55 protein-coding genes and 1 pseudogene (2 of these 56 cut by a window edge) are annotated in these 57,671 nt (G+C 38.5%); 44 read left to right on the top strand and 12 right to left on the bottom strand.

Annotated features, from left to right (window positions below; translation table 11 throughout):
- The 10 genes and pseudogenes from purH to purB form a co-directional block, all read left to right on the top strand.
- Positions 1-448, top strand: partial view of a bifunctional phosphoribosylaminoimidazolecarboxamide formyltransferase/IMP cyclohydrolase gene (gene purH, locus ACLNCV_RS03810; protein ID WP_261126204.1) — the 3' end only. Its footprint begins 1,100 nt before the window's first position; only the last 448 of its 1,548 coding nucleotides appear in the window; the start codon falls outside the window, past its left edge; the stop codon is at positions 446-448.
- A gap of 268 nt (positions 449-716) precedes the next feature.
- Positions 717-2,066: an ATP-binding protein gene (locus ACLNCV_RS03805; protein ID WP_261126206.1), complete on the top strand. Its 1,350-nt coding sequence runs from the start codon at positions 717-719 to the stop codon at positions 2,064-2,066.
- A gap of 1 nt (position 2,067) precedes the next feature.
- On the top strand, positions 2,068-3,324 hold the full coding sequence (locus ACLNCV_RS03800; RefSeq protein WP_261116905.1) for a protein kinase domain-containing protein: 1,257 nt from the start codon (positions 2,068-2,070) through the stop codon (positions 3,322-3,324).
- Positions 3,325-3,381: 57 nt separating this feature from the next.
- Positions 3,382-3,471, top strand: a pseudogene (locus ACLNCV_RS03795) (IMP cyclohydrolase); the annotation flags it as partial.
- Between the two features lie 121 nt (positions 3,472-3,592).
- Positions 3,593-4,855 carry a phosphoribosylamine--glycine ligase gene (purD, locus tag ACLNCV_RS03790; protein WP_261126209.1) on the top strand — a complete coding sequence of 421 codons (1,263 nt, stop codon included), beginning with the start codon at positions 3,593-3,595 and terminating at the stop codon, positions 4,853-4,855.
- A 19-nt stretch (positions 4,856-4,874) separates the two neighbouring features.
- Positions 4,875-5,333, top strand: coding sequence for a hypothetical protein (locus tag ACLNCV_RS03785; protein WP_001011815.1), 459 nt, complete (start codon positions 4,875-4,877; stop codon positions 5,331-5,333).
- Between the two features lie 14 nt (positions 5,334-5,347).
- Positions 5,348-5,839: a 5-(carboxyamino)imidazole ribonucleotide mutase gene (gene purE / locus ACLNCV_RS03780; protein WP_004262541.1), complete on the top strand. Its 492-nt coding sequence runs from the start codon at positions 5,348-5,350 to the stop codon at positions 5,837-5,839.
- A complete protein-coding gene (gene purK / locus ACLNCV_RS03775; protein WP_261126210.1) occupies positions 5,826-6,917 on the top strand; it encodes a 5-(carboxyamino)imidazole ribonucleotide synthase in 1,092 nt (363 codons plus the stop codon). The genes purE and purK overlap by 14 nt, the downstream gene beginning before the upstream one ends.
- 44 nt (positions 6,918-6,961) lie before the next feature.
- A complete protein-coding gene (locus tag ACLNCV_RS03770) occupies positions 6,962-7,789 on the top strand; it encodes a hypothetical protein (RefSeq protein WP_261126211.1) in 828 nt (275 codons plus the stop codon).
- A 14-nt stretch (positions 7,790-7,803) separates the two neighbouring features.
- On the top strand, positions 7,804-9,099 hold the full coding sequence (gene purB, locus ACLNCV_RS03765; RefSeq protein WP_173306712.1) for an adenylosuccinate lyase: 1,296 nt from the start codon (positions 7,804-7,806) through the stop codon (positions 9,097-9,099).
- 213 nt (positions 9,100-9,312) lie between these two features.
- Here the strand turns inward: purB and ACLNCV_RS03760 are convergent, their stop codons facing one another.
- Entirely contained in the window at positions 9,313-10,029 is a 717-nt protein-coding gene (locus ACLNCV_RS03760; RefSeq protein ID WP_125454790.1) for a GntR family transcriptional regulator, read from the bottom strand.
- A 316-nt stretch (positions 10,030-10,345) separates the two neighbouring features.
- Between ACLNCV_RS03760 and ACLNCV_RS03755 the strand changes: the two genes are divergently transcribed.
- From ACLNCV_RS03755 to rpsD, 24 genes are all read left to right on the top strand, one after another.
- Positions 10,346-12,133: a glycoside hydrolase family 35 protein gene (locus ACLNCV_RS03755; RefSeq protein ID WP_203180011.1), complete on the top strand. Its 1,788-nt coding sequence runs from the start codon at positions 10,346-10,348 to the stop codon at positions 12,131-12,133.
- Complete coding sequence (locus ACLNCV_RS03750) at positions 12,130-12,606, top strand: PTS sugar transporter subunit IIB (RefSeq protein WP_000156968.1); 477 nt, start codon at positions 12,130-12,132, stop codon at positions 12,604-12,606. Before ACLNCV_RS03755 ends, ACLNCV_RS03750 begins: the two co-directional genes overlap by 4 nt.
- Positions 12,607-12,632: 26 nt before the next feature.
- Positions 12,633-13,538 (top strand): PTS mannose/fructose/sorbose/N-acetylgalactosamine transporter subunit IIC, encoded by a 906-nt coding sequence (locus ACLNCV_RS03745; protein ID WP_000616990.1) that lies wholly within the window; start codon positions 12,633-12,635, stop codon positions 13,536-13,538.
- Positions 13,525-14,346, top strand: coding sequence for a PTS system mannose/fructose/sorbose family transporter subunit IID (locus ACLNCV_RS03740; protein ID WP_000185287.1), 822 nt, complete (start codon positions 13,525-13,527; stop codon positions 14,344-14,346). The genes ACLNCV_RS03745 and ACLNCV_RS03740 overlap by 14 nt, the downstream gene beginning before the upstream one ends.
- Positions 14,347-14,349: 3 nt before the next feature.
- Entirely contained in the window at positions 14,350-14,754 is a 405-nt protein-coding gene (locus ACLNCV_RS03735) for a PTS sugar transporter subunit IIA (protein ID WP_000045700.1), read from the top strand.
- Between the two features lie 271 nt (positions 14,755-15,025).
- The gene (locus ACLNCV_RS03730) at positions 15,026-16,192 is read left to right on the top strand and encodes an SIS domain-containing protein (protein ID WP_261126215.1); all 1,167 of its coding nucleotides are present in this window, start codon (positions 15,026-15,028) and stop codon (positions 16,190-16,192) included.
- A 10-nt stretch (positions 16,193-16,202) separates the two neighbouring features.
- Complete coding sequence (gene lacD / locus ACLNCV_RS03725; protein WP_261126217.1) at positions 16,203-17,198, top strand: tagatose-bisphosphate aldolase; 996 nt, start codon at positions 16,203-16,205, stop codon at positions 17,196-17,198.
- A 145-nt stretch (positions 17,199-17,343) separates the two neighbouring features.
- Positions 17,344-18,381 carry an aldose epimerase family protein gene (locus tag ACLNCV_RS03720; RefSeq protein ID WP_424844879.1) on the top strand — a complete coding sequence of 346 codons (1,038 nt, stop codon included), beginning with the start codon at positions 17,344-17,346 and terminating at the stop codon, positions 18,379-18,381.
- A 136-nt stretch (positions 18,382-18,517) separates the two neighbouring features.
- A complete protein-coding gene (locus ACLNCV_RS03715) occupies positions 18,518-19,714 on the top strand; it encodes a CAP domain-containing protein (RefSeq protein WP_049544558.1) in 1,197 nt (398 codons plus the stop codon).
- Positions 19,715-20,135: 421 nt separating this feature from the next.
- Entirely contained in the window at positions 20,136-21,050 is a 915-nt protein-coding gene (locus ACLNCV_RS03710) for a glycosyltransferase (protein WP_260467866.1), read from the top strand.
- Between the two features lie 69 nt (positions 21,051-21,119).
- The gene (locus ACLNCV_RS03705; RefSeq protein WP_125454798.1) at positions 21,120-21,824 is read left to right on the top strand and encodes an acylneuraminate cytidylyltransferase family protein; all 705 of its coding nucleotides are present in this window, start codon (positions 21,120-21,122) and stop codon (positions 21,822-21,824) included.
- Positions 21,821-22,699: a glycosyltransferase family 52 gene (locus ACLNCV_RS03700; protein ID WP_084923569.1), complete on the top strand. Its 879-nt coding sequence runs from the start codon at positions 21,821-21,823 to the stop codon at positions 22,697-22,699. Before ACLNCV_RS03705 ends, ACLNCV_RS03700 begins: the two co-directional genes overlap by 4 nt.
- Before the next feature lie 199 nt (positions 22,700-22,898).
- Positions 22,899-24,218 (top strand): glycosyltransferase, encoded by a 1,320-nt coding sequence (locus ACLNCV_RS03695; protein WP_060627270.1) that lies wholly within the window; start codon positions 22,899-22,901, stop codon positions 24,216-24,218.
- 161 nt (positions 24,219-24,379) lie between these two features.
- Positions 24,380-27,334, top strand: a complete 2,955-nt coding sequence (locus ACLNCV_RS03690; RefSeq protein WP_424844878.1) for an LPXTG cell wall anchor domain-containing protein — start codon at positions 24,380-24,382, stop codon at positions 27,332-27,334.
- Positions 27,335-27,595: 261 nt separating this feature from the next.
- Positions 27,596-28,450: a VOC family protein gene (locus ACLNCV_RS03685; protein WP_000220689.1), complete on the top strand. Its 855-nt coding sequence runs from the start codon at positions 27,596-27,598 to the stop codon at positions 28,448-28,450.
- A gap of 106 nt (positions 28,451-28,556) precedes the next feature.
- A complete protein-coding gene (locus ACLNCV_RS03680; protein WP_424844877.1) occupies positions 28,557-29,114 on the top strand; it encodes a sugar O-acetyltransferase in 558 nt (185 codons plus the stop codon).
- A 218-nt stretch (positions 29,115-29,332) separates the two neighbouring features.
- Positions 29,333-30,097 (top strand): nucleoside phosphorylase, encoded by a 765-nt coding sequence (locus ACLNCV_RS03675; protein WP_261028323.1) that lies wholly within the window; start codon positions 29,333-29,335, stop codon positions 30,095-30,097.
- 33 nt (positions 30,098-30,130) lie between these two features.
- The gene (locus ACLNCV_RS03670) at positions 30,131-31,510 is read left to right on the top strand and encodes a TrkH family potassium uptake protein (RefSeq protein WP_125443480.1); all 1,380 of its coding nucleotides are present in this window, start codon (positions 30,131-30,133) and stop codon (positions 31,508-31,510) included.
- 13 nt (positions 31,511-31,523) lie between these two features.
- A complete protein-coding gene (locus ACLNCV_RS03665; RefSeq protein WP_424844876.1) occupies positions 31,524-32,189 on the top strand; it encodes a potassium channel family protein in 666 nt (221 codons plus the stop codon).
- 354 nt (positions 32,190-32,543) lie between these two features.
- Positions 32,544-33,560 carry a glycosyltransferase family 2 protein gene (locus ACLNCV_RS03660; RefSeq protein WP_424844875.1) on the top strand — a complete coding sequence of 339 codons (1,017 nt, stop codon included), beginning with the start codon at positions 32,544-32,546 and terminating at the stop codon, positions 33,558-33,560.
- Positions 33,561-33,675: 115 nt separating this feature from the next.
- A complete protein-coding gene (locus ACLNCV_RS03655; RefSeq protein ID WP_424844874.1) occupies positions 33,676-35,493 on the top strand; it encodes an SSURE domain-containing protein in 1,818 nt (605 codons plus the stop codon).
- Positions 35,494-35,616: 123 nt separating this feature from the next.
- Positions 35,617-36,312: a response regulator transcription factor gene (locus ACLNCV_RS03650; RefSeq protein WP_000520651.1), complete on the top strand. Its 696-nt coding sequence runs from the start codon at positions 35,617-35,619 to the stop codon at positions 36,310-36,312.
- Positions 36,312-37,364: a sensor histidine kinase gene (locus ACLNCV_RS03645; protein ID WP_424844873.1), complete on the top strand. Its 1,053-nt coding sequence runs from the start codon at positions 36,312-36,314 to the stop codon at positions 37,362-37,364. The genes ACLNCV_RS03650 and ACLNCV_RS03645 overlap by 1 nt, the downstream gene beginning before the upstream one ends.
- A 194-nt stretch (positions 37,365-37,558) precedes the next feature.
- On the top strand, positions 37,559-38,170 hold the full coding sequence (rpsD, locus tag ACLNCV_RS03640; RefSeq protein WP_000092756.1) for a 30S ribosomal protein S4: 612 nt from the start codon (positions 37,559-37,561) through the stop codon (positions 38,168-38,170).
- A 95-nt stretch (positions 38,171-38,265) separates the two neighbouring features.
- Here rpsD and ACLNCV_RS03635 read toward each other — a convergent pair whose 3' ends face one another.
- Positions 38,266-39,429: a tyrosine-type recombinase/integrase gene (locus ACLNCV_RS03635; protein WP_084954149.1), complete on the bottom strand. Its 1,164-nt coding sequence runs from the start codon at positions 39,427-39,429 to the stop codon at positions 38,266-38,268.
- A 56-nt stretch (positions 39,430-39,485) separates the two neighbouring features.
- Complete coding sequence (locus tag ACLNCV_RS03630) at positions 39,486-40,028, bottom strand: helix-turn-helix domain-containing protein (protein ID WP_084954147.1); 543 nt, start codon at positions 40,026-40,028, stop codon at positions 39,486-39,488.
- A gap of 180 nt (positions 40,029-40,208) precedes the next feature.
- Between ACLNCV_RS03630 and ACLNCV_RS03625 the strand changes: the two genes are divergently transcribed.
- The gene (locus ACLNCV_RS03625; protein ID WP_084954145.1) at positions 40,209-40,505 is read left to right on the top strand and encodes a hypothetical protein; all 297 of its coding nucleotides are present in this window, start codon (positions 40,209-40,211) and stop codon (positions 40,503-40,505) included.
- Positions 40,506-40,655: 150 nt separating this feature from the next.
- Positions 40,656-42,023 (top strand): VapE domain-containing protein, encoded by a 1,368-nt coding sequence (locus ACLNCV_RS03620; protein WP_084954143.1) that lies wholly within the window; start codon positions 40,656-40,658, stop codon positions 42,021-42,023.
- A 730-nt stretch (positions 42,024-42,753) separates the two neighbouring features.
- Here ACLNCV_RS03620 and ACLNCV_RS03615 read toward each other — a convergent pair.
- The 5 genes from ACLNCV_RS03615 to ACLNCV_RS03595 all read right to left on the bottom strand — a co-directional run bounded on the left by ACLNCV_RS03615 (position 42,754) and on the right by ACLNCV_RS03595 (position 46,399).
- A complete protein-coding gene (locus ACLNCV_RS03615; protein ID WP_084954140.1) occupies positions 42,754-43,857 on the bottom strand; it encodes a DUF6287 domain-containing protein in 1,104 nt (367 codons plus the stop codon).
- Between the two features lie 87 nt (positions 43,858-43,944).
- Entirely contained in the window at positions 43,945-44,721 is a 777-nt protein-coding gene (locus ACLNCV_RS03610; RefSeq protein WP_424844872.1) for a hypothetical protein, read from the bottom strand.
- A 3-nt stretch (positions 44,722-44,724) separates the two neighbouring features.
- Positions 44,725-45,126 carry a hypothetical protein gene (locus ACLNCV_RS03605; protein ID WP_050269440.1) on the bottom strand — a complete coding sequence of 134 codons (402 nt, stop codon included), beginning with the start codon at positions 45,124-45,126 and terminating at the stop codon, positions 44,725-44,727.
- A gap of 3 nt (positions 45,127-45,129) precedes the next feature.
- The gene (locus ACLNCV_RS03600) at positions 45,130-45,567 is read right to left on the bottom strand and encodes a thioredoxin domain-containing protein (RefSeq protein ID WP_084954137.1); all 438 of its coding nucleotides are present in this window, start codon (positions 45,565-45,567) and stop codon (positions 45,130-45,132) included.
- Positions 45,560-46,399, bottom strand: coding sequence for an excalibur calcium-binding domain-containing protein (locus ACLNCV_RS03595; RefSeq protein ID WP_084954135.1), 840 nt, complete (start codon positions 46,397-46,399; stop codon positions 45,560-45,562). The genes ACLNCV_RS03600 and ACLNCV_RS03595 overlap by 8 nt, the downstream gene beginning before the upstream one ends.
- Before the next feature lie 184 nt (positions 46,400-46,583).
- Here ACLNCV_RS03595 and ACLNCV_RS03590 point away from each other — a divergent pair, with 184 nt between their 5' ends.
- Complete coding sequence (locus ACLNCV_RS03590) at positions 46,584-46,910, top strand: helix-turn-helix domain-containing protein (RefSeq protein ID WP_084954134.1); 327 nt, start codon at positions 46,584-46,586, stop codon at positions 46,908-46,910.
- Positions 46,911-47,233: 323 nt separating this feature from the next.
- Here the strand turns inward: ACLNCV_RS03590 and ACLNCV_RS03585 are convergent, their stop codons facing one another.
- Together ACLNCV_RS03585 and ACLNCV_RS03580 are read right to left on the bottom strand one after the other, a co-directional pair.
- Entirely contained in the window at positions 47,234-47,647 is a 414-nt protein-coding gene (locus ACLNCV_RS03585) for a hypothetical protein (protein ID WP_424844871.1), read from the bottom strand.
- A gap of 17 nt (positions 47,648-47,664) precedes the next feature.
- Positions 47,665-48,888, bottom strand: coding sequence for a hypothetical protein (locus tag ACLNCV_RS03580; protein WP_084954130.1), 1,224 nt, complete (start codon positions 48,886-48,888; stop codon positions 47,665-47,667).
- Positions 48,889-49,853: 965 nt separating this feature from the next.
- On the opposite strand from ACLNCV_RS03580, the gene ACLNCV_RS03575 reads away from it, so the two are divergent.
- Positions 49,854-50,660 (top strand): hypothetical protein, encoded by an 807-nt coding sequence (locus ACLNCV_RS03575; RefSeq protein ID WP_043901556.1) that lies wholly within the window; start codon positions 49,854-49,856, stop codon positions 50,658-50,660.
- A 21-nt stretch (positions 50,661-50,681) separates the two neighbouring features.
- Positions 50,682-51,929: a toxic anion resistance protein gene (locus tag ACLNCV_RS03570; RefSeq protein WP_024056759.1), complete on the top strand. Its 1,248-nt coding sequence runs from the start codon at positions 50,682-50,684 to the stop codon at positions 51,927-51,929.
- 195 nt (positions 51,930-52,124) lie between these two features.
- Here ACLNCV_RS03570 and rpmG read toward each other — a convergent pair whose 3' ends face one another.
- Both rpmG and rpmF read right to left on the bottom strand, forming a co-directional pair.
- Positions 52,125-52,274: a 50S ribosomal protein L33 gene (gene rpmG, locus ACLNCV_RS03565; RefSeq protein WP_001265622.1), complete on the bottom strand. Its 150-nt coding sequence runs from the start codon at positions 52,272-52,274 to the stop codon at positions 52,125-52,127.
- Between the two features lie 15 nt (positions 52,275-52,289).
- Positions 52,290-52,472, bottom strand: a complete 183-nt coding sequence (rpmF, locus tag ACLNCV_RS03560) for a 50S ribosomal protein L32 (protein ID WP_000290417.1) — start codon at positions 52,470-52,472, stop codon at positions 52,290-52,292.
- Positions 52,473-52,788: 316 nt separating this feature from the next.
- On the opposite strand from rpmF, the gene ACLNCV_RS03555 reads away from it, so the two are divergent.
- The 5 genes in view from ACLNCV_RS03555 to ACLNCV_RS03535 are tightly spaced (at most 12 nt apart) and all read left to right on the top strand, a layout consistent with a single transcriptional unit that may run on beyond the window.
- Positions 52,789-54,819 carry a BglG family transcription antiterminator gene (locus ACLNCV_RS03555; RefSeq protein ID WP_023947575.1) on the top strand — a complete coding sequence of 677 codons (2,031 nt, stop codon included), beginning with the start codon at positions 52,789-52,791 and terminating at the stop codon, positions 54,817-54,819.
- A gap of 3 nt (positions 54,820-54,822) precedes the next feature.
- Entirely contained in the window at positions 54,823-55,107 is a 285-nt protein-coding gene (locus ACLNCV_RS03550) for a PTS sugar transporter subunit IIB (protein ID WP_023947577.1), read from the top strand.
- Between the two features lie 12 nt (positions 55,108-55,119).
- Positions 55,120-56,466 carry a PTS ascorbate transporter subunit IIC gene (locus ACLNCV_RS03545; protein ID WP_000975289.1) on the top strand — a complete coding sequence of 449 codons (1,347 nt, stop codon included), beginning with the start codon at positions 55,120-55,122 and terminating at the stop codon, positions 56,464-56,466.
- A gap of 3 nt (positions 56,467-56,469) precedes the next feature.
- Positions 56,470-57,327, top strand: coding sequence for a transketolase (locus ACLNCV_RS03540; protein WP_024056493.1), 858 nt, complete (start codon positions 56,470-56,472; stop codon positions 57,325-57,327).
- Positions 57,324-57,671, top strand: partial view of a transketolase family protein gene (locus tag ACLNCV_RS03535; protein ID WP_078228436.1) — the beginning only. 585 nt of this gene lie beyond the right edge of the window; 348 of the gene's 933 nt are visible here — the first part of the coding sequence; its start codon is at positions 57,324-57,326; the stop codon falls past the right edge of the window. The genes ACLNCV_RS03540 and ACLNCV_RS03535 overlap by 4 nt, the downstream gene beginning before the upstream one ends.

Genomic DNA, 57,671 nt, shown 5'->3' with positions numbered 1-57,671 from the left:
ATACACAGGTGTGGTCGGTGGTCTCCTCGTTCAAAATCAGGATGTTGTCAAGGAAAGCCCAGCCGATTGGCAAGTGGTGACCAAACGCCAACCAACTGAGACAGAAGCGACAGCTCTTGAGTTTGCGTGGAAGGCTACCAAGTATGTCAAATCAAACGGAATCATCGTGACTAACGACCACATGACATTGGGTGTTGGTCCTGGTCAGACTAATCGTGTGGCTTCTGTTCGCATCGCTATTGATCAAGCTAAAGACCGTCTTGACGGTGCCGTCCTTGCTTCCGATGCCTTCTTCCCATTTGCGGATAACGTGGAAGAAATCGCCAAAGCAGGTATCAAGGCTATCATCCAGCCAGGTGGATCCGTCCGTGACCAAGAATCCATCGAAGCTGCGGATAAATATGGCTTGACCATGGTCTTCACAGGCGTGAGACATTTTAGACATTAAGAAGAGTAACATCTAATCGAAAAGTATCAATTTTTAAAAGTTAGAATTATCGTATCTGACTTTTAAAACGGAATTCCAGATTAGATGTTTTTTAATACCTCTCAAGAATTTTAAGAAATTAGTATGAGATTTGAAGTAATATATAACTAACACAATTATAAAAAGTGAAAATTTCACAAAAAAGAAAGGATTTTTTGTTATTGTTTTACATGTTTTAAAAATGATGATATAATTAGGTGAAAATTTCACATTTAGTTGGAGGCGTGATATGCTGATTAATTTCCGATTTGAAAACTTTTTATCATATAAAAATTTGACCGATTTTTCAATGATTGCAAGTAAGGTTAGAAGTCACAGAAAGTATAAGAAACAAATTAGTGAAAATCTATCGTTATTAAATTTTTCTGCAATTTATGGTGCTAATGCGTCAGGGAAATCAAATTTTATAAATGCATTAACATTTGCAAGAACATTTATTTTGTCGTCAAAAAATGAATTAAGAAAAAATTTGTTGAAGGACAGTTATTTCAAAGCTCAAGATAGTTTTAAATTGAAAGATACAAAATTTGAATTTGATTTCATATCAGATAATAAAATTTACACATATGGTTTTTCAGTTAACTTATTCAATTTAAGTTTAAAAGAGGAGTGGTTGTACAGAAATGAAGGGGGAGATGATTTAGCGCTATTCAATATAGATTATTCTAAACCATTTGATAAAAATCATTTTTCAATAGAAAACTGGGGATTATTAGAAAAAGATATTCCTAGATTTGATATATATATATCTGATGCACAAAAATCTAATTCACTATTTTTGAAATATATAAATAATCCTGAACGGAAGATTGATTATTCTATAGATGTATACAAAGCTTACGAGTGGTTTTTACAAACATTGGAAATTATTGAACCAGAAGGAGAAGTAAGTAGAAGTGCAGAAGTTTTTTTAAAGCAGGAAGACACAGACAAATTGGCAAGATTTTTACATTCTTTTTCTACAGGTATCAATGCTATTGAGCGTGAGGAAATAACTAAAGCAGATATTGACGAAATCCCAGATGACAGGGTATTAGAGTCAATTATTAGTAGAGTAATTGAAGTTAATAAAAATAAAGATTCGAAAAAAATTATTAATCTTGTTCAAACCGAAGAAAATATATACTTTTTCTCGGTAAATGACGATTATGAAATAGTTATCGAGAGATTATATTTTATACACGATGGGACGAATGCCAAATTTGCTTTTCGTGAGGAATCTGATGGAACAAGACGTTTAATTAAGATTTACGGGGTCTTAAATACTGTAGAAAATAAGGTATTTATTATTGATGAAATTGATAGAAGTTTCCATCCTAATTTGACTTATGAATTTATAAGAAAATCTCTTGAAAATAATTTGATTCAATTGATAGTGACAACTCATGAAGATAGATTACTTGATTTATCATTATTACGTCGTGATCAGATTTGGTTTGTTGATAAAGAAGAAAATGCTTCACACATGTACTCTTTAGAAGAATACAAGGTAAGATTTGACAAGGATATTATGAAGGAGTACCTTGTTGGAAAGTATGGAAGTGTACCTAAATTTGATTGCCTGATAATGGGGGAATAGTATGTTAAGAGATAAACTTACTAGGCCTAGTAGCAGAAGAGAGCTTACAGTACCAGAATTTTTAATCGGGAAAGGAGGATTTTGTAAAGTTTATAAACTTTCCGGAGATTGTAATATAGTTGAAAAACGTTTATATAAGAAAGATGAGAATTCTAAAAGGAGATTTATTGCAGAAATTGATAATATCAATAAAGTAGAACATGAAAATATAATCAAAATAATAGATCATGATAAAGAATTGTATAGATATACAATGCGTCATTATGAATATAATTATAAAACCTACCTACTAAAAGAAAAAGATAAAGGTTTATTTCCTCTAAAAGTTTTTCAACAAATTTGTAATGCTTTAACATTCTTACACGATAACAACATAATTCATAGAGATTTAAAACCTGAAAATATTTTGATAGATGAATTGGAGGAGATAGTAGTCATTTCTGATTTTGGATTGAGCAAGGATTTATCTAATGATTTTCATCTCACAAAATATGGTATGGGAGATGATAGATTCTCTGCTAAAGAGTTGATTAAGGGAGAAGTCACAGATGATATACGATTGGATATATATAGTTTAGGCGAGTTAGTAAACTATACTGTTGAAATATTAGGGTTGGAGATAGATAGAGAATTATCTAGAATTATTAAAAAGGCAACTCATGATAATATTGAAAATAGATATAAAAGAGTTGATGATTTTTTACAAGCTATTTTACAAAGTGAAATGCTTGGGAGAAATCAAGTAAGTAAAAATATGTTTATTGCAATTGATTATATCAATCGTATAGAGGAAGTGGATCAAGAACTTTTTTGGCAAACAATAATTATACAGCTTCATGAAGCAGAAGATGCAGAATTTGAAAGGGCTATCAGAAAAATTTTATCTTCAAGGATTGTTACTGACTATTTTAATAGGGAAGATTCACAGACATTTTTTGAATATATTTGTGGTTACTGTGAGATGCTACGAGGTAGAAACGATATATATATAAATGAAAAAAATAAAGAAGATCAAAATATTTTGGTCAGTGAATTATTTTTGTTGGCCACAGAGCATAAGTTATGTGAAGAATTAGTAGCTGAAGTTTGGTCAACGCTAATATATATGTCCTACCAAGCTAAATTGCAAGGTTCATATTATATTTTGCATACTATTAAAGGCAGTTTCAATAAATTGGATTGTCATATTAAAAAGTTAGTTAGAGACAAATTAAAAAATGATGTAGTATGTTTTTATGATAAAAATTTTTTATATTAGCAAATATTTATTACGTAATATATGTATAGTATTTTTGAATATATGAAATTATGATATGGCTCCGTCCGTGACCAAGAATCTATCGAAGCTGCGGATAAATACGGCTTGACCATGGTCTTCACAGGCGTGAGACATTTTAGACATTAAGAACACTAAAGGGAAGAAAACAGTTTCTTTCCTTTTTTGCTTAAAAATGCTTAATGAAACAAGATTAAAACGAACGTTTGTGTTATAATATTAGTAAATAATTCGCAAAAGAGGTTGGGAAATGAAACTGCTTGTTGTCGGTTCGGGTGGTCGTGAACATGCGATTGCTAAGAAGTTGCTTGAGTCAAAAGACGTTGAAAAAGTATTTGTAGCTCCTGGGAATGATGGGATGACTTTGGATGACTTGGAATTGGTAAATATCTCTATTTCCGAACATTCTAAATTGATTGAGTTTGCAAAAACCAACGATATTGCTTGGACCTTTATCGGTCCAGATGACGCCCTTGCGGCTGGTATCGTGGATGATTTCCATGCAGCTGGTCTCAAAGCCTTTGGTCCGACAAGATTGGCAGCTGAGCTGGAGTGGTCCAAGGATTTTGCCAAGGAAATCATGGTCAAATACGGCGTTCCGACAGCAGCCTATGGCACATTCTCAGATTTCGAGGAAGCTAAGGCCTATATCGAAAAGCAGGGTGCGCCTATCGTAGTCAAGGCGGATGGCTTGGCGCTTGGGAAGGGTGTCGTCGTTGCTGAGACAGTCGAGCAAGCGGTCGAAGCCGCTCATGAGATGCTTTTGGACAATAAATTTGGTGACTCAGGTGCGCGTGTAGTTATTGAGGAATTCCTTGATGGGGAGGAGTTCTCCCTCTTTGCCTTTGTCAATGGGGACAAGTTCTACATTATGCCAACAGCTCAGGACCACAAACGTGCCTACGATGGCGACAAAGGGCCTAACACGGGTGGTATGGGTGCCTATGCGCCAGTTCCACACTTACCACAGAGTGTGGTTGAAACAGCGGTTGACACGATTGTCAAGCCAGTCCTAGAGGGGATGATTAAGGAAGGTCGTCCTTATCTGGGTGTTCTTTATGCGGGGCTTATCTTGACAGCGGATGGACCTAAGGTCATCGAGTTTAATGCTCGCTTCGGAGATCCAGAAACTCAGATTATCTTGCCTCGTCTGACCTCTGATTTTGCACAAAATATTACTGATATTTTGGAAGGTAAAGAACCAGCCATCACTTGGACGGACAAGGGTGTGACTTTGGGTGTGGTTGTCGCATCCAACGGTTACCCGCTAGAATATGAAAAGGGTGTTGAATTGCCAACCAAGACAGAAGGCGACATCATCACCTACTATGCAGGTGCTAAGTTTGCGGAAAATAGCAGAACACTGCTCTCAAACGGTGGACGTGTCTATATGCTCGTCACCACAGCAGACACCGTCAAAGAAGCTCAAGACACCATCTACCAAGAACTCGCCCAACAAAAAACAGAAGGGCTTTTCTACCGAACAGATATCGGAAGCAAGGCGATAAAATAAACCAGAAAAGAGATTTTTCATGAATTTTTCGACAGAAAATATAGCAATTATCACTAGTTTTTTAACTGCTCTAATTGCTATTTGTCAAGCAATGTTTTCAATGAAATCATTCTACAAAGATAGGTCAGATAAAATTATAATATTTAGGTATGAGAAACTTTATGATTTTTATCAATCCTATCTTGAAGAATTTTCTAAATTAGACATAAATAATCCACCCGAAACTGTTATGTATTCAAGAAAGCAATATGATACTATAAAATTTTTACTTGATGAAGAATTTAGAATAGATGAACCATATAACGAGTTAACTGAATTTATAATTGAGTATATTAAAAATAGAGACTCTATAATTGAAGATCCTGTTGAGTACGAAGAGTTCAGACAAGTATTCAATGAAAAGAGTATCAAATTTGATGTTTTGTTTAAAGAAAGTTTACAAAAACAACTTTCGAAATTATATAACACATTGAATTAGTTGGAGGAAGAATCATGACTAAACCAGTAATTTCCATCATCATGGGCTCAAAATCCGACTGGGCAACCATGCAAAAAACAGCAGAAGTCCTAGACCGCTTCGGTGTAGCTTACGAAAAGAAAGTTGTCTCTGCCCACCGCACACCAGACCTTATGTTCAAGCATGCCGAAGAGGCTCGTAGCCGTGGTATCAAGGTCATCATCGCAGGTGCTGGAGGCGCAGCCCACTTGCCAGGAATGGTAGCTGCCAAAACAACCCTTCCAGTCATCGGCGTGCCAGTCAAATCTCGTGCCCTTAGTGGCGTGGATTCACTCTATTCCATCGTTCAGATGCCAGGTGGAGTACCAGTCGCAACTATGGCTATTGGTGAAGCAGGTGCGACAAATGCGGCTCTCTTTGCCCTCCGTCTCCTCTCTGTAGAAGATAAGTCCATTGCGGATGCACTTGCCAACTTTGCTGAAGAACAAGGAAAAATCGCAGAGGAGTCTACAAATGAGCTCATCTAAAACAATCGGAATTATCGGTGGTGGCCAGCTGGGTCAAATGATGGCTATTTCTGCTATCTACATGGGCCACAAGGTTATCGCGCTCGATCCTGCGGCGGATTGCCCGGCCTCTCGTGTGGCGGAAATCATTGTGGCCCCTTACGACGACGTAGACGCCCTTCGTCAGTTGGCGGAACTTTGCGATATTCTGACTTATGAGTTTGAAAATGTCGATGCTGACGGTTTGGATGCTGTCATCAAGGAGGGACAACTTCCTCAAGGGACGGACCTACTCCGCATTTCCCAAAATCGTATTTTTGAAAAGGACTTTTTGTCAAACAAGGCTCAAGTAACTGTTGCTCCTTACAAAGTCGTAAATTCTAGCAATGACTTGGCTAATATCGACCTGTCTAAAAACTATGTCCTCAAGACGGCAACTGGTGGCTACGATGGGCATGGACAAAAGGTTATTCGTTCAGAAGAAGATTTAGAAGAAGCTTATACACTAGCTGATTCAGCTGACTGTGTCTTGGAAGAATTTGTCAATTTTGACCTTGAAATTTCTATCATCGTATCAGGAAATGGCAAGGACGTGACGGTTTTCCCAGTTCAGGAAAATATCCACCGCAACAACATCTTGTCTAAGACTATCGTGCCTGCTCGCATTTCAGCAAGTTTAGCTGACAAGGCTAAAGCAATGGCAGTGCGAATCGCAGAACAGCTCAAGTTGTCTGGAACCCTCTGTGTGGAAATGTTTGCGACGGCTGATGACATCATTGTCAATGAGATTGCCCCGCGTCCACACAATTCAGGACACTACTCAATCGAAGCCTGTGACTTCTCTCAGTTTAATGCCCATATTCTAGGTGTTCTCGGAGCACCATTGCCAGCCATCAAACTACATGCCCCAGCCGTCATGCTCAATGTTCTCGGCCAGCATGTCGAGGCTGCTGAGCAATATGTGACAGAAAATCCAAGCGCCCACCTCCACATGTATGGTAAAATAGAAGCGAAGCACAACCGCAAGATGGGACATGTGACTTTGTTTAGTGATGTGCCAGATGAGGTTGAGGAGTTAGGGAAAGGGATTGATTGGTAGATAATCTCATTCTTGAATACTGATAATACAAGGTACAAAATTATATGTTGAAAAATAATAAACGGTACTTTTTACTTTTCATAGTTTTAATTTCAATCCCCATAGTTTTTGATTTATCTAATCAGAACTTAGGTTTAACTAGAGACTATGATTGGTTATCTTTTTATGGTAGTTTAGTTGGTAGTTTTGTTACCATTATAGGGATTAAGTTGACTTTAGATTTTGAATCGGAAAAATCTCGAAGGGATAATAAAATAAGTTACAGGCCTATATTAAGATTTTCAAGTAAAAATCTAGAAAATAAAGGTGATTTTTCTAAAAATCAAATTATACTTAGAGATGAGACGAATTTTAAAAGATTTCAAGAAAATAATATTTCATTATTTGAGAAATTTAAAGACTACAATGATGGTAGCCCAAAAGTGGGAATAGATAAATTGTCTAATGAGCTAGACAATTTATCTACACAGACTTCAAAATATGTTTATTTACAATCTAGATTTTTACTCTGTATTTCAAATGTTAGTTCTAATAATGCAATACTAAGTAATATTAAAGTTGGCAATCTCTTTACGGAGGGTATTTTAAATGCTGAACAATTCTATAAAGCCTGTCTTGTGCAAAAAGAAAGTTGTTTGGAATTGGATATATTACTAGATTTTGTATTGAGTAAAGAGGAGGTGGATTATGTAAATAAAGGCATACCAAAGTTAGTAACGATAAGTATTGAATTCTTTGATTTGCTGAAAAATAAATACTTTTATACTTTTAGTTTACAAATTGAGAAGGTATACCAAGAAGATGTTTTTCACCATTACGCTAATATAAAGATTGATGAAAACTCGGTTCCTGTAGAACCTTTTGAATTATAGTTAGGAGAAACAACATGATCAACCGTTACTCTCGCCCTGAGATGGCGAATATTTGGAGTGAAGAAAATAAATACCGTGCTTGGCTTGAGGTGGAAATCTTGGCTGACGAGGCATGGGCTGAGTTGGGAGAAATCCCTAAGGAAGATGTGGCTTTGATTCGCGAAAAAGCAGACTTTGACATCGACCGTATTCTGGAGATTGAGCAGGAGACTCGTCACGATGTGGTAGCCTTCACACGTGCGGTTTCTGAGACTCTTGGTGAAGAGCGCAAGTGGGTTCACTATGGTTTGACTTCTACCGACGTGGTGGATACGGCCTACGGTTACCTTTATAAGCAGGCCAACGACATTATCCGTCGTGACCTTGAAAATTTCACCAACATCATCGCTGATAAGGCTAAGGAGCACAAGTTCACCATCATGATGGGTCGTACCCACGGGGTACACGCTGAGCCGACAACTTTTGGTCTTAAATTGGCAACTTGGTACAGCGAAATGAAGCGCAACATCGAGCGTTTCGAGCATGCGGCTGCCGGAGTGGAAGCTGGCAAGATTTCTGGTGCGGTTGGTAACTTTGCCAACATCCCACCATTCGTAGAGCAATATGTCTGCGACAAATTGGGTATTCGTGCTCAAGAAATCTCTACACAGGTGCTTCCTCGTGACCTTCACGCTGAGTACTTTGCGGTTCTTGCCAGCATCGCGACTTCTATCGAGCGTATGGCAACGGAGATCCGTGGTCTTCAAAAGTCTGAGCAACGTGAAGTGGAAGAGTTCTTTGCTAAAGGGCAAAAAGGGTCTTCAGCAATGCCTCACAAACGCAACCCTATCGGTTCTGAGAACATGACGGGTCTTGCGCGTGTTATTCGTGGTCACATGATTACGGCCTATGAGAATGTTGCTCTCTGGCACGAACGTGATATCTCTCACTCATCAGCTGAGCGCATCATCACACCAGATACGACCATTTTGATTGACTACATGCTCAACCGTTTTGGAAATATCGTCAAAAACTTGACAGTCTTCCCAGAAAACATGATCCGCAACATGAACTCGACATTTGGTTTGATTTTCAGCCAACGCGCTATGTTGACCTTGATTGAAAAAGGCATGACCCGTGAGCAAGCCTATGACTTGGTGCAACCAAAAACAGCTTACTCTTGGGACAATCAAGTGGACTTCAAACCACTTCTTGAAGCAGATTCAGAAGTAACATCACGCCTCACACAAGAAGAAATCGACGAAATTTTCAACCCTCTTTATTACACTAAACGAGTGGATGATATCTTTGAACGTCTTGGTTTAGGATAATTAGAATAAAAATCGAATTTCTATTACTCTATTTATAGGAGTAGAAGAACTTCGATTTTTATTTTGTCTTCAAGTACTTTTGATAAAAATTACCTATATTTTAGTAAAATTTAAACAAATTTAGTCTATCTTAATTGACATATAGAAAATACATTTTTAATGTCATATAATAAGCATAGAAAAAGCCCAAGCGATTAGGCTTAGACTTTCTTCTTAGTGATCACGGTCACATGAAATGAATTTGATTTTGTAGTAATCTGCTCGTTTATATGTTTCGCTGTATGCGAGAACTTGACCAGTAGACTCTAGTTTAGTAGTCTTGGTTTGTAAAACGGTTGGGAATTGTTCATCGACTCCGAGGACCGAAGCCACATGTTCTGGAGTTGGAAATGCTATTTCATTGATTTCTTCAAAATGTTCATCATTCATGTGAATGTGGTAATCCAATTTGAAACGGTTATAGATAGAGCTATAATATTCAAGATTTGGATAATTTGCGTTGACGTATTGTTCTGGGATGTAAGATGTATGGTAGATGTACACAACACCACCTGTTTCGCGTACGCGTTCAATCTTGTAGTAGAACTGATCTCCGCGTAGTCCAAGTTTTTCTAAGTAGCCTAGTTTGTTTCCACGCTCAATAGAAAGGACGGTAACTTTATCATCTTTAGTTTCAAAAACTTCTACATCTGAAAACTCTACGAGTTTGTGTTTACGTGCGCGTGAAACGAATGTACCCTTTCCTTGTTGACGGACAATATAGCCATCCTTGGCAAGGTCGTTTAAGGCGCGGACAACTGTGATAGAACTCACATCATACATTGCAATCAATTCAGCTTCAGTGTAGAATTTATCTCCACTGGCAAATTGACCAGAAATGATTTTGTTCTTTAACTCATCTTTAATATATTGATACTTTGGAATTGCCATATTTTCACCTCGATTTTCCTTCTCAGTTAAAGATTTTACCATAAAACTGGAAAGAATAGTAGCCTTTTGAATAAAAAAATTAGAATAATAGGCTATAAGGTTAATTTACATAGAAATTAATAGAATTTCTTACATATTTATACATGTCAATTAAGATGAAATTATTTCTTGAGATAGTAAGGTTTTATAAGTTTTTTTGTAAAAATTAGTAAAAATGAAAAAAATCGTGAAAACCTATTGACAAATGTAAGATATTGAGTTATATTTACTATATCAACAAATGAAAGCGTAAACTTTATTGTCAGAAGGTAAGAATATGACACGATTTGAGATACGGGATGATTTTTATCTCGATGGAAAATCATTTAAGATTTTATCTGGCGCCATTCATTATTTTAGGGTTCCTCCAGAAGATTGGTATCATTCGCTCTATAACTTGAAGGCTCTTGGTTTTAATACAGTAGAGACTTATGTGGCCTGGAATTTACACGAGCCTCGTGAGGGTGAGTTTCACTTTGAAGGAGCTCTGGATTTGGAGCGATTTCTTCAGACAGCACAAGATTTGGGTCTCTACGCTATCGTTCGTCCCTCTCCCTTCATCTGTGCGGAGTGGGAATTCGGTGGCTTACCAGCTTGGCTTTTAACCAAAGATATGAGGCTTCGTTCCTCAGATCCTGCTTATATTGAAGCTGTCGGTCGCTACTATGACCAGCTCTTGTCACGGTTGGTGCCACATTTGTTGGACAATGGTGGCAATATCCTTATGATGCAGGTTGAAAATGAGTATGGTTCTTATGGCGAAGATAAGGCTTACCTAAGAGCAATTCGACAGTTGATGGAAGAGCGTGGCGTAACCTGTCCTCTCTTTACATCAGATGGTCCATGGAGAGCTACTCTGAAAGCTGGAACCTTAATCGAAGATGACCTCTTTGTAACAGGAAACTTTGGTTCTAAAGCTCCGTACAACTTTTCACAGATGCAGGAATTCTTTGATGAACATGGCAAGAAATGGCCGCTCATGTGTATGGAGTTCTGGGATGGCTGGTTCAATCGTTGGAAAGAACCGATTATCACACGGGATCCCAAAGAATTGGCAGATGCAGTTCGAGAGGTTTTGGAACAAGGTTCCATCAATCTTTACATGTTCCATGGTGGTACAAACTTTGGCTTCATGAATGGTTGCTCGGCTCGAGGAACCTTGGATTTGCCACAAGTTACATCTTATGATTACGATGCCCTTCTGGATGAAGAAGGAAATCCAACTGCTAAATACTTAGCAGTCAAGAAGATGATGGCAACCCACTTCCCAGATTATCCACAGTTGGAACCACTCTATAAGGAAAGCATGGAGATAGGGTCCATTCCATTGGTCGAAAAAGTTTCCTTGTTTGAAACTCTGGATAGTCTCTCTAGTCCTACTGAAAGCCTCTATCCAAAAGCGATGGAAGAACTTGGTCAAAGTTATGGCTACCTTCTCTACCGCAATGAGGCAAGTTGGGATGCAGAAGAAGAACGTCTCCGTATCATCGATGGACGTGACCGAGCTCAGCTCTTTGTAGATGGTCAATGGATTGCTACTCAATACCAGACAGAGATAGGTGAAGATATCTACTGTCAGGGCAATCGAGAAGGCTTTTCAGAAATTGACATCTTGATCGAAAATATGGGGCGTGTCAACTACGGTCATAAGTTCTTGGCAGATACGCAACGTAAAGGAATTCGTACAGGTGTCTGCAAGGATCTACATTTCTTACTGAATTGGAAACAATATCCACTGCCACTGGATAATCCTGAGAAAATTGATTTTTCAAAAGGATGGACAGAAGGACAGCCAGCCTTTTACGCTTTCGACTTTACGGTCGAAGAGCCGAAGGATACCTACTTAGACTTGTCTGAGTTTGGTAAGGGAGTTGCCTTTGTCAACGGGCGTCACTTAGGACGTTTCTGGAACGTCGGCCCGACCCTCTCACTTTATATCCCTCATAGCTATCTCAAGGAAGGTGCTAACCGCATCATCATCTTTGAAACTGAGGGCGAATATAAAGAAGAGATTCATTTAACTCGTAAACCTACACTAAAACACATAAAGGGGGAAAACTTATGACAATTGTAGGATGCCGTATCGATGGACGTTTGATCCACGGTCAAGTAGCCAATCTTTGGGCTGGAAAACTAAATGTTTCACGCATTATGGTTGTAGACGACGAAGTTGTTAACAACGATATTGAAAAGAGTGGTTTGAAACTTGCGACACCACCAGGTGTGAAACTCAGTATCTTGCCAGTTGAGAAAGCAGCAGCAAATATCCTTGCTGGTAAATACGATAGCCAACGTCTCTTTATCGTTGCACGTAAACCAGACCGTTTCCTTGGTTTGGTCGAAGCAGGTGTTCCGCTTGAAACACTCAACGTCGGCAATATGTCTCAAACACCAGAAACTCGCTCTATCACACGTTCTATCAACGTGGTAGACAAGGATGTGGAAGATTTCCACAAACTAGCAGAAAAAGGTGTGAAACTCACTGCTCAAATGGTTCCAAATGATCCAGTTTCAGACTTTTTGAGCTTATTAAAATAGGAAAAAATTTTTAGGAGGTCATTGTTATGATACAATGGTGGCAAATTTTACTTCTCACTTTGTACTCAGCTTATCAAATCTGTGATGAGTTGACAATCGTTTCATCTGCAGGTTCCCCTGTATTCGCTGGTTTCATTACTGGTTTGATCATGGGAGATGTGACAACTGGTTTGTTTATCGGTGGTAGCTTGCAGTTGTTCGTTCTCGGGGTTGGTACCTTTGGTGGTGCTTCTCGTATCGACGCAACTTCTGGTGCGGTTCTTGCAACAGCATTCTCTATCTCTCAAGGTATTGATACAGATCTTGCGATTACAACAATCGCTGTACCAGTAGCAGCACTTTTGACATACTTCGACGTTCTTGGACGTATGACAACTACTTTCTTTGCACACCGTATTGATGCTGCGATCGAACGCTTTGACTACAAAGGTATCGAACGCAACTACCTACTTGGTGCGATTCCATGGGCTCTTTCTCGTGCCCTTCCAGTATTCTTCGCCCTTGCTTTCGGTGGAGAATTCGTACAAGGTGTTGTAAACCTTGTTAAAGAATACCAATGGGTTGCAGACGGTTTGACTCTTGCAGGTCGTATGCTTCCAGGTCTTGGATTCGCTATCTTGCTTCGTTACCTTCCAGTTAAACGTAACCTTCACTACCTTGCTATGGGATTCGGTTTGACAGCTATGTTGACTGTTCTTTACTCAAACGTAACAAGTCTTGGTGGAGCAGTTGCTGGAATCATTGGCACTCTTCCTGCTGAAGTTGCTGAAAAAATTGGCTTTGTTAACAACTTCAAAGGATTGTCTATGATCGGTATCTCTATCGTGGGTATCTTCCTTGCAGTTGTTCACTTCAAGAACAGCCAAAAAGTTGCTGTAGCAGCACCTTCTACACCATCAGAAAGTGGGGAAATCGAAGATGACGAATTCTAATTACAAACTAACAAAAGAAGATTTTAATCAAATCAACAAACGTAGCTTGTTTACTTTCCAATTAGGTTGGAACTACGAACGTATGCAAGCTTCTGGTTACCTTTACATGATCTTGCCACAATTACGTAAAATGTATGGGGATGGAACTCCTGAATTGAAAGAAATGATGAAAGTTCATACTCAATTCTTCAATACTTCACCATTCTTCCACACTATTATCGCTGGTTTTGACCTTGCCATGGAAGAAAAAGATGGTGTGGGTTCAAAAGATGCCGTTAACGGTATCAAGACAGGTTTGATGGGACCATTTGCTCCTCTTGGAGATACAATCTTTGGTTCACTTGTACCTGCTATCATGGGATCTATCGCAGCAACTATGGCTATCGCTGGCCAACCATGGGGTATCTTCCTTTGGATCGCAGTTGCAGTTGCTTATGACATCTTCCGTTGGAAACAATTGGAATTTGCCTACAAAGAAGGGGTTAACCTTATCAACAACATGCAAAGTACTTTGACAGCTTTGATTGACGCTGCATCTGTACTTGGTGTCTTCATGATGGGTGCTCTTGTAGCAACAATGATCAACTTTGAGATTTCTTACAAATTGCCAATCGGTGAAAAGATGATTGACTTCCAAGACATCTTGAACTCAATCTTCCCACGTTTGCTTCCAGCAATCTTTACTGCCTTTATCTTCTGGTTGCTTGGTAAGAAAGGTATGAACTCTACTAAAGCGATCGGTATCATTATCGTTCTTGCAGTAGGTCTTTCATTCATCGGTAAATTCTTGCTTGGAATGGGCGCATAATTTATGAGTAAATCATTAATTTTGGTGAGTCATGGTCGTTTCTGTGAAGAACTTAAAGGTAGCACAGAAATGATCATGGGTCCACAGGACAACATTCATGCAGTGGCCCTTCTTCCAGAAGATGGTCCAGAAGAATTTACTGCAAAATTTGAAGCTGCTATCGAAGGATTGGATGATTTCCTAGTCTTTGCGGACCTTCTCGGTGGTACACCATGTAACGTGGTAAGCCGTTTGATCATGGAAGGTCGCGACATTGAACTCTACGCAGGAATGAATCTTCCAATGGTGATTGAATTTATCAATGCCAGCCTTACAGGCGCAGATGCGGACTACAAGAGCCGAGCTGCAGAAAGCATTGTAAAAGTCAACGATCTGTTAGCGGGCTTCGATGATGACGAAGATGAATAATACTCTTCGAAAATCAAATTCAAACCACGTCAGCGTCGCCTTGCCGTAGGTATATGTTACTGACTTCGTCAGTTCTATCTACAACCTCAAAGCAGTGCTTTGAGCAGCCTGCGGCTAGCTTCCTAGTTTGCTCTTTGATTTTCATTGAGTATACGATGTGATAACGTGAAAATCGTTAGAACATCTTATATAGAATATACATGGGAATGGGAGTCACTCCCATTCCCATATTTTCAATAGGAATGAAACAACAATAGATTAGAGGAACTCTATGCTAAATTACACAAAAGAAGAATTACTTGAACTGGGTGCAGAAATCACGACTCGTGAAATCTACCAACAGCCTGATGTATGGAAAGAAGCTTTTGAAGCCTATCAAGCGAAATGTGAAGAAATTGCAGCCTTTCTGCAAGATATCGCTGATAGACATGACTATATTAAGGTTATCTTGACAGGTGCTGGGACTTCTGCTTATGTGGGAGATACCTTGGTGCCTTACTTTAAGGAAGTCTATGACGAGCGCAAATGGAATTTCAATTCTATTGCGACAACAGATATTGTTGCCAATCCAGAAACCTATCTGAAAAAAGATGTGGCAACTGTCCTTGTATCCTTTGCTCGTAGCGGTAATTCACCTGAAAGTGTGGCAACCGTTGATTTGGCTAAAGCCTTGGTTGATGACCTCTATCAAGTGACCATTACATGTGCTGCAGAAGGGAAATTGGCTCTTCAAGCTCATGGCGATGACCGCAATCTTTTGCTCTTGCAACCGGCTGCTTCCAATGACGCTGGATTTGCCATGACTTCTAGCTTTACGTCTATGATGTTGACAGCTCTCTTGGTCTTTGATCCTACAGAATTTGCTGTGAAAGCTCAACGTTTTGAAGTTGTGACTAGCCTTGCGCGTAAAGTTCTAGACAATGCAGCAGATGTTAAAGAACTGGTTGACCTCGACTTTAACCGTGTTATCTACCTGGGCGCTGGTCCTTTCTTTGGACTTGCTCATGAAGCTCAGCTCAAGATTTTGGAATTAACAGCTGGTCAGGTGGCGACTATGTATGAAAGTCCAGTCGGCTTCCGTCACGGTCCAAAATCTCTTATCAATGAAGATACAGTTGTTTTGATCTTTGGCACAACGTCAGACTACACTCGCAAGTACGACTTGGACTTGGTTCGTGAAGTTGCTGGTGATCACATTGCTCGTCGTGTTGTGCTCTTGAGTGATCAAGCCTTTGGTCTTGAAAATGTCAAAGAAGTAGCCCTTGGTTGTGGCGGTGTCTTGAACGATATTTACTATGTCTTCCCTTACATCGTTTATGCCCAACTCTTTGCCCTTTTGACTTCGCTCAAAGTGGAAAACAAACCAGATACACCGTCTCCTACAGGTACAGTAAACCGTGTGGTACAAGGTGTTATCATTCATGACTATCAGAAATAAGGAAGTATCTATGAGTAAATTACAATTAAGTCCTAATAAAGTAGCTTGCTTGCAAAAACTCTCTGACGAGAACGGCATTATCTCAGCTCTTGCCTTTGACCAACGTGGTGCTTTGAAACGCCTCATGGCTCAATACCAAACGGAAGAGCCAACAGTCGCTCAAATGGAAGAACTTAAAGTATTGGTTGCAGATGAATTGACCAAATACGCATCATCAATGCTCCTTGACCCTGAGTACGGACTTCCAGCTACAAAAGCGCTTGATGCCAATGCTGGTCTTCTCCTTGCTTATGAGAAAACAGGATACGATACAACAAGCACCAAACGCTTGCCAGACTGCTTGGACGTTTGGTCTGCAAAACGTATCAAGGAACAAGGTGCAGATGCTGTTAAGTTCTTGCTTTACTATGACGTAGACAGCGCTGACGAACTCAACCAAGAAAAACAAGCCTACATCGAACGCATCGGTTCTGAGTGTGTGGCGGAAGACATTCCATTCTTCCTTGAAATCTTGGCTTACGATGAAAAAATCGCTGACGCAGGTTCAGCAGAATACGCAAAAGTGAAGCCACACAAGGTTATCGGTGCTATGAAAGTCTTCTCAGACCCACGCTTCAACATCGATGTTTTGAAAGTGGAAGTTCCAGTCAATGTGAAATACGTTGAAGGCTTTGGTGATGGAGAAGTCGTTCATACACGCGAAGAAGCAGCAGCCTTCTTCAAAGCTCAAGACGAAGCAACAAATCTTCCTTACATCTACTTGAGTGCGGGTGTATCAGCTAAACTCTTCCAAGAAACGCTTGTCTTTGCCCACGAATCAGGCGCAAACTTCAACGGTGTTCTTTGCGGCCGTGCAACCTGGGCTGGATCAGTTGAAGCCTACATCAAAGACGGTGAAGCAGCAGCTCGTGAGTGGTTGCGTACAACTGGATTTGAGAACATTGACGAACTCAACAAGGTTCTTCAAACAACAGCGACTTCATGGACTGAACGTGTGGAAGCATAAAACAAGTATAGAAGAACCCCTTTTGTTAAGAAGATACTTAAGGTTTTCTGACAAAGGATTCTGAAAATAGAAACTACAACCATAGATGGTGACTACACTTTCTATGGTTTGTTTACTTAAGAGAAATGGATCAAAGGAGAGAAGAATGAAAGCATACACAGAGCGTGTATTTGGAAATCATGAGGGCAAGGATGTCTTGGCTTATCGCTTTGAGACTGATGGTGGTTACCAGCTTGAAGTTATGACTTATGGTGCGACCATCTTGCGCTATGTCACGCCTGACAAGGCTGGGAATTTTGCCAATGTGATCTTGGGCTTTGATGATTTTGATAGCTATGTAGGCAATAGTCCCAAGCATGGAGCAAGTGTAGGTCCTGTAGCGGGCCGCATTGCAGGTGCAACATTTGAGCTCAATGACCAGACCTATAATCTTGAAGTCAACAACGCTAGCAACTGTAACCACAGTGGTTCAACTGGTTGGGATTCCAGCTTGTTTGAACTAGTTGAAGTGAGCGACCATGGCTTAATCCTCTACACAGAGCGTACAGATGGGACAGGAGGATTTCCTGGCAATCTTAAAATCTGGATCAGCTACAACTTGGAAGAAACTGGTGCCTACGAAATCGGATACAAGGTAACAACTGATCAGGATACGCTGGTCAATCCAACAAACCACAGCTATTTCAACTTGTCTGGTGATTTCACGCAGACGATTGACCGTCATGTCTTTCAACTAAACACAGAGGGCATTTACCCAATCGCTCCCGACGGTGTTCCTGCCAAAACTCCAGAAGCCGACCGTGATGTGGTCAAACACATCTACAATGGTGCCTTGTTGAAGGATATCTTTGCAGAAGAAGATGAGCAAATCCAGCTGGTATCAGGTTTGGATCATCCATTCGCTCTTCCTGCAGGTCATGACAATGCTGGTTTCCTTTATGACCAAAATTCAGGTCGCTTCCTGCTTTTCAAGACAGAAGCTCCTTGCTTTGTAGTCTACACAGCAAACTTTGTGGATGAGAGTGTCATCATAGGAGGTCAGCCAATGGTACAGCACAATGGGATTGCCCTTGAAGCGCAAGCTTTACCAGATGCCATTCACAGTGACCTCAAAGACCAAGTCATTCTCAAAGCCGGTCAAACCTTTACAAGCAAGACACGTTATGAGCTTGTTGTGAAATAAAAGGATGGGAATTTCTACTTTTCGGATCAATAGCATTTGTCTTATAACATTAGTAGAAATGGGCAAAGAGTAGGAAAATATGATATAATTTAATATTGAAAATACCTGTCCTATCTATAGGATAAAAGGAGAAAAAATGAAGAAAATTGTATTTGCTAGCGCCTTGGCTTTGACTTTAGCTGGAGCAGTTTTGACAAATGATGTTTTTGCCAATGACAGATTGGTGGCAACACAATCTGCAGATGGTAGAAATGAAAATGTCTTGAGCTCAGAAGTGCTAAATCCCTCTAGTGGCAATGTTTTGGTTGGGATTAAGGGAGAATTTTTAACCCCAAATAAACAAACTATTTTGGATGCGATTAATAAGATTCGTAAGGAAGCAGCTGATGAAGGTTTGGTAGATAAGTATGTTCCTATCAAATGGTCTACTGATCTTGAGAAAACTGCTTTTGTACGAGCTACTGAGGTGTCAGTAACTCTGAAACCTGAGCGTCTTTCTACGAAAGAAATCTGGACTGCTTTTCCATCTAGTAATAGTATAAGAGGAGAAGCTTTAGATGTGAACTATGAAGGTTTTCTAAAAGCAATTGAAAATTGGCATGCTGAGAAGGCAAATTATGTAGCGAAAAAGAAGGGTGGAACATCTAAAGAATTTACAGGTTATTATGAGGCTTTGATCAATTCTAAATTTACCTATGTGGGGCTCGCTGCTTTTAAAAATGCAGCTAGTTCTCAGAAAGTAGCAACGATTTCTCTAGCTTTAGGTGATGATGCTTCTTCAGAGGAATTGGCTGGTGGATATGGTCCTGCTATTCAGTATACAGAAGTGACCTCCTCAAACCTTTCAACAGTTAAAAGTAAAGCAGTCGTTGTAGAAAAAGCGCTGAAAGAATTTAGAACTTCTAGTTCAGACCAATCTGGTTGGGTGCAATCTAATGGAAAATGGTATTTCTATGAGTCTGGTGATCTGAAGACAGGCTGGGTGAAAACGGATGGTAAATGGTACTACTTGGATGACCTAGGTGTCATGCAAACTGGATTTGTAAAAGTAGATGGTAGCTGGTATTACTTGAGTAGCTCAGGTGCTATGTTTACAGGCTGGGGTACAGACGGAAATAGATGGTTCTACTTTGATGGCTCAGGAGCTATGAAGACAGGCTGGTACAAGGAAAATGGTACTTGGTATTATCTTGACGAAGCAGGTATCATGAAGACAGGTTGGTTTAAAGTTGGACCGCACTGGTACTATGCCTACGATTCTGGAGCTTTGGCTGTGAGCACAACAACACCAGACGGTTATAAAGTAAATGGAAATGGTGAATGGGTAAACTAGGCAACTAGTGAACAAATAGTCTGTTTCAATAGCTTTTTATAAGGAAGTTGTAAAATTATATAACCTTAAAATGGGGAAGGCTAGTTTGCCTTCTCTATTTTCTTGAAAGTTGTAAACAAAAAATCTTCAATGCCTACCTACGTAGCACAGATGATTTCAGAGAATCGATTTATAAACAATAAGAAAACTCCCCCAAGCTATCCTGTCTAATCCAGTCTATCTTGCAGATGGTCAGTCTTTGTGATAGAATAGCATAAAGTCCTTTTGAGGGGGAACTTGCTAGGAAATCCCCAAGCATTGTAACGGATGAACCACCCTCGCCTTTTTGTGAGGGTGGTTTTTCCTTTATAAGCAGAAAATAAGAGAGAAAGAGTCTACATCATGTCGAGAATTGTCACCATTCATCCAGCCAAGGAAATCCATGAGAGTACCCAAGTTTATCGATCCCTTCAAAGACCCCTCTCCTGTAACCATCTTTTATCCAGAGTATATCTACCGCATAGGAGGAGAAATCCGTTCTGAAGAGGACTTGTTGGTTAAGTTCCTATTCAGATGTGCAAAACAGACAGATCTCTTTATCCGTGACCAACAAATCGTTCCCAAACCCAGCCTCTGGCGTTACATGGAAAACACGGACAAAAATTACTATGAAGTCGTCCATGAAAATGTCATGCGAGACTTACGCCTCGCCAATCTGCGCAAGGCAAACAAATATCTAGTCGCCAGTGAAGTGTTGACTGATACTTTGGCGAAACAAGGGTATGACACCAAGTTTTTACCACCAATGTTTACAGAAAAATTAGGTCAGCTAAGAAAAATTGGACCTGTTTTGGACTATTGCCTAGTGGATCATATGGGAGAAGGAAAGAACGTTGAACTTGTCATTGAAGCCTTTATCGAACTCTACAAACGTGGCTCTAAGGCCCAGATTACCTTTTATGGCGGCTCAGAGGAACGTCTAGCAGAATTACAGAATCAATATGATATTCCGCCAACCATTCATTTCAAAGGATTGGTAGAGGAGGTTCCTTATCATCTCCACCAGTGCTACCTGTCAGCTAGTTATACAGAGTTATTTGCCAATGCCTGTGTTGAAGCCTTGAGTCAAGGTTTGTTAGCCTTATTATCAGATGTGGAGATAGCCCATCGTTTCTATGCTAGCCAGTCCAATGCCATCCGCCTCTTCCAGAATAAGGGACAATTGATCCAAATGATAGAAGAGATGGAAGAGCTTGATTTTTATCTATCGAATGAAAAAAATCTAGCCTTAGCCTCTCGCTATTCTCTGGAAAAAGTAGCTCAAATATATAGAGAACTATTAGATAGGAACTTCTAGGATGTTGTAAGTTGATCAATCTAGCTTTTCTTACTAGTCCAATACAATAGAAAACTAAAGGAAGACTATATGAAAGCAAAATCTAAACCCATAGCCGTCATTTTGATTCGTTCGGGTTCACGCGGCTTAGTGGATAAAAATATCAAACCTCTTGCAGGTAAACCCTTGGTTTTCTATACCATAGAAGTCGCTCTAGCCTCCAAGCTATTTAGTGACATCTGGGTCTCCTCAGACTCACTCGCCTATCTAGAACTCTGTCGTCAAGCTTATCCAGAGATTTGTTATGTCCATAGACCAAAAGAATTGGCCCTATCAACAACCTCTAGCTTAGAGACCTTACGAGACTTTTTACAGCCCTTTGAGGAAGGTCAGGTCTTTGTGAATCTACAGGTGACCTCACCCTTGAGAGAGGTGGAGCACCTCGTCGAGTCCTATCAACTCTACTGTCAGTCTGGGGCCGACCATCTGATTTCCTGTGTTAAGGCAGACAAGAGTCGTAGTCTTTACTTGCAGTTAGCGGAGTCGTCATTTATCCGTCCGCCTCAGGTTTCCAAGCACTATGCTCGGCAGAAAGAGCCTGTCTATTACTATCCCAACGGTAGTATTTGGATTTCTCGCAAGGACCTTTACCTACGAGATGAGACCTTTTACACAGATAAGACAGTAGCCTATGAAATGCCCAAACTCTATTCTTATGATATCGACGATGCCTTGGACTTTGAAGTCGTTGAGACCTTGCTGCAACATCACCACCTAGGAGAATCAAAGAGATGAAACACCTCATCATTGCCACAACGCCCTTGCAGGCCAAGATTGCCCAGCATATCAAGGGACTCTATCCTAATCAGGACTTTGTCAGACTTTATGTCAGTCCTGTCAAAAATGCCCGTCAGGAGCATTATGCAAAGGATTTTGACCATGTTCACTATCCTCAGGATGCAGAGGACTTGGCTCAGATTTGTCAGGAGCTGGCCGGCGACTATGACACCATCTTTTATGCTAGCTTTGACAATAGCTTGATTCTGGACTTGGTTGCTAGTTCAAACTACCAACACCTCATGAGTTTTGATGATGGCTATGCGGATATTTACCCTTTGGGAATGTATGCTCTCCCTCTTCAACCCAGTCAGGTGGGGCCTTTGGGTTTGACTAGAGATGACTTGATTGAGCGGACGGAAAAGCACTTTACTCTCTATCGCAGCGACTACCATGTCGTAGCTAGAGAAAAGCTTGTTTATCTGGAGCATTTTTTTGACCTGCCCCAAGCACCCGTTTCAAATGGTAAGACGGTTAAGGTCTTGTTGGGTCAAAAGTTCTCTGAAGAGGATGACCAAATCTCCATCCGCTTTATTAGTACCTATGCCAAGGCCTTAGCCATTGACCTCTATCTGCCTCATCCCAAGGAAACCTTCACTATTCCAAACGTGACTTACTTGGAGACGGAGCTGATCTTTGAAGATGTCCTAGCCCAACTCTTTCAAGAATACGAGTTCGTCCAGGTCTATCATTTTACTTCATCAGTCAGCCTCCACTTACAAGACCTGCCCCATGTGACCATCACAGGTATTTCCCTCCCCTACTATGAGGACCGTCAAAAAGAATTGCGACGCTTAGGTTGTCAGTTTGAAAGGGTTTCACTTGGCTGGTAGCATAAATATATATATTAGGAAATGTAAATCCATGCACTAGCTTGGATTTTTTATTGGGGTATTAAGTAGATGTTGGGTATATTGATAGAATCTAGTAAAAGTATGATTCATATGATATAATTCAGATTAGTAAATCTTTCTGACAAACAAGTACAGATAAATGAGTCGCAAAGGTTACCGTATATGATAGGAGATTGTTATGACTAAAATGGTTACAATACATCCAGGGCTCTGGCAAAGAGAGGTTAGAAAATATGGCTTTGAATCATCCCAATTGTCTAGAAAGAAAATTGCAGATTATTTAGGTTGGGGACATCTATATATTTTAACCCATCCTCAAGTTCGACCCGATTGGAAGGCTGGCTATGAACAAATAGGTTTTGAAAGGGATGAATTAGTGAGTGTAAGCCATTATCAATCAGATATTGGTCATGATGAATTAAGTATTCGCCCTTCTGATATCATTGATAGGTATCCTAATGGAAAAATGACTGTTGTTAATGGATTTGTGGCTAGCATTGAATTAGAAGATGAAACCCTATATTTTACTTCCGGATTATATTTAAAGAAAAATAAAAAAGAAGAACTGGAATGGTTAAATCGAGATGGTTCGACAGCAATGCGGGCACGGTACTATAAGCCAAGAGAAGAACCAAGTCCCATTTATATGATGGAGGACAATTATTTATATTATAAAGATGGAGAATGGTTAACCTATGAAGACTTATTGATTCAGGTATTAATCAGTCTTACAGATAAGAAAGACATCTTAATTCGAGATCAACATAACGTGGTGACTCCCAAATTATGGCGCTTTGTAGAAAATACAAACCGTCTCTATTGGGAATATATCCATGATAATGTATTGCTAAATCCAGCTCATAATCTAAGAAGAAAAACTAGATATTTAGTAGCGTCAGAAGTATTAACATCAATCTTGCAAGATTTAGGGTATCACGCACAATTTATGCCACCGATTTTTGCACCTCAAGTTTCCTCAGTAGTATTACAAAGAAGAAAGCCTAGTTCCTATTGTTATGTAGGGAATATGAGTAAGGTAAAAAGGGTAGAATGGATTATAGAAGCCTTTAGGAAGTTAGAACAAGAAGACCTACCTGTAGAGGTATTCTTATATGGTGGAGATATTGACAAATTGAAGAAAGAGTATCCGACTTTGCCATCTACCATTCATGTTGTTGGATATGTAGATGAGGTACCTTATTGGGAACATGATGGCTATATTTCAACTTCCCAAAAGGAATTATTTGCCAATGCCTGCGTTGAAGCCATGAGTTTTGGATTGATTCCCTTGCTTTCTAATGTTGAAATTGCTCATCAATATTATGCATCTAAGAACTCAGATATTTGCTTATATGATACACCAGAGGATTTAGCGCATCTTATCAAGTGTTTATATGAGACTGATAAAGAAATCGAGCTAGAAAATACAAGTAAGTTTGTGAATCGCTATTCAAAAGAACAAGTTTCTAAGAGATATTTATCACTCATGAACGCCTAAAAATGAAATAGATAATGAGATTTTATTGGATATCTTATTATCTATTTTTTTTAATTTCCTTTATGTATAATTGTTTGATAAAGGAAACTAAGAGTGATATACTAGTATAGTTAGTATAAATTTTTATAATGAGTAGAAAGAAATAAAAGAGAAAAGACCTTATGAAAAAAGATACAATTCAAAAATATTCATTACGTAAATACAAAGGAATTGGTGCAGCGTCTGTCTTATTAGGGATGATGGTTGTTGGAGCTAGTCCGGTATTGGCTGAAGAAACTGCAAATACAGCTAATAAAACTACAGTAACACCTGCAAAAGATAGCGTGGAAATGGAAACGTTGAGTAATGGTACTGGTAGCTATACAATGCCAAAAATGCATGTGTTTGATGGTTTGAATTATCATGCAACGGGGACAGAAGATGGATATGAAAGAAATCATCGCGAGAATGAAGGTAGAGCCAAATATAATTTAGACAGAGTTGAAAAGGAAACTATAAAAAAACAAGGAGAAGATAACTTTAAGGATTCAAAAATTTCTTATGTCACAAAAGAAGGCGAAGTGCTGAAAGAAGAATCTGATGTAGAAATTCCTGTTGGTGATAAACACCTTTCTAGTACTACTATGGATTATAAAATTCGTGGACTTTTTGGCAAACGTTATGAAGGAAATGTAGCAAATTTAACTAATGATGTTTTAAGTAAAATCAAAGAAGCTGATAAAGTTTTAGAAAAGAACGGAGAAAAATATCATAAGATTGATACAGAAGTAGATAAACATGAGGGGACTACTAAGGAAACAACTTTCAATGATATTACAGTACATGCAAATCCTGGAAACTTGCATAATGAAGATGGAAGTATTCGCTATAACAATATTAAAGAAGGTAGTCGAGTTTGGTTAGTTTCTGAAACTGATGAAGGAAAATATGGGAAGTATGTTTTAGCCACAAAACCAACTACAGCCAATGATTCTTGGGCTGTTGAAACATTTAAACAAGGTGAAAATGATGCTAAAGATTTTACAAAAGAAAATATAACAACTGATGGTGGAATTAAGGAAGGAGATACTATATTAGTTGTTGAAAAAAATGAGGTAGCATTAAAAGAATCTGTTTCTACAGCAACGGAACAAGAAGCGTATACGGCGGGTGCATTTTTTAATGAGAAAGCATTAGAGGAAGGCTTAAATAATCTTTTAGATGAGAGATTAAGAGATTTAAAAGACGAAGATGTCACTAACCCTAAAAAAGAAAAGACATGGGAAGAAATCTATAAGATTACATTAATAAATAAAAGTGCAGTTGATAAAAAGAATCGCCCAACTCATTCTGTGCATCAAGAGTTTAATGGTTATATAAGAGAAAACGGGCAATTTGTCGAGTATCACGATGTGACAAAATATATTGCCAAGTTAAAGGAAACATTTGGCGAAAAAGAAATTACAGTAGGATGGAAAAATTCTCGAGATAAAGTGGAACCAAAATTTGTTGGAAATATTGAAGACTTTAAAGAGACTGCTAACTACGAGAGTGAAAAAGCAAATGTCACGAAGTTTAAAGAGACTCATAAAGCAATTCAGTATGTCGACCAAGTTCCAACAAATGCCAATTTTGTAAAAAATGTGTTTGAAGTAAATGTGGATTTTAAACTAGGAGATAAGAGTACAGATTATTATTATCCTAGTGAAGATCATGATTCTAATCAACCAAAGAAAACTTATTTAGCTTATAGATTTGGCTATTTTGGTGCGAAATATTATAGTGAAGATACTAGATACCAATATGGATTAGGCCAATTATATAAAGAATATGAAAAAGATGGAGTTCGATATAGAATTGCCGCACCTACTAAATATGAACAACATGCGTCAATATCTGAGCCTATTTATAGTGAAATTCATTATTACGACTTATACCAACCAACTCGTGCCTATCATATTAGTGATAAGTTAACAAATATCAAAAATATCTACGCCAAGGAAGAAACAGAGACAACTGAAAGTAAAGGTAGTGTCATTGTTAAGTATGAATTAGCGGATGGAACTTCTATTAAAGAAAGTACAGATGTTGTTAAAGATGCAGTGATATCTTCTACAGAAACTAAATATTACTTAAATAAGGATAATCAAAAAGTAGTAGTAGGAACACCAACGACAACAAACAAAGAGGTTTCATATGATGCTACAACGGTAAAACTACAAGAAATCACCAAAGATGGTAAAAAATATAAACTAGTAGGACTGAAAACAGGCTCTCCGGCTGAGACAGGAAAAGTTGTTTCAGGAACTACTGAAATTACCTATGTCTATAAACTAGCAACTGGTGGAAATGTATTTGAGAAATACATGTTGGAAGGGACAACTACTGAAATAGCAGCAGGAAAACTACTAACACAAGATGCTTCTATAGGAGATGAATATACGTCTACTGCTCCTAAAGTGGGAACAATACTTCAAAAAGATGGTAAGTCTTATTTTTACAAAGGACATCGTGCTACTTCAGCGCCTGAAATAGGTACAGTTGATGAAAATGAAAAAACAGTTATTTATGACTTTGTAGAATTCTTTAGTGAAAAAGGTGAACCAGAAGTACAGCCGGAATTACCAGAAGGAGTTGTAAGCGAGAAGGGAGAACCAGCGATTCGTCCTGTAGCTCCATTATTGATTACTCGTCATATTATTATTGAATCGAATGAAGAACTTGTTCCAATTCAAATTGGTAAATTGGCTCCTAAATCTGATATCATTTCGAAAAATGGTAAGAAATATCGATATACAATGACCCATGAAAAAGATGGCATTGTTACCCATTTGTATACTGAGTTAATAGGTGATGATGTAACGAAACCACAGAATCAAGAATACCTTCAGTCAAATTCTGTTAAGATTGATGAACCTACAAAACAAGAAGGTTCTCATCAAGATGAAGCGGTTACCCAAGAAGAGGACAAGTCATCTCATGGGGAACATTCAGAATATGGGAAAGAGTTACCTCAAACAGGACAAGCAGAGCTTCCAAACACTGGTACAGCAGACAATGCTAGCCTTGCAGCGCTTGGACTTTTAGGTGTCTTGAGCGGATTTGGACTTGTTGCTCGCAAGAAAAAAGAAGACTAATTCTAATTAGATTTTCTGACAAGAATAAGGAGTAGGATATCATATCCGCTCCTTTTCTGTTGAGGTTGAGATGAGAGTCATCTTAGAGCTGGTTAAAATTTTTCAATGGTTTGATTAAATTCTCTGTAGATTTTCTCGTTCTAATCCCATATAGACAAGATTACAGAATCATAATCTATAAGTTGTCTGGCTTGACTTTCTTGATGGAAATTATATAATAGTTGTAATGAAAAGAATTACAACGAGAGAAGAGAACCATTTATGACCTATGAATACAAGAGCCACATTTATTTGGCAGAGGCAGTTTTGAATGTAAAGGATTTGGCGAGTCAAACAGCCTTTTATCAGCAAGTTATTGGTTTAGAAATCTTATCTCAAACTGAGACAGAGGTCATTCTGGGACTTGGAGGAAAAGCCTTGGTACACTTGATTCAAGCGCAAGAGAGCGATGAAGTAAGGGAACATTATGGTCTTTACCATCTGGCTATTCTTTTGCCGACACGCAAGGCTTTGGCAGATGTCTTAAAACACCTGACAGATTTACAGATTTCTCTTGTCGGCGGTGCAGACCACGGTTACAGTGAGGCCCTTTATTTGGAGGATTTGGAGGGAAATGGCATTGAACTCTATCGAGATAAGCCGGTTTCCACATGGGATATTCGAGAAGATGGACGCATTATCGGAGTGACGGAGGCCCTTGCGGCAAAGGATATCTATGAGTTGGGGGAAAGAGTAGAGCCCTTTATCCTAGCAGAAGGTACGAGAATGGGGCATATCCATCTGTCCGTCAAGGATAGTCGAAAGTCCAGCCAGTTTTATCAAAAGGTGTTAGGACTAGAGGATAAATTCAGTGTGCCTAGCGCTAGTTGGATTGCAGATGGAGACTACCATCATCATTTAGCAGTCAATGAATGGGGAGGAAAAGGTCTGGCTCTGCGTAAGCAAGACTTGCCAGGTTTGGCTTATTATGTTATCGAAGTCGCACATAAAGAAGAACTGTTAACGATTGCCCAGCGAGCACAAGAAGTTGATGCACCAATCAAATGGCTGACATCGAGCCAGTTGGAAATCACAGACCCAGATGGAATCGTGACCCGTATTCGTTTAGCAAGATAGACAGGCTGTGATGAAAATCAGAGCATAAACTGTAGAAAGCACCCCTTATCCTAGTCAGATATGTAGAAAATTTGATATGATAGTAGGGAACAAGGAGAAGAATACAATGACCAGTGAATACCAGAAAATGATAGCGGGAGAGGTTTACCGTCCATCGGACCCAGAATTGCGGGCCTTGGCTCAGGCTTCTCGCCAAAAACAGTCTGCCTTTAACAAGGAAGAAGATCCCTTGAAGGGAGTCGAAATCATCAAGGCTTGGTTCGGCTCGACTGGACAAAATATCTTTGTCAGTCCACGCCTGGTGGTTGATTATGGGGTCAATATTCATCTAGGGGAAAATTTTTATTCTAATTGGAACTTGACCATGCTGGATGTTTGTCCGATTCGCATCGGGGACAATGCGATGATTGGTCCCAACTGTCAGTTCTTGACTCCCCTCCATCCATTGGACCCGCAGGAACGTAATTCAGGTGTGGAATACGGCAAGCCTATTACTATCGGAGACAATTTCTGGGCTGGAGGTGGTGTCATTGTCCTTCCTGGAGTGACATTGGGTAATAATGTTGTTGCTGGAGCAGGGGCTGTAATCACTAAGTCCTTTGGCGACAACGTTGTCCTAGCTGGTAATCCTGCGCGTGTGATTAAGGAGATATCTGTGAAATAGAAGTAAAAAGGAACAGCGGAGGTTGTTTCTTTTTTGTAGGTTTCATCATCTTTTACTCAGACTACATTTACCTACTCTATCTCTTAGAAAGTTTGCTTCATTGATTAATTTAAAAGCATCTCGTAACTGGGATGCTTTTTTCTCCTCAATTTATCAGCCTCCTCCTTGACACTCAGTCAGCTTTTGATACAATAGTACAAAATTAGAGGAGGTGGGTCATGATTCAGAAACATGCGATTCCTATTTTAGAGTTTGATGATAATCCTCGTGCGGTTATCATGCCCAATCACGAGGGGCTAGACTTGCACTTGCCAAAGAAGTGTGTCTATGCTTTTTTAGAAGAGGAGATTGACCGTTATGCGAGGGAAGTAGGGGCGGACTGTGTCGGCGAATTCCTTTCTGCCACCAAGACCTATCCAGTCTACGTCATGAGCTACAAGGGCAAGGAGGTCTGTCTGGCTCAGGCTCCTGTTGGTTCAGCTCCAGCAGCCCAGTTTATGGATTGGTTGATTGGATATGGTGTGGAGCAGATTATTTCCACTGGAACCTGTGGTGTACTGGCTGATATAGAAGAAAATGCCTTTCTAGTCCCTGTTCGGGCTTTACGAGACGAAGGTGCTAGCTATCACTATGTGGCACCTTCTCGCTATATGGAAATTCAGCCAGAGGCTACTGCTGCTATTGAGCGAGTGTTGGAAGCCAAAGGGATTCCCTATGAAGAAGTCATGACCTGGACGACAGACGGTTTTTACCGAGAAACGGCTGAAAAGGTGGCTTATCGCAAGGAAGAAGGCTGTGCTGTTGTGGAGATGGAGTGTTCTGCGCTTGCAGCAGTAGCCCAACTGCGTGGGGTTCTCTGGGGAGAGTTGTTGTTTACAGCTGATTCCTTAGCAGACTTGGACCAGTACGATAGTCGTGACTGGGGTTCAGAAGCTTTTGAGAAGGCCTTGGAACTCTGCCTTGAGATAACTTCTCAGATATAGCTACTCTCCCTCTTTTTATGGTACAATGGATGTATGTTATTCAAATTATTTGTGAAAAAAATTGAAAGGTCCTTGGGCGGACTTTCGCCAGCTCGTCGCATCTTTTTAAGTTTCGCTGGAGTTATTCTTATAGGCTCTCTTCTTTTGAGTTTGCCTTTTGTTCAGGCAAATGGTTCTCAGGCCACTTATTTTGACCATCTTTTTACGACGGTGTCCATGGTCTGTGTGACTGGCCTTTTTACGCAACCAGTGGCTACGACCTATAATGTCTGGGGGCAGTTGATTTGTATGCTCTTGATACAGATTGGTGGTCTGGGGCTCATGACCTTTATCGGGGTCTTTTATATTCAGGGGAAGCAAAAGCTCAGTCTTCGCAGTCGTGAAACCATTCAGGAGAGTTTTAGTTACGGGGAAACTCGGTCGCTGAAGGCCTTTATGCGGTCCATCTTTTTGACGACTTTTCTGGTGGAGGGCTTGGGTGCCTTTCTACTTACTTTCCGTTTTATTCCTGAGTTCGGCTGGGGACGGGGTATTTTCACCTCCATCTTTTTAGCTATTTCAGCCTTTTGTAATGCTGGTTTTGATAATTTTGGAAGTAGCAGTTTAGTGGCTTTTCAGACGGATCCCTTGATCAATCTGGTCATTGCTGGCTTGATTATCACAGGTGGTCTTGGCTTTATGGTCTGGTTTGACTTGGCAACCCAGTTTGATAAGAAGAAAAAACGCCGTCTGCGTTTCCACACCAAACTGGTTCTCTTCTTGACTGCAGGGATCTTGCTGTTTGGGACAGTATCCACCCTCTTTACGGAGTGGCACAATCCAGGAACTATTGGCAATCTCAGCGTTCCAGAGAAAGTGCTGGTTAGCTTTTTCCAAGCCGTCAGCATGAGAACAGCTGGCTTTGCTTCTATTGATTACACTCAAGCTCGGCCTGTGACCTTGTTTATCTATATCCTACAGATGTTTCTCGGAGGAGCGCCTGGAGGGACGGCTGGGGGTCTCAAGATTACGACTTTCTTTGTCTTGTTGGTCTTTGCTCGTAGTGAATTGCTGGGCTTACCTCATGCCAATGTTGCGCAGAGAACCATTGAGGCTCGAACAGTCCAAAAATCCTTTAGTGTCTTCATTATCTTTTTGATGACCTTTTTGTTGGGCTTGATGTTGTTGGGGATTACGGCAGAAGGAACACCGCGATTTATCTACCTCATGTTTGAGACCATTTCAGCCCTTGCGACAGTTGGGGTAACGGCAAATCTGACGCCAGAATTGGGCAAGCTAGCTCTCAGCATTGTCATGGTGCTCATGTTTATTGGCCGTATTGGTCCCTTGACCTTGCTGGTTAGTCTAGCGGATTACCAGCCTGATAAGAAAGATTTGATTCAGTATATGAAAGCAGATATTAGTATTGGATAAGAAAGGAAGAATGATGTCAGATCGTACGATTGGAATTTTAGGCTTGGGGATTTTCGGGAGTAGTGTCCTGATGGCCCTTGCCAAGCAAGATATGAATATCATTGCTATTGACGACCACGCCGAGCGTATCAATCAATTTGAGCCAGTTTTGGCGCGTGGAGTTGTGGGCGATATTACAGACGAGGAACTCCTCAGAACTGCAGGAATTGATACCTGTGATACGGTTGTAGTGGCAACAGGGGAAAATCTGGAGTCGAGTGTGCTTGCAGTGATGCATTGTAAGAGTTTGGGTGTACCAAGGGTTATTGCCAAGGTCAAAAGCCAGACAGCCAAGAAGGTACTGGAAAAAATCGGTGCCGACTCGGTGATTTCGCCTGAGTATGAGATGGGGCAGTCCCTAGCGCAGACCATTCTCTTTCATAACAATGTTGATGTCTTTCAGCTGGATAAAAATGTCTCCATCGTGGAGATGAAAATTCCTAGTGTTTGGGCAGGTCAAAGCCTGAGCCAGCTAGATTTACGTGGCAAATATAACCTCAATGTCCTAGGATTTCGTGAACAAGAAAATTCACCCTTGGATGTTCAATTTGGCCCTAATGATCTCTTGAAGGCAGATACCTATATCTTGGCGGTCATTAACAACCAGTATCTAGATGACTTAGCAGAATTAAATTCGTAAGGAGGGAAATCCCCTCTTTTTTGATGTTCAAAATAGCAAATAGAGATAGCAACCCTTGTATTCTAGTAAAAGTCCTTCAGAAGCTGGACTTTATGGTAGAATAGAAAGAAGTGACAAGAGAGAGTAATACTCTTCGAAAATCTCTTCAAACCACGTCAACGTCGCCTTGCTGTAGGTATGGTTACTGACTTCGTCAGTTCTATCCACAACCTCAAAACAGTATTTTGAGCTGACTTCGTCAGTCTTATCTGCAACCTCAAAGCAGTGCTTTGAGCAACCTGCGGCTAGTTTCCTAGTTTGCTCTTTGATTTTCATTGAGTATAAGAAAAAATCAGTCCCCTAAAGGAGTAGATCATGAAGTTATTGTCTATCGCCATCCCTAGCTATAATGCCGCAGCCTATCTTCATTACTGTGTGGAGTCGCTAGTGATTGGTGGTGAGCAAGTTGAGATTTTGATTATCAATGATGGGTCTCAGGACCAGACTCAGGAAATCGCTGAGCGTTTAGCCAGCAAGTATCCTAACATCGTTAGAGCCATTTATCAGGAAAATAAGGGCCATGGTGGTGCTGTCAATCGTGGTTTGGCAGAGGCTTCTGGGCGCTATTTTAAAGTAGTTGATAGTGATGACTGGGTGGATCCTCGTGCCTATCTGAAAATTTTGGAAACCTTGCAGGAACTAGAGAGTGAAGGGCAAGAGGTGGATGCCTTTGTGACCAATTTTGTCTATGAAAAGGAAGGTCAGTCTCGTAAGAAGAGTATGAGTTATGAGTCCGTCTTGCCTATTCAGCAGATTTTTGGTTGGGACCAGGTCGGAAATTTCTCAAAAGGCCAGTATATCATGATGCACTCGCTGATTTATCGGACAGATTTGTTGAGAGCGAGCCAGTTCCAACTGCCTGAGCATACTTTTTATGTCGATAATCTTTTTGTCTTTACCCCCCTTCAGCAGGTCAAGACCATGTACTATCTGCCTGTTGATTTCTATCGTTATTTGATTGGGCGTGAGGACCAGTCTGTCAATGAGCAAGTGATGATTAAGCGCATTGACCAGCAACTAAAGGTCAATCGACTCTTGGTAGACCAGCTTGATTTGTCCCAAGTGAGTCATCCAAAAATGCGAGAATATCTGTTGAATCATATTGAAATCACGACGGTGATTTCCAGTGCCTTGCTCAACCGAGCAGGCACAGCAGAGCATCTTGCCAAAAAACGGGAGCTGTGGACCTATATTCAGCAGGAAAATCCAGAGGTCTTTCAGGCTATTCGTAAGACCATGCTCAGCCGTTTGACCAAACATTCGGTCTTGCCAGCTCGCAAACTTTCCAATGTCGTCTATCAAATCACCAAGTCTGTTTATGGATTTAATTAATATAAGTATTTTATAAGAGGGATTTAAGAAAAATTTTAACTTTTTCTTAATCCTTTTTAATTTTAGGAGATTATACTAGAGTCATCAAATAAAGAAAAACTCTAAGGAGAATCCTATGAAATTCAATCCAAATCAAAGATATACTCGTTGGTCTATTCGCCGTCTCAGTGTCGGTGTTGCCTCAGTTGTTGTAGCCAGTGGCTTTTTTGTCCTAGTTGGTCAACCAAGTTCTGTACGTGCCGATGTGGTCAATCCGACCCCTGCTCAAGTTGTACCAGATGCTACTTCGGTGAGTGAAAAGAGTGACTTACCAGTAGAACTTCTCAAAGAAGCAGTCGATACCGCTCTTCCATCAGAGCAGGTAGACTCAGCACCTAAAGCAAGCTTGGATACTACAAACTCTCCAGAGAAAGCGGATGTGGCTGCTAAAGACCAAGTAGTAGCACCAAAAGAAGAAGTGCAAGTAAAACCAGAATCTAAGAAAGAAACAGAAGATGCGGTTAAACCTGCGACAAATCCTGCTCCTGCAGTCTCTGGACAAGACCGTGAAGCAAGTGAGGCTCAACCAGCAACCACTCCAGCTGAAGTTCAAAAAGGCGTGACTGACAACACGAAGGACACAGTAGACGTTCCAGCTACTTACCTAGACAAAGCTAACTTCCCTGGACCGTTCACAGCTGGTGTCAACCAAGTCATTCCATACGAATTCTTCGCTGGTGATGGCATGTTGACACGCCTTATCTTGAAGGCCTCAGACAAGGCTCCATGGTCAGACAACGGTTCAGCTAAAAATCCCGCTCTCCCACCAGTAGAAAAATTGGGCAAAGGTCTCTACTTCTACGAAGTGGATTTGGCAGGAACTCAAGGTAAATCTGATAAAGAGCTTCTAGACCTCTTGAAACAAAATGGTACTCAAAGCTATAAAGCAACTATCAAGGTATACGGTGCCAAAGACGGCAAGGCTGATTTGACTAACCTTGTAGCGACAAAGGATTTGGATGTCAACTTGAATGGCTTGACTACTCCAGCTGAAGTGCAAAAAGGCGTGGCCGACAACACCAAAGACACAGTGGACGTCCCAGCCACTTATCTAGATAAAGCTAATTTCCCTGGACCGTTCACGGCCGGTGTCAACCAAGTTATCCCATACGAATTCTTCGCTGGTGATGGTATGTTGACTCGCCTTATCTTGAAAGCATCCGACAAGGCTCCATGGTCAGACAACGGTTCAGCTAAAAATCCTGCTCTTCCACCAGTAGAAAAATTGGGCAAAGGTCTCTACTTCTACGAAGTGGATTTGGCAGGTACCCAAGGAAAATCTGACAAAGAGCTACTTGATTTGTTAAAACAAAACGGCACTCAAAGCTACAAGGCAACTATCAAAGTGTACGGTGCGAAAGATGGTAAGGCTGATTTGAGCAATCTCGTAGCGACTAAAGATTTGACAGTGAACTTGAATGGACATCAGTCTCTGATTCCGATGCAGTCAGGTTTCGTCCCATCTTCTAATGGTTCAGCTATGCCAGCTCCAATGATGAATAGTCATCAAGATGCATCGAATATGAAAGCTCAAATGCCTAGTGCCAATCAAGATGAGGTGAAATCTAAAATGCCAGCTGCTAGTCAGGATAAGATGATGCCTAACAAAGAGCAGGACAAAACCATGAATGCTAGCCAGCCTATGGCAACACCAAGCATGAAACAAGATCAAGCTCCAGCAGCCTCAAGCCAAATGTCTGATGAAGGCAAGATGGCATCTAATAACAAGGTATCAAGTCCAATGATGGCTAATCAAATGAAAGACCAAAAAGACATGCTTCCATATACTGGTGAAGCCCAAACATCAATGGCTACTCTTGGATTCTTTGGATTAGCTTTGGCCGGCCTGCTAGGTGGACTCGGTTTGAAAGCTAAAAAAGAGGAAAATGACTAGTCTAGCTACAGACTTTCTATCTAGGATTTGAAAAATCCAGATATCGTTTAGAATGTTCGTAAAGAGATAAAAATAGTGTTATACTATTGTGGTATAGCACTGTTTTTTTCAAAGGAGAGACAGATGGGAAAGACAATTTTACTCGTTGACGACGAGGTAGAAATCACAGATATTCATCAACGTTATCTGGTTCAGGCAGGATATCAGGTTTTGGTGGCCCATGATGGAGTAGAGGCCTTAGAAATCTTCAAGCGAAAACCAATTGATTTGATTATTACAGATATCATGATGCCTCGGATGGATGGTTATGATTTGATTAGTGAGGTTCAGTATCAATCTCCAGATCAGCCTTTTCTCTTTATCACGGCTAAGACTAGCGAGCAGGACAAGATTTATGGACTGAGCTTAGGGGCAGATGACTTTATTGCCAAGCCATTTAGCCCTCGTGAGCTGGTTTTGCGTGTCCACAATATCTTGCGTCGCCTTCATCGTGGAGGTGAGACAGAGGTTGTCAGTCTCGGGGATTTACGGATGAATCATGGTAGCCATGAGGTCCAAGTTGGAGATGTGGCGCTTGATTTGACCGTCAAATCCTTCGAACTTCTATGGCTTTTAGCCAGCAATCCAGAGCGGGTTTTCTCTAAGACAGACCTCTATGAAAAGGTCTGGCAAGAAGACTATGTGGATGACACCAATACCTTGAATGTTCATATTCATGCTCTTCGACAGGAGTTGGCTAAACATGCTAGTTCAGAAACACCCACCATCAAAACCGTCTGGGGCTTGGGCTACAAAATTGAGAAAGCACGAGGTAGTTAATGAAATTAAAAAGTTATATTTTAGTGGGGTATGTCATTTCAACACTCCTAACGATTATCGTGGTTTTTTGGGCTATCCAGCGAATGCTAATTGAAGAAAGAGAGATTTATTTCCTAGTGGGTATGACTCTCGTGGCTAGTTTTATCGGTGCTGGGATTAGTCTCTTTCTCCTATCGCCGGTCTTTACTTCATTGGGCAAACTCAAGGAACATGCCAAGCGGGTAGCGGACAAGGACTTTCCATCAAATCTGGAGGTTCAAGGCCCTGTAGAATTTCAGCAATTAGGCCAAGCTTTCAATGAAATGTCCCATGATTTGCAGGCGACCTTTGATTCCTTGGAAGAAAGCGAACGTGAAAAGGGCTTGATGATTGCCCAGCTATCGCATGATATCAAGACTCCCATCACTTCAATCCAAGCGACGGTAGAAGGGATTTTGGATGGGGTTATCAAGGAAGGAGAACAGGATCATTATCTAGCAACCATTGGACGCCAGACTGAAAGACTCAATAAACTGGTTGAAGAGTTGAATTTTTTGACTCTAAATACAGCTAGAAATCAGGTGGAAACGACCAACAAGGACAGTATTTTTCTGGACCAGCTCTTGATTGAGTGCATGAGTGAATTTCAGTTCTTGATTGAGCAGGAGGAACGAGATGTCCATTTGCAGGTAATCCCAGAGTCTGCCCGGATTGAGGGAGATTATGCCAAACTTTCTCGCATCTTAGTGAATCTGGTCAATAACGCTTTTAAATACTCAGCACCAGGAACCAAGTTGGAAGTGGTGGCTAAGCTGGAGAAGAACCAGCTTTCAATCAGTGTGACCGATGAGGGACAGGGGATTGCCTCAGAGGATTTGGAGAATATTTTCAAACGCCTTTATCGTGTAGAAACTTCGCGTAACATGAAAACAGGTGGTCATGGCTTAGGCCTTGCGATTGCGCGTGAATTGGCCCATCAATTGGGTGGAGAAATTACAGTCAGCAGCCAGTACGGTCTAGGAAGCACCTTTACCCTTGTTCTCAATCTCTCTGGCAATGAAAATAAAGCTTAAAACCCCTTTACAAATCTAGCAATTCATGGTAGAATGGATTTTGTGTGAAATATCAGCAGGAAAGCATGAAGCTCGTCAACAGGTGTCTTATGATAAGTAACCTTGGCTGTTTAGGCGAAGGGCATCTGCACGAATCAGGGCTTTCTAAGTGACTATTTCCACCGAAATATTATTTATATCAGGAGGACATTCACATGTCACGTTATACAGGACCATCTTGGAAACAAGCTCGTCGCCTTGGCCTTTCACTTACAGGTACAGGTAAAGAATTGGCACGTCGTAACTACGTACCAGGACAACACGGACCAAACAACCGTTCTAAATTGTCAGAATACGGTTTGCAATTGGCTGAAAAACAAAAACTTCGTTTCACTTACGGTGTAGGTGAAAAACAATTCCGTAACTTGTTCGTACAAGCTACAAAAATCAAAGGCGGAATCCTAGGTTTCAACTTCATGCTTCTTTTGGAGCGTCGTTTGGATAACGTTGTTTACCGTCTTGGTCTTGCGACTACTCGTCGTCAAGCTCGTCAATTCGTAAACCACGGTCACATCCTTGTTGACGGAAAACGCGTTGATATCCCATCATACCGCGTAACTCCAGGTCAAGTGATCTCAGTTCGTGAGAAATCATTGAAAGTTCCAGCAATCCTTGAAGCAGTAGAAGCTACTCTTGGACGTCCAGCATTCGTATCATTCGACGCTGAAAAATTGGAAGGTTCATTGACTCGCTTGCCAGAACGCGACGAAATCAACCCAGAAATCAACGAAGCACTTGTCGTTGAATTCTACAACAAAATGCTTTAATTTTAAGAAATATCTTACAGAAAGCCTACAACAGTGGGCTTTTTGCTTTGTCTTAAAACGTTGATTTCTGGGTTTGTCCCCCTTTTTGTCCCCCTTCACAATGAACTTACAGCTTTCTCATAAAATGAGACGGCTGTTTTTGCTTTTTCTTTGGAGAGATGACTGTAAGTGTCCATAGTCATAGCTAGTGTAGAATGACCTAGACGGTGTTGTAATTCTTTATATGGTATTCCAGAGTTTAGCAAGAGACTAGCGTGTGTGTGTCTAAAACCGTGGAATCCAATATTAGGTACACCAGCATGTTTGAAACGTGTGTTTAAACGAGTGGCTAGTGTTTTATTGTTTGGGTATTTATGAATAAAATCTGAGAAGACAACAGTTTCAGTTCGACCAAGTTTCCAAGCTTCTTGCCTTTGTCTTTTTTGATACACTTTTAAGACCTCTATAGTTTGTGGGTCAATATCAATTGTGCGATAACTTGCCTCAGACTTTGGGCTGTTAATCTCACCTAAATGATTTAGTGTCTTTGTAATATTCACAGTTGCATTATGTAGGTCAATATCTGACCAGTGTAGAGCTAAGGCTTCGTTAATACGGCAACCAGTAGCAAGAAGAAACTTGTACAAAGTAATTTCATAGATATTTCTATATATTGCTAAGTTAGCCTCTTCTAAATAGCTGAGAAATTGCTTTAACTCTAAGTTATTAAAGTGTTTTACTTTGTTTCTACCCTTTTTTATTTTACGAGGAAGAATAACTTCACGAGCTGGATTCATATCAATAATCTGCATTGTCACAGCATATTGTAGTATACGTTTATTTAGCGCGTGAATTTTATCATAGTGTAGAAATGCGCCTTCTTCTCGTTTATTAGCACGTAGAGCTAGTTGATTAACAATGCGTTGGATAGTTGGAGTAGTTAACTTATCTAACCTATAAGAACCAAATAAAGGAATTACATGGTTAGATAGTAGTCGCTTTACTGAATCTTGCGTATTTGGTTTTACTGTGTGTTGATAGCTTTCCCACCATAGTTGAGCTACTTCTTCATAGCTTGTTAGTGGGATTATTTCTTTTTTAGTGAAGCCATTATTTTGGAATTCAGTCTTAGCTAATTGAGCTCTTTTCTTCAATTCAGTTTTAGTTCTAGCTGTCAGATTAGCCTTTATTTTTTTTCCTGTGAGTTTATCTACTCCTAAGTATACTTTTGCACGATATACAGTGTCACCGTTTTGTTTCTTGATTTCTGCTATTTTCATTTCTTAACCTTTCTAACATCAGTAGGCAAGCTGTAAAAGGTTATGAAAAAAAGTTATTATGATTTGTGTCTAGAACGAATACCTTCAATTAGTATTTGTAGAGCAGTTAAGTCTTCAGTTGTGAGTGATTGACCATCAATAGTTATTTTTACATTCTTTCTAAAGATATAATCAAGGTTGATTTTAATATTTTCTCCATTGATAATATCGTGGCTAATATCTTTGTATGTTGAGGATACCCATGGTAAAGATGATGTTTTATCATTGAATTCTATTAAATCTTTTAACATCTGTTTTTCTTTATCATTATGGATTGAATCAAGATTAATATTTTTAATTATTTCACTAATATAAGAGCTGGCTAATATTTGACATTCTATATAGTACTCCACGGAATTTAATCCATCTTGTTCACATTTTTCTTTTATAGAACATAGAGCAATAGATTCAGTGATTTTAAAGAGCTTATTTACGCTGGGAATCTTTTTCTCATTTTCAATTTGTGAGATATAAGACTGTGATACTTTTAGTTCTTCAGCAAGGCTCTTAGTAGTTACGTTACCTTCTGTACGGTATTTTTTTAGATATGCTCCTATCATATTTAACCTCCGTTTAATAACTTTAGTAATATTTTAGCACAAAACTCTTGACATGTAAATAAAAAACTGATAAAATGCAAAACATAACCTAAGTTAATTAACCTAGTTAACTTGGTTAACAGGCAAGCTGTACTAGTTATGAGAGGATAGTTGTGAACAAATAGGAAAGAAGGAGGATATATGTATAGTATACCACAAGGGATATTATCTCAAGAAGCAGAACTAGCATTGTTGGAGAGGATTGAGCATTTAATAAATGATTATCTATCACATGCAATGCTTTCACCTCATAGTGACTCGGTTGGCCTGATACAACAGAAAGAGTTAATCAAAGAACTAGGTATTAGTTTAGTAACTCTGCATGAATGGGAACGTTTGGGGTTAACCCGATACTGTCCACCCATAGAAGGAACTCGCAAAGTTTTCTATAAGAAATCAGATGTTATGAAGTTCCTTTCAATTACTAGAAGGGAGTAACTATATTGTATGAAAAAATAATACATATAGCTAAAAATTCCTATGATTACTTGAAACACATAGGTACTTGTAACCATGTTGAATCTTTGATTCAATTGCTATCAATTACACTATATAGTGTAATTATGTTACTAACAGAAGGAGCTGTTTATGACAATCATTTTTAAAAAACAGAAGACAGAGGATAAAGTTCTTGACATGCCTAAATTTAATCTTAATAATTCAGGGAAACCTGTCAGTTCACCTCAAAACGTAGTGCTTATCTTAGAAGCATTTGAATCTAAGATGACATTATTAGGTTACAATGAGTTCACAGGAGCAGTTGAAAAACTAGATAAGACTCCGTGGGGAACTCCGAAAGGAGAATGGGATAGTGATGACACTTCTTTGTTTTCGGTATATATAGATAAATTGTTTCACTTTACTCCTAAAAAGGATTATATTGAAGATGCTGTATTAGAAGTGGCACGTAGATGGATATTTAATCCTGTAAAGGAACGGATAGAAAGTCTTGACTGGGATGGAGTATCTCGTGTGCAATACTTCTTTCATAAACTGTTAGGGTGTGAGGATAGTATATATACACGTGAGGTATCTCAGATGTTTTTAACAGGTCTAATTGGACGCGTATATAAACCAGGTATAAAATTTGATAATGTACCTGTGTTGATTGGTCCACAAGGGATAGGAAAAAGCACAGTAGCTCGTCGTTTATTGCCTGATGCTTTTACTGATACTCCTATTTCATTTGGAAAAACACAAGAAGACTATAGGATGCTTAAATATGTATGTGTTGTTGAAATTCCAGAGTTACAGGGGCTAAAGCAGAGTGATATAAATAGAATTAAGGCATTTCTTGGTGCTTCACACGATACGTATAGGGAACTGTATAAAACACACAAAAGACAACTAAGACATAATGTATTTATTGCAACTGGAAATTCTAAAGCATTTCTCGGGGATTTTGGAGTTGAAAGAAGATTCTATCCTTTGAATTGTGGAGAAAATGTTGTTGAAGAGCATCCAATGGATGTTTCAGATGATTACTTCTTGCAAATTCTTGCTGAAGCTAGACTACTATTCTACCAATATGGAATTATGTTTCCAAGTAGAACGACTTCAGAAAAATTGGAAGAGATACAATTTGATTTCAAAGAAGAGGATGTGGAAAGGGAGTTAATAAATGAGTTCTTGGATGAGTTTCCTGCACCTGATTGTTGGAATCGCTATACCTTATCTGAAAGAAAGAAATACTATAATATGTGGAAAGGGTATGAGAAAGAAACAAGAGAGTATTGGGATGCAACTGGGGAAAACTTAGTTACTGTTACTTACACAAGTGAACTAGCTTACATACTGTTTGATGAAAAAACAGGTGGCGGACGAAATAGCAAACATGCTTCAAAAATTCGTGATGTACTGGACCATCGTGAGGATTTTATAGCTGTGCAGAATAAGCGACCTTGTAGTACATGTAGTCCAACACGTGTCTATAAACGTATAGAAGCTACAGAGTAACTACAGGCAAAAGTGCTAATAACACTAGTTATTTACTCCTTTTGTAGTATTGTAGTATTATTCTTGTAAAAATAGTTAGAATTATATAATAAGGGTAAGTAGAGAAATGTCTTGCTACATTACTACAAAGTGTGAACGACTAGCTCGCCATGAGCGAAAGCAAAGGAGTGAAACACTTTGTTAAGTACCAAATACGCCTAATTTATTCCATGGTCTAATTGACAGCAAGAAACAAGGCACTCTCGTACAAATGAACTGTCCATCCGAAAAACTAAAGCCTTTCGTCTGAGACGTTCTTAGAGTACTTTGTGCCTACTTACTGTCAATTTGCTTTCACGGCATAAAGGCGTATGCTTATGAGATAAATTAGAGAATAAAAATAGCTATTTAAAGATGTTTTACATTATAGGATTTCATGTTTTTGTAGTGTTGACTTGATTCAACTATCAGTTTTTACTGTACAATAGTATCAATTTCTCTCTCTGTGTTTGTGGTTAGTAATGCGCGTGATAATGGGATTTCTAAGGGTCGATTAAAAAATAGAATAGTAAAGGATGTATGTGAATTTTGCTATTCACCGATTAACTCTCTATATCAAAAATGTGTTAGTAGTGTGGAATTGTCTGAAGGAGGTTCATGTGATATAAAGGATATACAAAATCCCTGCAATGAGTAATTGCAGGGATTTTCAGGTAACTAGAAAAACTTTGTAAGTATAGGGAATGTTGTTTTAGTCTATTTTGTAGTAGACAGCTTTTTCATCAGATGGATGTGTTTGAGTAATGATAATTCTAGTTTTACTTTTATCAGTTGGGTCTTCGATTGATACTATTTGGTTATTCTCAAATCGTTTCATAGGTATACTTGTTCCAGGGGGATATATTCCCATTGCAGCTCCTATAGGTCCTGAGCTAACACTAAAACCTATGTGTCCATCGCTTCCCATGCCTGATTTAGCTATCTGTCCTCCTTTTATTAAACCATTCTTATTAAATGCTATTTCATGTCCTAACTCATTCCTCCAAGTACCAGCTATGCTAGAATAGTCTCCATGTAGAATAGCCTGTGTATCAATTTCTTGTGTTGTATTTTCTGTGTGTTTTTCTTCTGTGGGAGTCGTGATAAGTGTGGCATCAGTAGCAACCCAGAATTGAAATTTTTCAGAGTCTTCCATGATTTTGACTGTGAAAGTAACGGTTGTTCCTTCTTGCCATCCCTCAATCATAGATTTCTTAATTTGTACTTGTACACCAGTCATAGGAGCATTACTAGCTTTTACCCAAATAGTATGGTATGTTTCTAGAGCTTTAAAATGTCCTACGTATGCTTCCCAAAACTTTTGGCGTGTTAGTTCTGCTGTGAAGCGGTATAGTTGACCAGTTTTTAATCTACCATCATTCTCCATATCTCGAAGTTCTTCGGCTGTCGTATCTATGATATTACCTTCATTTGAGCTAGAGATTGTAGTAGATGTGCTGGAAGAAGAGCTGGATGATGCAGAGGAACTAGAAGTAGTAGAGGAGCTTTGTTGTGAAGATTGATTATCTACTGTTTCTATATTCCTATCTGGCTGTCTAAAGAGTAAAAAAGTAGTTCCTATAACGATAAGAATTAGAAGTGTAATTGAGGTTATAAGAATCCAAAGCTTGTTGCTCTGTGGTAGAGGACAAACTACTACGTGATTCTGATTTTGATAAACTTCAACAATATCATTTACTTTAGGATGAAAAGTTAACTCATTTATAGGAACATTTAGAGTCTCATTTGTGTGGAGTCGAATGATAACATGTGTATCTGAAATGTGAATAATTTGGTTATATATTTTCTTTTTCATGTAGTATTAGTTTTCATACATATAGGCAATCATAAGAGGTAGTGTTTTTGTGTTTTTGTGGCTTTGAAGACCGTTTCATAACTTATCCTAATTATCTGTTTCATGCAGATAAGCAATCATAAATGGTCGTAGTATTACAGAATTATCTTTTGTAGTCTGCAGAACTCCATAAGTTTTTCCATACAACACTAATTTATCACCTTCTACTATGACTCTTGATAAGTAACCGTTAGGAATAAAAACAGTAATAGGTTCCCCATATCCTGAACCTAATTCATTTGAAACAATTTGTATTACAGTACCTTTATCCTCTGAATCTTTTACTTGTACAACTTCCCCACTAACTCGTATTTTCATATAGCGAGGTAATTCATCATGAATCCATTTATCATAGTCAAATGACGAGGTATATTTCTGCTTATCCATCCTTTCTTCATCGTCGATTGTTAATAAAGACTTAGGAACAAGTCCTGATATCGAAGATTTTGTAGAACTAGAGCTACTTTCTTGAGATGAAGAGCTAGAACTACTCTTAGATGAAGACGTAGAGGACTTAGAAGAACTAGAGGTATTCTGTGATGTAGTTATTTGATTCATTATAAAATATGCACTAACTGACAAAACAATAACTACAAGAGCTATTAAAATAGGTTTTATCTTACTTTTTCTAGATTTATGCTTTTTTACTGGGGTACTTTCTTTACTACCTTCAACCCTTATAACAATATCACCATAAACCTCTACATAATCCCCTATTGTAGGTTCAAAGTCACAAGATTCAATAGGAATTTGCTTTAAACTTCCATCTTCATAACCTATGTAAGCAGTATCTTCAATTATTTTAATAATTTTTCCTTTATTCATTATTTATATACTCCCCCATACAATGGCTCCTAACCACATTCCAAAAATCATAGCACCAGTTGCACAAATCATTATAACAGTTCCTTGTTCTTTATCACCTCTGCTTCTGATGAGATATCCTAAAACAATACCTATTACTCCAAAAATAAAAGGGAGAAATAGTAGAGAAGTTGCTGTGCAAATCCATCCCCATATTTTCAACGTTTTAGTATTATTTGGATTATTTGAATTTGTTGTAAGTTTCCTAGTAATGATGTAGTTTCCATCAGTACCAAAGACTTCCACCTCTTCTCCAACCTCTGGGAGGAAATCAAAGTATTTTCTTTCTATCTCTAGGAGACTACCATCAGCCTTACCTAGATATATCGTTTCAATATTGTCCTTAAGTATTTTGTATGTATTCATTATTTATTCCTTTCTTATAAATGATTCAACCACTTCAACACTAGCTTGACTTGCTTTCGGTAATATGTCGTATACTGTACCATTTGTGAAGTAAGTGAGATTGGGGATTGTTTTGAATCCTACAGTTGTTTTGAAGTTATTCCAACTAGTCTTATCTATATGCTCACTATCCAAGTAATACACAGTTGTCTCAGTTTTATCTACTGCTTCCGCAAGCTTTGGAGCAAATTCTTGACAGTATGGACAACTTTCTCTCCCTGTGTATAGATAAAAGCTTTCTTGATGTTGTATTTTCTGTTCTACAGCCTCTAAACTTATCTTTTGGAGTCTGTTTATAGCTATCTGGTAGTCTGTCTGTGGCAGAGTGGTTAAGTATGCTGTGAATGTGACAATTATAATAAGTAGTAGTGACAGTAGAATAAGAACTTTTTTACTATTCATCACATCCGTATCCGTCTTTGTCTCTATCTAGCCATGGACCATATTGTGGGTCACTAGCAGGTATGTTTACACGTCCTGCTTTTCGTGCTTCCTTACAGTTTTTGAACGGTCTTAAATTTGATTGTGGAGCAGGCGTAGACGATTGTGTAGGAGTAGTTGTAGTGTGAGATGGGGCTTGTTCTTGCTCTTTTACTCGTGAAGATGCTTTCCTTTCCTCCTCTTTTGATTTGGAGGCTTCAATACTTGCTTTTTCCTCTTCTTGTGCTTTTTCTGTTTTTCTTACTTCACTGATTACTAACGAGCCTTTATCGATTGAATCATATTTTTCTAAAGATACTGTATTTCCTGTATAGACCATAAGTTCATTCATTTTCACAGCTAGTGATTCAGGTGTACGGACAAGAAGTTTCTTACCTGTTATGTTGTACTCACGGTATTCATCTTTTTCTTCAATCCCAATTACCTCAGCTTCAACTTCGTAGAGTTTATCTGTGTTAGAGAGTTTGTGTGCTACCTCTCTCAGTGCTTTGGCTCGCAGTATGATTTTAATTTGTGGTGTATTAAGATAAGCATCTACGGCTATATGCCCAGTTGGAGACCATTTCTCTATTTTAGAGCTAGTTTCACTACTGGATGATGAAGTAGAGGAAGATGAACTAGACTGTTTAACTTGTGAAGACTGTTTGACAGAATCACTAGCCTTAGTTTGAACTTGTGAGTGTTTAGTGCTACCGCTAGTTAATAGTGTGAAGAACAAAACGAGGATAAGCAATAGTACAATACCACCTATAATCTTTTGTTCTTTGCTCAATTCCTTAAGCTTTTTAAGCATATATAACCTCCTAATATTTAACTTTATTTAATAAAATAAAAGAAATATTTCCTAATAGTTATAATTATATCACACAAATTTTAACAATAGAATATATTTTAAGTAAATATTAAACTATAGAGAATGTAAACCTAATTGTTTAATCTATAAGATAGATAGTAGATTTAACATAGAGGGTGAAGGAATGGATGATATATTAGAAACTATAAGTAATCAGATACGAGACTTACGAGTTTCAAAGAAGATTACACAGCAAGAACTAGCAGAAAGAACAAATCTAAGCGTTCCTTATATCAGTCAGATAGAGAATAACCACAGAAATATCTCTTTGGAAACTTTTGTGAAGATTGTTGATGCTTTAGAAGTTCCATTGAGTGATTTTTTCTTACCTTATTCTGTACCACAAGATACAGAGATGATGGAACTGTTATTGAAGATTCAGAAACATCCACAGCATAAGATGATTGTTCATAAGGTAATAGAGATACTTGAATTAAGCCAAGATAGTTAGTGATAAAAAGTACTAAAGTGTAATTTATACTAAATCTATCCAACCATATATAGTTGCTTTAGTATCTATTACTATTTCATCATGCTTAAAATTGTTATAGTCTCTCTCGAAGTGATTTTTAATAGTAAACTGTAGGTCGGGCGATTAGAAATTATCTGTACTTTTTGTATAATGTGAGGATTAGAGGTTACATTATTTAGATAAGGAATGAGAATTATTTTTCTTTATTGAAGGGGTCGATTAAAAAACAAAAAGAAAAAAGAAAGCACTGAATCTGACTATCCAGTGCTTATCTATTCTCTTAAAAAACGTGTTACCTCTTATCAGAGCGTTAGAAGTACTCTAACGATTATCGCTAAGATTGTCGCAAATATTGTTGCTCCTAATATCAAAGTAGCACTATCTTTCTCTCCTTTTTCTTTTAGAAGGCGATACATTACTGAGGGGATAACAGCAAAAACAGGGTGCCATACCAATATAGCAATAACCCCACACCATGCAGAACGCTTGATATTTCTAACTGTCCAATATCCTTTTTCTTCTTTTTTCTGTTCTGTGGGAACTTCACTAGACTTTTTAGTTATGATATAGGTTCCTTCAGATTGATATACCTCTACTATATCCCCTAGTTGTGGTACAAAATTAAAAGAAGTCTGTTCAACTTTTAGCAAAGTTCCGTCATCTTTACCTAAATAGATTAGAGTTCCTTCAATTTTAATAACTTTATATGTATTCATTACCTCATACCTTATTTCTAATTAGTTCTTTTCACGTCTAAATAACTTCCACCTTGATTTGCTAACAACAAATCTAGTGAATCTGTCATTAACATCCCATAAATTCTAATATCATCACCTGATTTCAACCCTCTTTTTTGTTTAATAAATTCCTCTTCTGTCTGCTCAGTTAAAGCCAAGTGTATTTTTTTGCCATCTTCAAATTGGAATGGTGCATTATCATCATCAAATAAATCAATTGAATGAGGTTCTACAACAATCAATAAAGTTAATACATCGCTATCGCTCTTATTTATTTTATTAACTTCTTTTACAGTTGCTCGTAATTCAAATTTACTTTTTAATTCTATCCCTTTTTGCATATATTGTTCATAAGTTTGCCCTACTGTGAACACATCAAAAATTTCAAGTTGTGGTTTTCCTGACTCCTTTTTAACTTTTGCATTTAAACCTAGAGATTGACCACCTCTAAAAATATCTTTCCCTTTATAAACTGCCTTTATTTTAGGACTATGTTTAAATTCTTTGGAATCATATTTTTTATTATTAATAATGATTTTATCTGTATCTAGATAAATTTCATCATCATTAATCAATGTGATATCCCCTTTATAGTCTATCTTTTCACCTAAATTATTCTCTAAATAATTATTAAAATCAGCTGTGGCTTTCTCAGTATCATCTTCATTTGATTGAGTTATAGAACTATTCTTAGGTGACGACGTAGAGGGCTTAGAAGTGCTCTGTGATACAGTCTTCTTTGAATTTGGACTGACATTATTACTTACATATACAGTTGATAAAATAAGAATTATAATAGCTATAATCAAATACGTTATAGAGCTTTTTTTATTAACCTTATTCTTCTTAATAGATGAAATAATAAGAAGTATCAGATTTAATACAATCAGTAACAGTGAAACTACAAAAAGGGATAGTATTGTAGCTTCTAATATTACTCCTCTATCATATAATAAACTAAATGAGATAGGAAATAAAACTATAGAGGAAAATATGTTTATCTTGCTAACTAATGAAATTTTTTTAGCCTTTGATTTTTTAACTGGGCTACTTTCTTTACTACCTTCAACCTTTATAGCAATATCACCATAAACCTCTACATAATCCCCCATTCTAGGCTCAAAGTCACAAGATTCAATAGGAATTTGCTTTAAACTTCCATCTTCATAACCTATGTACACTGTGTTCTCAGTTATCTTTAAAATTTTTCCTTTATTCATAAAATGTCACCTGTTTTATATTTATGTTTAAAATATTGTTAAACACTACCCTAATTATACCACAGTTATATACATTAGTTAATGTTTTCTAGTAATTTTTAACTAAAGTAAATGTAAATATATACCCTTAACCTATAAGATGAATAGAGTAAAATAAAAAGCACCTAAACGGTACTTCTTACTTGCCTACTGAACTCATCACCATGAAATTTGTACTCCTTTTTGTCCACCTTGGAGTAAAGTTTAATCTATTTTATTTAATATGTAAATTCTAAAAATACTACAGAATCAACATTTACAAAGCATAACAAAGTGTAATTTATACTAAATCTATTCTACAACAAAATGCTTTAAGATAAGACTTTATATTGTAAGAAGCCTACAACAGTGGGCTTTTTGCTTTGTCTTAAAACGTTGATTTCTGGGTTTGCTTAGAGATTTGTTAGTAAGGTTATTTTTGTATCTAAGTCTATCTATTCCAAGAATGACGCGATATTGATGATATAAATCTGGTATGATATAATATTTTGTCCCCCTCAATTTAATGAAGGGAGGTGTTATGTATGCTAGAGTTACTTTCCCTTTTTCTAGCTCCGTTACTTGTTAACGTACTATCTGAGCTTTTCAAGCTATGGATAAAGAGACGTAGCAAGTAGCATTTAACCCTTTTAGAGGGTAGCAAAAAACCCCATCGGTGGCACGGTGGGGCTTTTTAGTTATATATGCTAGAAGCATTATTTTCCCTTTATGCTTTCATTCTAACACAACCCCTCCGATATTTCAAGCTTTTGTTTTGATATTACTCAGAGTGTGTTTGTGGTTTGAGTCCACTTTACTGAAATTAGCCCACGCGCTACCAAGTTCCATTCTACAGCAAAGAAATCAACTCTTTTCTAGGGGATTTCCGCCATCATTTTGCTCTTTTGTGCTAAAATAGACTTATAAATTGAAAATAAGGAATGTTTATGAAATCGGGTAATGGTTTTTGGAAAGGCTGTCTCTATTTTTGGGGCTTCTTGTTCTTACTGGGCCTTTTGGTTCAATACGCTCTTCCACTTGCGGCTTGTGTCCTGCTAGGATACGGTGGTTATCGTCTCTATAAACGTTGGCGCTATCCTCTTTTGCAGGATCGTTCTCTAGACGACCGGATTGAGCTTTTAAAAGCTAGGATTCGTCAGGCGGACAAAGATATTCAGCAACTAGAGGAAACTTTAGTAGAAAACGGTTCAGAGCCCTATAAGAGTCTGGCCAATCAAGTATTAATCGAACTGAGGGAAATCCATCAGGAGGCGGATCGTCTCAAATCCTATATCGATGCTGATGTCTACAACCGTATTGACAAAAAGGTTCGTACAGTAAGGGCAAACATCGATGTTCAGCTAGAACGTTTGGATAGAGAAAGTCAGGTAGATCTTGAAAATGCGAAGCCAGAGGAATTAGCTCCAGAATTGTCCCAGACCTTGGCCAATATTGCCATTGACCATCAGGCTATTTTAGACAAGATTGCCACCTCCGCTGAGGGGGATAAGGAAGAATTGACGGCCATTCATAGTTTGAAGATGGAGAAATTCCAAACGATTTTAGAAGGCTATTTAAAGATTAAGGCTAATCCGAAGAACTATAATCGGGCAGAAGAACGTTTGCAACAAGCTAAAGCAGCTATCGAACAATTTGACCTTGAGCTGGACCAAGTCCTGAGAGAACTCAATGAAACAGATATGCGTGATTTTGATATCAGTCTGCGTATCCTAGAAAAAGATCGTAAAGAATAGGTTAGAAACAAAGGAGTAACCATGACAGAATTTAATTTTGATATTGACCAGATTGCCAATAATACGGTAGCTAAGGTGGATAAAACAACCCAAATCATCGAGACCAATACTGGCTCGGACAAGACCTTGACCTTCCTTGAAAAGTTGAGCCCTGAGCAGCAAGAAGGAATCAAGGCGCACGTGCCCCAGTTAGTAGACCAGTTTGTCAACAATCAAAATGCTCTCTTAGATTTTGGACAATCTGCTGTCGAAGGTGTGAACAATACGGTCAATCGTATCTTGTCAGAACAAAAGAAACTACAAATTCCCCAAGTAGATGATCTTCTCAAGAATACCAACCGTGAGTTGCAAGGCTTTGTAGTCAAATACAAGAACGCTGAAATTGCTGAGTTAGAAGAGAAGCCAAACTTTTTGCAACGATTGTTTAACAAGAGTAAAAATACGCTACAAGAATTTTACTTTGACTCAAAAACAGTAGAGCAAAAGCTTGATGGTATGGCAGCTGCAGTGGTCAAGCAAGAAGATGTGCTAGCTCGAAATATCGTCTCTGCTGAGATGTTGATTGAGGACAATACCAAATCCATTGAAAATCTAGTGGGAGTGATTTCCTTTATCGAAGCCAGCCAGACAGAAGCTGGCAAGCGCGCTGCCGAACTAAAGGCCCAAGTTGACCAACTCGATACAAGTACGGTAGAATACCAAACCAAGTCACAAGAATTGGCCCGCATGGCTGAAGTGGTTAATACCCTTGAACAACAACACACTGAGTATGTCAGCCGTCTCTATGTTGCCTGGGCAACAACACCTCAGATGCGTAATCTTGTGAAGGTGTCATCTGATATGCGCCAAAAATTGGGCATGCTTCGTCGCAATACGATTCCCACAATGAAGCTTTCTATTGCCCAACTTGGTATTTTGCAACAATCAATGAAATCAGGTGTCGTGGCAGATGCCATTGTCAATGCCAATAATGCTGCCCTTCAGATGCTAGCTGAAACCAGTAAGGAAGTGATTCCGCAGATGGAAAGAATTGCCCAAAGCCCGACAGTCGCTGTCGAATCTGTTACCAAACTGGCTGAAAGTCTGGTTGCACAAAACCAAGGTATCGTTGCTGCCATTGAATTGGGACGCCAGAAACGTGCCCAACTAGAAACAACCATCGTCAAGTCCGCAGAAATGATCAACGATTCTGTCAAACTACGCGATGAGAAAATTGTCCAAGCCCTTCTAGACCAAGGCAAGGCTGCTCAGAAAGAAGTACAAGAATAACACACAAGTCCCCTGTAAGTATAGCTTGCAAGGGATTTTGGATTTTTCTATATATTCGAACCTCTAATTTATTTCACAAAAAATATAGTCAAAAATGTAGTCATTCGGTTGATTTTTGTTGCAATGTACTGAAATTAACAAAAGAAAAAAACGCTGATTAAGCGTTTTTCTTCTGTATTGATTCGTATTGAATGCTTACTTAACTTCTGTAAACACAACGTGTTTGCGAAGTTTTGGTGAGTATTTCTTCAATTGAAGACGGTCTGGAGTGTTACGTTTGTTTTTAGAAGTAAGGTACAAGCGTTCACCAGATTCTTTGTGTTCAAGTGTAATATTTACGCGCATGGTATCTCCCTTCTATTATTCAGCTGATGCAGCTTTAGCGATTTTACGTCCTTTGTAGTATCCTTTAAGTGATACACGGTGAGAACGTGAGTAATCTCCAGTAGTTTCGTCAAAGTTTACAGATGGAGCTGTTACTTTGTAGTGTGTACGACGTTTGTTTTTCTTCGCTTTTGAAGTGCGACGTGCAGGTACTGCCATTTTGATTTCTCCTTTAGGTATTTATATTCGATTCAATCTACTGATTTTCATCAACCATACTAGGATAACACATTTTTTTTGTAAAGTAAAGTTACTTGACAAAAAAAGATGAAAAAATTAGAAGATATTACTCAGTTGATATTACTAAAACCTAAATGATATCACTTTGTTTTTAAAAGTCAATAGAAAGTTGACAAATAATCACTAAAAAGTTTCAGCCCAATAATTACTTATAGGAAGTGAGATTATATTGTGCTGAAATACTCTTTTATTCTTATAACTTTTACACTATAATTGTAGTTAGAAAGGAAGAGAAATGTTTGATTATAGAGCACTAGTTATTTTGATGACTTTGATGGATCATTGTGAGCTATCATTATATGAATTATCTGTTAAGGTGAGCTTACCTATAAAGGAAGTCAAAGAAGGAATAGATTATTTAGTGCCTTATCTAGCTAATAAAGGGATAGTGCTGGATAAAAAACAAGGTCGCTATAGTTTATCAAATCGTACGAAGCAGTCTTTGACAGATATTATTAAGTCGGATGAATTGGTTTTACCAAAGTCGACTCGCTTAGCTTTAATCTATCTTTACACTTTTTGCCGATTAGATTTTATATCGAATAATCATTACCAAGACTTTTTGAAAGTAAGTAAGAATACAACCTTATCTGATATTCAATCATTAAGAAAGATTATGTTAGATAATGATTTGGAGCTAGGGTACAGTAGAGCAAAAGGTTATACTTTACACGGTTCAGAGTGGAATAAGCACCGTTTAGCTTTTCAAATGGTTAGTGAGTTGCTGGAATCCTCCATAGGGATTTGGGGGTTGGATTATGTTTTATCCAGTTGGGGGTATTCATTAACTTATGATTTGATTGATCAGGTAGTTAAAGATTATTATGAAAAGCTACAGATAGTACCTATTGTTAATCAATTAAAAGTTTGCCTTTTCGGTTTAGTATTCATTATATGTAGGTATCAAAGGGATGTTGAAAGAGTATGTCTTTCAGAGACACTAGTATCTCCTATTATTCAAGATATAACGACTATTTTATTAGATACAGTAGTTGATTTGGGAATTATAGATACGGTATTTTCAGAGGATGATTATCGCTATGTCACAGTTTTATTATCAAGTTGCTTTGAAGGTGAAGTAGATGTTGCTCCGGTTTACTTTAATCAATTAACAGAGGCTATTATAAGTAGAATGGAAGATATTTCTTTGTTACATTTTAAACAAAGAGAAGTATTGAGAGAAAATCTTCGCCGTCACCTTATACCGGCTTACTATAGATTAAAGTTCGGCTTACCTAGCTCAAATGAATATGTGTTGCATGTTAAAGAACATTATCCTGATTTATTTGAACTAGTAAAAGATTCTTTGACTCCCTTGATGGACGCTATTGACAAGCCCATACCTGATAGTGAAACAGCATATTTTGTTATCCATTTTGGAGGATATTTAAAGAAAGCAGACAATTTGCCTCAAAAATGTTATAAAGCAGCAATTATCTGTCCTAATGGAATTAGTTCTTCATTGATGATAAAAGAGAATCTATTAGCATTATTCCCTCAAATTGAGTTTATAGGAACCTCAAAGATTGATGATTTATATGCGAAAACTAGTAGTGACTATGATATGGTTTTTTCTACTATAAAGGTGGATACAGAGAAGCCAAATTATCTAGTTTCTGTTATGATGACGGAAGAACAAACAACACAGTTAGTTGAATTGGTATCAAAAGATTTCCCAGATACAGGTTATCGAGATATTGAGCTTAATCAGATAATTAGCATAGTAAGACGATATAGTGTAATCACACAAGAATTAGAGTTAAAATTAGCATTAAAGAGGTATCTCTATCAAGAAATGAACAGAAAGGAAGTGTTACCATTGTTAGAAGAATTAATTACAAAAGAAACTTATCAGGTTAGTTCGGAAAAATTAGGATGGAAGGAGGCAATTCGTTTAGCAGCTAAACCGCTTTTGGATCAACATAAGATAACTGAGAACTACCCTGAGGCAATGATTCAAAAAGTAGAAGAGTTTGGGCCTTTTATTAATTTAGGGAAGGGAGTAGCAATTCCTCACGCTCGGCCAGATGAAGGTGTGAATGAAATAGGAATGTCAATGTTAGTTTTGGAAGAACCGATTTATTTATTGGATAATCCAGAACAGGAGGTAAGATTGTTGATTTGTATTGCAGCCATTGATAATGAGAGTCATTTAAAGGCTTTGTCACATTTAACAACAATTTTAAGAGATAAAAATCATGTTCAAACTTTAATATCATCAAAAAACTATGATGACATTGAAATGATAATTAAACAGGAGGATTAGATAATGTTAAGAATTGGTACAGCTTGTGGTTCAGGATTAGGTTCAAGTTTTATGGTACAGATGAATATTGAATCTGTATTGAGTGATTTGAATGTTTCAGATGTAGAAGTTGAACACTATGATTTAGGTGGAGCAGATCCAAATGCAGCTGATATTTGGATTGTGGGTCGTGATCTAGCTGATTCAGCTAGTCATCTTGGAGATGTTCGTATCTTAAATAGTATTATTGATATGGATGAACTACGAGAATTAATTACTAAACTTTGTGAAGAAAAAGGACTTATTTAGGAGGCTAGCGTCATGATGAAGTTCATATTGGATATTGTTAGTACACCAGCTATTTTAGTAGCTTTAATTGCAATCTTAGGATTAGTTCTTCAGAAGAAGAAATTACCTGATATTATTAAAGGTGGAATTAAGACCTTTGTTGGTTTCTTAGTTGTATCTGGTGGTGCAGGAATTGTACAAAATTCTTTGAATCCATTTGGTACCATGTTTGAACATGCTTTTCATTTATCTGGAGTTGTACCGAATAATGAAGCAATTGTAGCTGTAGCTTTAACCACATATGGCTCAGCTACTGCAATGATTATGTTTGCAGGTATGGTATTCAATATCTTAATTGCTCGTTTTACTCGATTCAAATATATCTTTTTAACAGGGCACCACACTCTATATATGGCGTGTATGATTGCGGTCATTTTATCAGTTGCTGGCTTTACAAGTTTGCCTCTTATCTTACTAGGTGGATTAGCGCTCGGTATTATTATGAGTATTTCCCCAGCATTTGTGCAAAAATATATGGTTCAATTAACTGGAAATGACAAGGTGGCTTTAGGTCATTTCAGTTCTTTGGGATATTGGTTGAGTGGTTTTACTGGTAGCCTTATCGGTGACAAATCAAAATCAACAGAGGACATTAAATTTCCAAAGAGTTTAGCTTTTTTACGTGATAGTACTGTTAGCATTACTTTATCTATGGCAGTTATTTACATTATTGTAGCTATCTTTGCAGGGTCAGAATATATAGAAAAAGAAATCAGTAATGGTACAAGTGGTCTAGTTTATGCTTTACAATTAGCAGGTCAATTTGCAGCAGGTGTATTTGTTATTTTAGCAGGTGTTCGCCTTATTTTGGGTGAAATTGTTCCAGCCTTTAAAGGTATTTCAGAGCGTCTTGTACCTAATTCAAAACCTGCTTTGGATTGTCCGATTGTTTATACTTATGCACCTAATGCAGTCCTAATTGGATTTATCTCTAGTTTTGTTGGTGGTTTAGTAAGTATGGCAATTATGATTGCTTCAGGAACGGTTGTCATCTTACCAGGCGTTGTGCCTCATTTCTTCTGTGGAGCGACTGCAGGTGTCATTGGGAATGCATCTGGTGGTGTTCGTGGAGCCACTATTGGAGCATTTTTACAAGGTATTTTAATTAGTTTTCTTCCAGTCTTTTTAATGCCAGTTTTGGGAGGACTTGGTTTCCAAGGGTCAACTTTCTCAGATGCAGATTTTGGTCTATCAGGAATTATTTTAGGAATGTTGAATCAATTTGGCTCACAAGCAGGCATTGTTATTGGTCTTGTTCTTATTCTAGCAGTTATGTTTGGAGTATCCTTTATTAAAAAGCCATCTGCAAAGGAGGAATAAGGGATGATTTTAAGTGAAAATAGAGAAGATGAGTTAAGAAAATTTGCAACAAAAATCCGATTAAATACTCTTAGAACATTGAATCATCTTGGATTCGGCCATTATGGAGGGAGTCTGTCTATAGTAGAAGTTTTAGCAGTGCTTTATGGTGAAATAATGCCGATGACTCCAGAAATATTTGCGTCACGAGATAGAGATTATTTTGTTTTATCCAAGGGACATGCTGGACCAGCTTTGTACAGCACACTCTATTTGAATGGTTTCTTTGACAAAGAATTCTTATATTCTTTAAATACAAATGGAACCAAATTACCGTCTCATCCTGATAGAAATCTAACGCCGGGCATAGATATGACAACTGGCTCTTTAGGACAGGGAATTAGTGTTGCAACCGGACTTGCATATGGTCAGAGAATAAGAAAAAGTCCCTTTTACACCTATGCTATTGTTGGAGATGGTGAGTTAAATGAGGGACAATGTTGGGAGGCTATACAGTTTGCTTCTCATCAACAGTTATCTAATTTAATTGTATTTGTAGACGATAACAAAAAACAATTAGATGGTTTTACAAAGGATATTTGTAATCCAGGTGATTTTGTAGAAAAATTCTCAGCATTTGGGTTTGAATCCATTAGGGTCAATGGTTCAGATATTAGAGAAATTTATGAAGGGATTATCCAATTAAAACAGTCAAATAATTCATCCCCTAAGTGTATTGTATTAGACACTATTAAAGGTCAAGGAGTTCGAGAGCTGGAAGAAATGAAATCCAATCATCATCTTCGCCCTACTGTAGAGGAGAGACAAATGTTAACTTCAGTTGTAGAAAGATTAAGTCAGGAATTGGAGGAAACAGAATGATGAGAAGTACGAAAGAATTACGACATGTGTATAGAGATTTCCTTCTAGAAGCTAACCAAAGTTATTCTGATATAGTAGTTTTAGAAGCAGACTTGTCAAGTTCGATGGCTACTAATAATCTTGAAAAGGACTTTGGAGACCGTTATGTGAATGTTGGGATCATGGAAGCAGAAATGGTCGGGCTTGCAGCAGGTTTATCTATTCAGGGGTTTAGACCTTATCTTCATACATTTGGCCCTTTTGCTTCACGAAGAGTATTTGATCAATTATTTATTTCTCTTGGGTACGCACAATTGGATGCCACTGTAATTGGCTCAGATGCAGGAGTAACGGCAGAGATGAAT

Source organism: Streptococcus sp. CL5.50 (assembly GCF_049738015.1).
GTDB lineage: Bacteria > Bacillota > Bacilli > Lactobacillales > Streptococcaceae > Streptococcus > Streptococcus mitis_CA.
The sequence above is the reverse complement of the archived record's forward strand: the minus strand, read 5'-3'. Positions and strand labels throughout refer to the sequence as shown.

Excerpts from the sequence above, each read along its gene's own strand:
- ACLNCV_RS03700 (WP_084923569.1), top strand. The coding sequence starts at position 21,821 with ATGAAACACCTCATCATTGCCACAACGCCCTTGCAGGCCAAGATTGCC.
- ACLNCV_RS03690 (WP_424844878.1), top strand. The coding sequence starts at position 24,380 with ATGAAAAAAGATACAATTCAAAAATATTCATTACGTAAATACAAAGGA.
- ACLNCV_RS03680 (WP_424844877.1), top strand. The coding sequence starts at position 28,557 with ATGACCAGTGAATACCAGAAAATGATAGCGGGAGAGGTTTACCGTCCA.
- ACLNCV_RS03740 (WP_000185287.1), top strand. The coding sequence starts at position 13,525 with ATGACGAATTCTAATTACAAACTAACAAAAGAAGATTTTAATCAAATC.
- ACLNCV_RS03550 (WP_023947577.1), top strand. The coding sequence starts at position 54,823 with ATGTTAAGAATTGGTACAGCTTGTGGTTCAGGATTAGGTTCAAGTTTT.
- purB (WP_173306712.1), top strand. The coding sequence starts at position 7,804 with ATGATCAACCGTTACTCTCGCCCTGAGATGGCGAATATTTGGAGTGAA.
- purE (WP_004262541.1), top strand. The coding sequence starts at position 5,348 with ATGACTAAACCAGTAATTTCCATCATCATGGGCTCAAAATCCGACTGG.
- ACLNCV_RS03785 (WP_001011815.1), top strand. The coding sequence starts at position 4,875 with ATGAATTTTTCGACAGAAAATATAGCAATTATCACTAGTTTTTTAACT.
- ACLNCV_RS03685 (WP_000220689.1), top strand. The coding sequence starts at position 27,596 with ATGACCTATGAATACAAGAGCCACATTTATTTGGCAGAGGCAGTTTTG.
- ACLNCV_RS03600 (WP_084954137.1), bottom strand. The coding sequence starts at position 45,567 with ATGAATAGTAAAAAAGTTCTTATTCTACTGTCACTACTACTTATTATA.
- ACLNCV_RS03705 (WP_125454798.1), top strand. The coding sequence starts at position 21,120 with ATGAAAGCAAAATCTAAACCCATAGCCGTCATTTTGATTCGTTCGGGT.
- rpmG (WP_001265622.1), bottom strand. The coding sequence starts at position 52,274 with ATGCGCGTAAATATTACACTTGAACACAAAGAATCTGGTGAACGCTTG.
- ACLNCV_RS03570 (WP_024056759.1), top strand. The coding sequence starts at position 50,682 with ATGACAGAATTTAATTTTGATATTGACCAGATTGCCAATAATACGGTA.
- ACLNCV_RS03650 (WP_000520651.1), top strand. The coding sequence starts at position 35,617 with ATGGGAAAGACAATTTTACTCGTTGACGACGAGGTAGAAATCACAGAT.
- ACLNCV_RS03710 (WP_260467866.1), top strand. The coding sequence starts at position 20,136 with ATGAGAGTACCCAAGTTTATCGATCCCTTCAAAGACCCCTCTCCTGTA.
- ACLNCV_RS03615 (WP_084954140.1), bottom strand. The coding sequence starts at position 43,857 with ATGAAAAAGAAAATATATAACCAAATTATTCACATTTCAGATACACAT.
- lacD (WP_261126217.1), top strand. The coding sequence starts at position 16,203 with ATGAGTAAATTACAATTAAGTCCTAATAAAGTAGCTTGCTTGCAAAAA.
- ACLNCV_RS03675 (WP_261028323.1), top strand. The coding sequence starts at position 29,333 with ATGATTCAGAAACATGCGATTCCTATTTTAGAGTTTGATGATAATCCT.
- ACLNCV_RS03630 (WP_084954147.1), bottom strand. The coding sequence starts at position 40,028 with ATGATAGGAGCATATCTAAAAAAATACCGTACAGAAGGTAACGTAACT.
- ACLNCV_RS03745 (WP_000616990.1), top strand. The coding sequence starts at position 12,633 with ATGATACAATGGTGGCAAATTTTACTTCTCACTTTGTACTCAGCTTAT.
- ACLNCV_RS03605 (WP_050269440.1), bottom strand. The coding sequence starts at position 45,126 with ATGAATACATACAAAATACTTAAGGACAATATTGAAACGATATATCTA.
- ACLNCV_RS03540 (WP_024056493.1), top strand. The coding sequence starts at position 56,470 with ATGATTTTAAGTGAAAATAGAGAAGATGAGTTAAGAAAATTTGCAACA.
- ACLNCV_RS03590 (WP_084954134.1), top strand. The coding sequence starts at position 46,584 with ATGGATGATATATTAGAAACTATAAGTAATCAGATACGAGACTTACGA.
- ACLNCV_RS03720 (WP_424844879.1), top strand. The coding sequence starts at position 17,344 with ATGAAAGCATACACAGAGCGTGTATTTGGAAATCATGAGGGCAAGGAT.
- ACLNCV_RS03575 (WP_043901556.1), top strand. The coding sequence starts at position 49,854 with ATGAAATCGGGTAATGGTTTTTGGAAAGGCTGTCTCTATTTTTGGGGC.
- ACLNCV_RS03625 (WP_084954145.1), top strand. The coding sequence starts at position 40,209 with ATGTATAGTATACCACAAGGGATATTATCTCAAGAAGCAGAACTAGCA.
- ACLNCV_RS03545 (WP_000975289.1), top strand. The coding sequence starts at position 55,120 with ATGATGAAGTTCATATTGGATATTGTTAGTACACCAGCTATTTTAGTA.
- ACLNCV_RS03655 (WP_424844874.1), top strand. The coding sequence starts at position 33,676 with ATGAAATTCAATCCAAATCAAAGATATACTCGTTGGTCTATTCGCCGT.
- ACLNCV_RS03755 (WP_203180011.1), top strand. The coding sequence starts at position 10,346 with ATGACACGATTTGAGATACGGGATGATTTTTATCTCGATGGAAAATCA.
- purD (WP_261126209.1), top strand. The coding sequence starts at position 3,593 with ATGAAACTGCTTGTTGTCGGTTCGGGTGGTCGTGAACATGCGATTGCT.
- ACLNCV_RS03555 (WP_023947575.1), top strand. The coding sequence starts at position 52,789 with ATGTTTGATTATAGAGCACTAGTTATTTTGATGACTTTGATGGATCAT.
- ACLNCV_RS03665 (WP_424844876.1), top strand. The coding sequence starts at position 31,524 with ATGTCAGATCGTACGATTGGAATTTTAGGCTTGGGGATTTTCGGGAGT.
- ACLNCV_RS03670 (WP_125443480.1), top strand. The coding sequence starts at position 30,131 with ATGTTATTCAAATTATTTGTGAAAAAAATTGAAAGGTCCTTGGGCGGA.
- purK (WP_261126210.1), top strand. The coding sequence starts at position 5,826 with ATGAGCTCATCTAAAACAATCGGAATTATCGGTGGTGGCCAGCTGGGT.
- ACLNCV_RS03805 (WP_261126206.1), top strand. The coding sequence starts at position 717 with ATGCTGATTAATTTCCGATTTGAAAACTTTTTATCATATAAAAATTTG.
- ACLNCV_RS03760 (WP_125454790.1), bottom strand. The coding sequence starts at position 10,029 with ATGGCAATTCCAAAGTATCAATATATTAAAGATGAGTTAAAGAACAAA.
- ACLNCV_RS03715 (WP_049544558.1), top strand. The coding sequence starts at position 18,518 with ATGAAGAAAATTGTATTTGCTAGCGCCTTGGCTTTGACTTTAGCTGGA.
- ACLNCV_RS03610 (WP_424844872.1), bottom strand. The coding sequence starts at position 44,721 with ATGAATAAAGGAAAAATTATTAAAATAATTGAAGATACTGCTTACATA.
- ACLNCV_RS03800 (WP_261116905.1), top strand. The coding sequence starts at position 2,068 with ATGTTAAGAGATAAACTTACTAGGCCTAGTAGCAGAAGAGAGCTTACA.
- ACLNCV_RS03770 (WP_261126211.1), top strand. The coding sequence starts at position 6,962 with ATGTTGAAAAATAATAAACGGTACTTTTTACTTTTCATAGTTTTAATT.
- ACLNCV_RS03730 (WP_261126215.1), top strand. The coding sequence starts at position 15,026 with ATGCTAAATTACACAAAAGAAGAATTACTTGAACTGGGTGCAGAAATC.
- ACLNCV_RS03695 (WP_060627270.1), top strand. The coding sequence starts at position 22,899 with ATGACTAAAATGGTTACAATACATCCAGGGCTCTGGCAAAGAGAGGTT.
- ACLNCV_RS03580 (WP_084954130.1), bottom strand. The coding sequence starts at position 48,888 with ATGAATAAAGGAAAAATTTTAAAGATAACTGAGAACACAGTGTACATA.
- ACLNCV_RS03645 (WP_424844873.1), top strand. The coding sequence starts at position 36,312 with ATGAAATTAAAAAGTTATATTTTAGTGGGGTATGTCATTTCAACACTC.
- ACLNCV_RS03620 (WP_084954143.1), top strand. The coding sequence starts at position 40,656 with ATGACAATCATTTTTAAAAAACAGAAGACAGAGGATAAAGTTCTTGAC.
- ACLNCV_RS03660 (WP_424844875.1), top strand. The coding sequence starts at position 32,544 with ATGAAGTTATTGTCTATCGCCATCCCTAGCTATAATGCCGCAGCCTAT.
- ACLNCV_RS03635 (WP_084954149.1), bottom strand. The coding sequence starts at position 39,429 with ATGAAAATAGCAGAAATCAAGAAACAAAACGGTGACACTGTATATCGT.
- ACLNCV_RS03735 (WP_000045700.1), top strand. The coding sequence starts at position 14,350 with ATGAGTAAATCATTAATTTTGGTGAGTCATGGTCGTTTCTGTGAAGAA.
- rpsD (WP_000092756.1), top strand. The coding sequence starts at position 37,559 with ATGTCACGTTATACAGGACCATCTTGGAAACAAGCTCGTCGCCTTGGC.
- ACLNCV_RS03595 (WP_084954135.1), bottom strand. The coding sequence starts at position 46,399 with ATGCTTAAAAAGCTTAAGGAATTGAGCAAAGAACAAAAGATTATAGGT.
- ACLNCV_RS03585 (WP_424844871.1), bottom strand. The coding sequence starts at position 47,647 with ATGAATACATATAAAGTTATTAAAATTGAAGGAACTCTAATCTATTTA.
- rpmF (WP_000290417.1), bottom strand. The coding sequence starts at position 52,472 with ATGGCAGTACCTGCACGTCGCACTTCAAAAGCGAAGAAAAACAAACGT.
- ACLNCV_RS03750 (WP_000156968.1), top strand. The coding sequence starts at position 12,130 with ATGACAATTGTAGGATGCCGTATCGATGGACGTTTGATCCACGGTCAA.